Consider the following 41374-nt stretch of genomic DNA (forward strand, 5'->3'; position numbering starts at 1 on the left):
CGGGCCTCCGGAAACGCCACACCGTTCCTGATGGCGACCTCAGCCGCCCCTGCCGGAGCCGACCCCGTGTCGCCTGAACCGAACTCCGACGCGCAGGGCGCGGCCGCCCCGGTCGCCCTGCGCGAACTCCTCGTCGAGATGGGGGACCTGAAGCGCGTGCGCTCGGCGGGCCGCGACGGGTCGATCGCCGAGCGCCTGTTCGCCCGCGGCTGGGCGGCGCTGACGGGCGGCGCCGAGCCGGAGGCGGTGGCCCTCGAGATCACCGCGACGGCGCTGGCGGCGACCCGCCTGTGCGACCTCGACGCCGCGTTCCTGACGGCGGCCGGACTGCCCGTGGCCGAGGTCACCCGCATCTTGGTCGACGGCTTCGATGCCGTCACGGAGGCCCTCGACCCGGCCCTGCGGGACCGCCTGCGCACGCGCCTCCGGGATCCGGAGCCGCTCGCCACTGGCGCGGTCCCGGGCTTCGTCGGCGCCCTGGCCCACCAGCCGCGGGCGGGCGTGACCTGCCCGGGGCGCCCCCGCATCCTGCTGGAGCCGCCGGAGAACCACGCCGAGCACTGCCTCGTGGTCGCGGTCTACGGCGTCTGCCTCAGCCCGTTCTACCGGGCCGATCCCGCCACCGTGTTCCTGGCGGCCATGGCCCACCACTTCCACAACGCGGCGATGCCCGATGCCGGCTTCACCGGCGAGATGCTGCTCGGCGACCAGCTCGGGCCCATCGTGGCGACGACGACGCAGTGGGCCCTCGACGAGCTGGAGCCGTCGCTGCGCGAGCGCGTGGCGCGGGCCCGCGCCGTGCTGCCGGACGATGCCACCGCCGAGGGCCGCGCCTTCCACGCCGCCGACAGCATCGACCGCGTCCTGCAGATCGCCCAGCACCTGCGGGCCGCCTCGCTCACCATGGAGACGGTGCTCGGCGAGATGGAACTGGTCCATGCGGGACCGGTGAAGGGGTTCCAAGACCGCGTGCTCAGGGATATGCGCATCCCGTGATCGCAGTCCGTGATCGCCAGAGCGGCAGGGGCGCATGAGCCCGACATGATCCCCTTCAACCTCGCATCGCCCGAGACCGGCCACGCCCTGAAGGCCGACACCCCGCATTCCCTGAAGGATGCCGAGACCGGCCGCCGCTGGCCGGTGATCGACGGCATCCCCTACCTGCGCACCGGCCGGGACGACCTCTGCGCCCGCACCCTCGCGCTCCTCGACGCCGACGAGCCCGACGCCGCCCTGGCGGGGCTGCTCGCCGACCAGGACGACTGGTGGACCGGCCCGCCGGCCGACCCGGAGGACCTCGCGACCCTCGTGCGCGAGCGCGGGACCGCGACCCTGCGCGACGCGGTGCGCCTCCTCGGCTGGGGCCGCGTCGGCGACTACTTCCTGCACCGCTGGACGGACCCGACCTTCCTGGCCGGCCTCACCCTGCTGGAAGCCCACTGGAACGAGCCGACCTGCGTGTTCGAGTTCGCCTGCGGCATCGGGCAGTACCTGCGCGAGCTGAGCCTGCGCGGCTGCAAGGTCGCGGGGGCGGACGTGGTCTTCGCCAAGCTCTGGGTCGCCCGCCACTGGGTGGTCGGCGCGAAGGCGCAGCTCGTCTGCTTCGATGCGGGCGCGCCGCACTGGCCCGTGAAGGGCGCCCCCGTCGACCTCGTGGTCTGCAACGACGCCTTCTACTTCCTCGACGACAAGGCGGCCCTGCTCGACTGCCTGCGCCAGAACGCGGGCGACGACGGCTGGCTGGCGCTGAGCCACATCCACAACAGCGACCGGCCGGGCTTCTCCGCCGGCCGCGCGGTCTCGGCCACCGAGATCGAGGAGCTGTTCCCGGACGCCCTCGTCTACGACGACGCCGAGCTGACCCAGGCCCTCGTGGAGGCCCGCGCCCCGAGCCCCCGGGCGCCCGCCGACCTCAGGGCCTGCGAGGCGTTCTCGGTGGTGGCCGGCCCCGGCATGCGGCCGGCGCCCCGCCCGGTGGTCGACGGCCTGACCCTGCCCCGCGAGGGCACGCAGCTCACCCTCAACCCGCTCTACGCCGAGGCCGGTCCGGGCGACTACGCGATCCGCTGGCCCTCCGAGCGCTACGAGGCGGAATACGCCCCCCGCGTCACCTACCCGCTGCACTCGCCCGGCCCCGAGATCCTCGACTGGGTCGGCGGCACCGACGTGCCGGAGGCGGTCCGGGTGCGGCGGCGCGAGTTCGTCGACCTTCCGGAGCGCTGGTGATGGCGGGTCCGGTCGCCTGGGGCATCGTCGGCTACGGCTGGGTCGCCCGGGACTACATGGCGCCGGGCATCCGCGCCGCGGGGCACCGCCTCGCCGCCATCTGCGACCCCGGGGCGGGCGCCCGCGCGGCGGCAGAGCGCGAGGGGGCCCGCGCCTACGCGGAGCTTCCCGCCTTCCTGGCCGATCCCGAGGTCGAGGCGGTCTACGTCGCCACCCCGAACCACCTGCACCGCGGCGCCGTCGAGGCGCTGGCCCGGTCCGGCAAGGCCGTGCTCTGCGAGAAGCCGATGGCGGCGAGCCTCGCCGACGCCGAGGCGATCGCCGCCGCGGTGCGGGCGGGCGGCATCTTCTACGGCACCGCCTTCGACCAGCGCCACCACCCCGCCCACCGGGCGATGCGCGAGGCGATCCGGGCCGGGCGGCTCGGCACGGTGACGACGCTGCGCATCGTCTACGCCTGCTGGCTCGACCGGGCCTGGACGAGCGTGGCGGGCGAGGCGAACTGGCGGATCGACCCGGCCCAGGCCGGCGGCGGCGCCCTGATGGACCTCGCGCCCCACGGCCTCGACCTCACGGACTTCCTGCTCGACGAATCGATCGCCGACATCACCGCCCTCACGCAGGCGCGGGCGCAGGATTACGACGCGGTGGACGACGGCGCCCTGCTGATCGGGCGCACCCCCTCCGGGATCCTGGCAAGCCTCCACGTCGCCTACAACTGCCCCGACGCGCTGCCGCGCCGCCGCCTGGAGGTGCTCGGCACTCGGGGCCTGCTCACCGCGACCGACACGATGGGCCAGACGGCCGGCGGCCGCCTGACCTTCACGGACGCGGAAACCGGCGCCGCCGAGCCGATCCCCTTCGACGGCGACGCCTCGCCCTTCCTCGAACAGGTCCGCGCCTTCGGTGCCGCCCTGCGCGACCCGGCCGAGCGCGACGCCTACTCGGCCGAGCGCGACCTCCACACCATGCGGCTGATCGCGCGGGCCTACGAGCAGGCCGCCGCCGGCGGTACCCGAGCCCCTTGAGCATGCGCGCCATTCCCAGCAGCCGCCCGCCCGCCGTGGCGCGACCGGCGCTCCGCTCCCGATCCGGGAGGGGAGACCCGCGCCCGGCAGGGGCCCGGGGCTGAGCCGCGCCGTACCCAGAAAGTCCCCACTGCCATGACCGACGACACCACGCCGATCGACCAGGACGCCCGGGCCCGACATGCCCGGATCAAGGCGCCGCGGCCCTACAGCTACGGCGGCCCCCGCCGGATCGAGGGCCTGCCCGGCAGCCTGCCGGAGCCGGTGCGGGCGTATCTCGACATCCTGCCGCCGGGGCGGATCGTCGGCTTCCCGCTGGCGCCCCTCGACCGCACCGGCGTGCCGGTCTGGTTCGTGTCGCTGTTCCTCGACGACCCGTTCTTCGTGGGCGCCATGCCGAGCGGCATCGGCTACGGCGCCACCGACGACGAGGCGCTGATCGGGGCCGTGGCGGAGATCGCCGAGAACCTGATGCCGTCGCTCGCGGTGATGCCCCGCAAGAAGGAGCGCGGCTCCTACGACGACCTCGTGCGGGTGTTCGGCGCGGGCGCGGTCGCCGACCCGCTGACCCTCTGCCTGCCGGCGGGCTCGCCCGTCGGCCGGGGCACCGTGCTCGAATGGACGCCCGCCCGGCGCCGCCGGACCGGCGAGACCGTGCTGATGCCCCTCGACATCGCCGCGACCGACTACTTCGAGCTCTCGGAGGGCTACACGCCCTTCACGAACCTCATCACCAACGGCCTCGGGGCGGGGCCGGACGTGGACTTCGCCCTCGGCCACGGCGTGCTGGAACTGCTGCAGCGCGACGGCAACGGGCTCCTGTTCCGCGCCCTCGACCAGGGGGTGATGCTCGACCTCTCGGAGGGCCTCGGGCCCGAGACGCGGGGGATGCTCGACCGGCTGGAGGCCCTCGGCATCCGGGCGCTGCCGAAGTTCGCCACCGACCAGTTCGGGCTGACGAACCTCTACGTGGTGGGTTACGACCGGAACCCCGACGACGCCCCGGCGCCGATCGCGCTCTCGGCCTGCGGCGAAGCCTGCGACCCGGACCGGGAGCGGGCGCTGCGCAAGGCGCTGCTGGAGTTCCAGGCGGCCCGCGTCCGCAAGGCGTTCGGCCACGGGCCGCTGCCCTTCGCCGAGCGCGTGACGCCGCCGGGCTACGTCGAGGCCTTCATCCAGAAGGCGCTGCCGAGCCTCGACCTCGAGGAGGGCCGGGCGCTGAAGGCGATGCTCGAATGGATCGTGCTGCCCCCGGCCGAGCTGCGCGACATCCTCAAGGACACGGTCTATTCCGAGCGCTCGACCAAGCCCTTCACGGAGCTGCCCTCGACGCCGGCCCCGGACGGGCACGCGCGGGGCAGGATCGCCTGCGACCGCCTGGAGGAGGCCGGTTTCGACGTCCTCTACGTGGACTGCTCGCCCGACGGCGGCGGCGTCGGTGTCGTCAAGGCGATCGTGCCGGGCCTCGAGGTCGAGACCATGAGCTACTACCGCATCGGCGAGCGCAACGCGCGCAAGCTCCTGGAGCGCGACCATCCGCTGATCCGCTTCGGCCAGGAGAGCGAGACCCTGCGGCCGGTGCGCCTCACGCCCGAGGCGATCGAGCGGTTCGGCGGCCGCCAGCCGCTCTTCGACGTGGCGCTGGCCGAATCCATCGTCGGGAGTCACTATCCCCTGTACCGCGAGCCGGAATCGCACCATGCGCCGTTCCGGTTGCAGGAACGGGGACGTGCCGCATGACGCTCCGCTTCGCCTACAACACCAACGGCGCCGCCAACCACCGCCTGGACGACGCCCTCGATCTCATCGCCGGCGCCGGCTACGACGGCGTTGCGCTCACCCTCGACATCCACCACCTCGACCCGTTCGCGGAGGGCTGGGCGGCCGAGGCCGAGCGGGTGGCGAGCCGGCTGGAGCGCCTCGGCCTCGGGGCGGTGATCGAGACCGGCGCCCGCTTCCTGCTCGACCCGCGCGCCAAGCACGAGCCGACCCTCGTCACCGCGGATGCCGCCGGCCGGGCGCGGCGGGTCGGCTTCCTGAAGCGGGCGGTCGACATCGGCGCGATCCTGAAGGCCGAGGCCGTCTCCTTCTGGGCGGGCGTGCCGAAGCCCGGCGTCGACCCCGCCGAGGCCCGCGCCTGGCTCGCCGAGGGCCTCGCGGAGGTGACCGCCTACGCGGAGCAGAAGGGCGTCGTCCCCTGCCTGGAGCCGGAGCCCGGCATGCTCGTCGAGACGCTCGACGACTACGCCGCCCTCGGCATCGCGGGGCTCAGGCTCGCCCTCGACACCGGCCACTGCCTCGTCACGCAGGAGCGCGAGCCGGCCGCGGCCGTGCGCGAGTTCGCGGACCGGATCGGCACCGTCGCGATCGAGGACATGGCGCGGGGGCGCCACATCCACCTGCCCTTCGGCGAGGGGGACATGGACGTCGCTGGGGTGCTGGACGCCCTCGACGCGATCGGCTTCGACCGGCTCGTCTGCGTGGAGCTGTCCCGCGAGAGCCACCGGGCCGACGTGATGATCCCGCAGGCGCTCGCCTACCTCAAGGAGTGCCGCCGGCCGGGGCCCGGCCTGCCGGACCCCGAGACGCAGACCCAGTGAACCGGCCGCGCACGCGCGGACCCGCTCTCGGGCTGCTCATGAGTAGGCCGATCCCGGGCCGCACCACATCGGATTTCCCATGAGACTCTGCTTCGTCAGCCGGCGCTACTTCCCGGCGATATCCGGCATGAGCGTCTACGCGCAGAACCTCCTGCGCGAGCTGGCGCAGGCCGGCCACGACGTCACGATGATCTCGCAGTACCGCGGCGACGAATTCGGCACCCGCGTCTACGGCGGCGGCCCGCCCCCGGAGGTCCCGGGCGTGCGGGTGATCGGCCTGGAGCAGCGCGGCGAGCAGGAGAGCGGCGATTTCGAGCGCGACATCGCCACCATGGTCGAGACGATCGCGGCCGAGCACGCGCACGCGCCGTTCGAGGTCCTGCACGCGCAGTACGGCTACCCGACCGGCTGGGCGACGCTCATCGCCGGGCGCTGCCTCGGCCTGCCGGTCGTGGTCTCGATCCAGGGCGGCGACGGCCACTGGGTCGGCTCCTGCTGCGAGACGCACCGGGTGGCGATGTGCACGGTGCTGGCCCACGCCAACGCGCTGCTGATCGGGGGCGCCTCCTTCGTCGAGGAGGTGTGCGAGCGCCTCGGCAGCGACCCCGCCCGCTTCACCATCGTGCCGGGCGCCGTGGACACCGCCCGCTTCGCGCGCGGGACGGGCGACGGCCTGCCCGAGCCTCACGCCGATCCGGTGCGCCTGCTCTACCACGGCCGCGTCGATCGCCGGAAAGGCGTCCTCGACTTCATCGACGCCCTCGCGCTCCTGCGCCGCGACGGCGTGCCCTTCGCGGCCGTGATCTCGGGGATCGGCCCGGACGTGGAGCCGGCCCGCGCCCGCGCCGCGGAGCTCGGCTTCCCCGAGGCGGCGATCCGCTTCACGGGCTACGCCGATTACGAGCGCGTGCCGGACCTCTACCGCGCCGCCGACGTGTTCGTGTCGCCGACCTACGCGGAGGGGTTCTCCAACACGATCCTGGAGGCGATGGCGGCGGGCCTCGCCGTGGTCTCGACCCACGCGGTCGGCGTCTCGGACTGCCTGCGCGACGGCGAGAACGGCCTCCTCGTGCAGCCGGGCGACGTGCCGGCGCTGGCGGGCGCGCTGACGCGCATCGTCACTGACGAAGCCCTGCGCACCCGCCTCGCCCGGGACGGCCTCGCGGAGTGCCGCCGGGTCTATTCCTGGACGGCGGTCGGCCGCCAGATCATGGACGTCTACGCAGCCGTCCGCGGCACGGGGGCGCCGACCGCCTTCGCCGAGGCGCTGCCCCACGATCCGGATTGCCGCTTCCGCGCCGAGCCGCACCTCCTCTGAGCCGGACAGACCGCGCGCCGATGCCGACAGCCCTCGCCCTCTCGCCCCACCTCGACGACGCCGCCTTCTCGTGCGGCGGCACCCTGGCGCGCCTCGCGGCCGCCGGCTGGCGGGTGGTGATGGCGACGACGTTCACCGCCTCGGTGCCGGACCCGCAGAGCTTCGCGCTCGCCTGCCAGCTCGACAAGGGCCTCCCGGCGGAGGTCGACTACATGGCGCTGCGCCGGGCGGAGGACGATGCGGCGGCCCGCGCCCTCGGGATCGCGCCCGCCGTGCACCTGCCCTTCCGCGAGGCGCCGCACCGGGGCTACGCCTCGGCGCCCGAGCTCTTCGCGGAGACCCGCGCGGAGGACGCCATCGCGAAAAGCCTCGCGCCGGCCCTCGCGGCGCTGATCGGCGCGGAGGGCCCCGACCTGATCCTCGCGCCCCAGGCGGTCGGCGGCCATGTCGACCACGTGCAGGTGGTGCGGGCGCTCCGCGCGGTCGGGCCGCTGCCGCCGGTACTGTGGTGGCGCGACTTCCCCTACACGGTGCGCAGCGCCGCCCCGAAGGAGCCCCTGCGGGCGGATTATGCGGGCCTGCCCGAGGCGAGCGTCACCCTCGACGCGGCCTCCGAGCGCCGCAAGGCGGCGGCCTGCGCCGCCTATGCGAGCCAGATCGGCTTCCAGTTCGGCGGTATCGAGGGCCTGAACCGACGCCTCGCGGAGGAGGGGGGCCGCGAGCGCTTCCGGCGGGAGGGCGCGCTGCCGCAGGGTTTCCCCGACGATGTCGAGACCGCCTGATCCGACGGCCCCGAAGAGCCTGCGGGACCCCGCCGCGCTCGCCGCCCGGCGGGCGCTCCTCGGGGCGCCCCACCTCGCGCCGCTGCGGGCGCTCGCCCGCGACATCGCCCGCGCGCAGGCCGCGCCGGTGCCCGACGCCGACCCCCTCGACGGCGGGGTCGGGGCCCGGCTGCTCCTGCTCCTCGAGACGCCCGGCCCCGCGATCTTCGAGACCGGCTTCGTCTCCCGCGACAACGCCACCGGCACCGCCGCCAACCTGTTCCGGTTCCTCGCCGAGGCCGGCATCGCGCGCTCCGACACCCTGATCTGGAACGCGATCCCCTGGGTGATCCACCAGGAGGGGGCCCTCAACCGGGCGCCCCGTCGCGGGGAGCTGCGGGCTGCCGCGCCCTGGCTCGCGCCGCTGCTCGACCTGCTGCCGCGGCTGCGGGTGGTGGTGCTCGCCGGCCGCTGCGCCGGCGAGGCCCGCCCGGCGCTCGCGGCCCTGCGCCCGGCGCTGCCGGTCGTCGCGGTGCCCCACCCCAGCCCCACCTACGTCTGCACCGCGCCGCAGGTCGGCGCGCGCATCCGTGCCGGGCTCGGAGAGGCCGCCGCGATCCTGGCCGGGGACGGGGCGGGGGGCGGGGAGGGTTAGGCCCGCGCGGCGGAACTTCTGCGCGCAACCGGCCGCCCTCCCTGGTCTTTGGGCGCCGATGGGCCTAAATGCGGGCCAACGGGCTCCGGTCCGGGTCAATCCGGCATCAGACCTGCCGCCTGTTCTGCGGGCCGAGCGGGACATGCGGCGGAGGCGGACGCCCAACAGGATGAACTTCGCGGGCCAGCACCAGAAATCGCTCGGCTCGGCCGAGGCGATCGAGGCCGATCGCAGCGCCGAGGAGGCGGGCGTGCCCCAGGTCGCGCGCAAGTCCGGCAAGGGCGGCGGCCGCGGGCGCTACGCCTGGATCGGGACCGCGGCGAGCATCATCCTCTTCGCGGTCTCCCTCGGCGTCCTGTGGAAGCTCGTCCAGACCGTCACCTGGGCGGAGCTGCACGCGGCCTTCACGGCGGCGGCGGGCCAGCAGATCGGCCTCGCCTTCCTGTTCGTCGGGATCAGCTACCTCTTCCTCACGGGCTACGACGCGCTGGCGCTGCGCCAGCTCAAGCTCACCGTGCCCTATCGCATCACCGCGCTCGCCTCCTTCACGAGCTACGCGGTGAGCTTCACCCTCGGCTTCCCGCTGCTCACCGCCGGCACGATCCGCTACTGGATCTACAACCGGCAGGGCCTGTCGGCCGCCAAGATCGCGGCCCTCACGGTGATCGCGGGCTTCACCTTCTGGCTCGGCATGGGCGTGGTGCTCGGCCTCAGCCTGATCGCGGAGGCGGGGCAGCTCGCGGGGCTCACCTTCACCTCGATCCGGCTGAACCAGGGCGTCGGCCTAGCCGCGCTGGTCGCCGTGGTGGGCTACCTCGCCTGGGTCTCGTTCAAGCGGCGCAGCGTCAAGGTCCGGCACTGGCGGCTCGAACTGCCCGGCGCCTCGGTCTCCATCGGCCAGATGATCGTCGGCATCGGCGACGTCTGCGCGGCGGCAGCCGTGCTCTACGTGCTGCTGCCGGCCGGGCTGACCTTCGGCTTCACGACCTTCCTGGCGATCTACGTGCTGGCCGCCATGCTCGGCATCGCCTCGAACGCGCCGGGCGGCCTCGGAGTCTTCGAGGCGACCATCCTGCTCGCCCTGTCGAGCCTGCCGCGGGACCAGGTGCTCGGCTCGCTGCTGCTGTTCCGGGTCTGCTACTACCTCGTCCCGTTCGTGACGGCGCTCGCCATGCTGGGCGCCTATGAGATCGTGAAGCGGGCGGGCGGCGCCCGCGACGCACCCCGCCGCTGAGGCGTCGTGAGCGCGGCCCGGCAATCGGCCTGGACCGGAGGCACGATCGCGGCCGGCACGATCCTCGTGGCGCTCGCGGCCGAGGGCCGGCTCGACGGGTTCACGGCCACCGCCTGCCTCGCGGCCGTCTGCCTCGGGGGCCTCTTCGGGACGCGCAGCACCCGCCCGGTCGCCGAGACCGGCGTCGGCACGCTGCCCGAGCGGCACGCCGTCGCCGAGGCGCTCCTCGCCAACATCCCCGACCCGGTCATCCTGATCGACCGGCGCGCGGTGGTGATCGAGGCGAACCCGGCGGCCCGCGCCCTGCTGCCCGCCCTGAAGTTGCGCCACCCGCTCTCCTTCGCGCTGCGCTCGCCCGACGTCCTCGACGGCATCGAGGAGGTGCTGCGCACCGGCACGCCGCTGCGCACCCAGTACGCCACCCGGGTGCCGACCGAGCGCGCCTTCGAGGTGCTGATCGGCGCGCTGCCGATGCCCGCGGAGGCCGCGGGCGGGCAGCCGAACGTGGTGCTGTTCCTGCGCGACCTCACCTCCGCCCGGCGCCTCGAGGCGATGCGCGTCGACTTCGTGGCGAATGCGAGCCACGAGCTGCGCACGCCCCTCGCCTCGCTCCTCGGCTTCATCGAGACCCTGCAGGGGCCCGCCCGCAACGACGCCCCCGCCCGCGAGCGCTTTCTCGCGATCATGCGCACGCAGGCGCAGCGGATGACCCGCCTGATCGACGACCTCCTCTCCCTCTCGCGGATCGAGCTGCGCGAGCACGTGCCGCCGACCGACCGGGTGGATCTCGGCCAGATCGCGCGTCAGATGGTGGACGCTCAGGCGCCGCTCGCGGCCGAGCGGGGCATCGCCGTGACGCTCTCGGCGGAGCCCGGCCCCTACCCGGTCAGCGGCGACCGCGACGAGCTCCTGCGGGTCGTCGAGAACCTCATCGAGAACGCCGTGAAGTACGGCGGCCGCGCCGTCGCCGTGAGCCTCGCGCGCGAGAGCGGGGCCCGGGGGCCCGAGATCGTCCTCACCGTGCGGGACGACGGGCCCGGCATTCCCCCTGAGCACATCCCGCGCCTCACCGAGCGCTTCTACCGGGTCGACACCGCCCACAGCCGCCAGCAGGGCGGCACCGGCCTCGGCCTCGCCATCGTCAAGCACGCGCTCAACCGCCACCGGGGCCGCCTGTCGATCGAGAGCACCCTGGAGGTCGGGACGACGGTGCGGGTGGCGCTGCCGGCCCTGGAGGGGCAGGCCGAGCAGGCGGCCTGAGCGGGCGCGCAGGTCGGGCCCGGAACAGGGGCTGCCACCACCGGTTGGCCGGTCATACCCCTGCGCAACCGGAGCCACCCGATGGACCCCCGATCACCCGAGATGCAGGCCTGCATCGACGCCTGCCTCGGCTGCTACCGCACCTGCCTCGGCGAGGCCTCCGGCCACTGCCTGACGGCGGGCGGCCGGCACACGGAGCCGAAACACCTCCGGCTGATGCTGGCCTGCGCCGAGACCTGCCGCACCTCCGCCCACCTGATGCTACTGGGCACGCCCGAGCACCGGCACACTTGCGCGGCCTGCGTCGCCCTGTGCGAGGCCTGCGCCGCCTCCTGCGAGCGCGTGGGCGACATGGACCAGTGCGTGCGGGTCTGCCGCGACTGCGCGGAGCAGTGCCGGCGGATGGCAGGCTGATCCGACCCGCGGCGCAGCTCAGAGCCTGTTTGAGGCGTTATTCCAACGCGTTACCTCATCCTGAGGTGCCGCGTCAGCGGCCTCGAAGGAGGGCTCCAGGGATCGCGCGGCTTCTGGACGGCTCCTTCGAGGCTGCTTCGCAGCACCTCGGGATGAGGGGGTTGGGCTGGACAACGGCCACCGGTCCGACAGCCCTTTGCTGTCATGAATCACACAGGCTCTTGGACAAACCAAGCCGTCATCAGGCGCAACGCGCGTCCTGAGGCTGGGCTTCGTCGCGCCCCAAGTCCGGAGCCCCGGCCGGGCCCTTGACCTTCCCATGATGGGAAGCCTTATCTCATCGGGCATGGACCATCCCGCGAAAGCCCCCGCCATGCCCGCCGACGCCTCGTCCACCCTGAGCTTCCCCGTCGAGGGCCTGAGTTGCGCGTCCTGCGTCGGCCGGGTCGAGCGCGCGCTCCGGGCCGTGCCGGGCGTCGCCGAGGCGCAGGTGAACCTCGCGAGCGGCCGCGCGCACGTGCGGCATGCCCAGGTCGCGCCCGAGGCCCTGGCGGAGGCCGTCCGGGCGGCGGGCTACGAGGCCGGGCCCGTGGCGGCGGGCACGACGGCGGCCGCAACGAGCCGGCCCGGCACGGAGGCGCGGCAGGAGGCCGAGGCCCGGGGCCTGCGGCGCGACCTGATCGCCGCCGCGCTCCTCGCCCTGCCGATCGTCGTCCTCGACATGGGCGGCCACCTGCTGCCGGGCTTCCACCGCGCGGTGGCGGCGGGGATCGGGGACGGGGGGCCCCTGATCCAGGCGGTGCTGGCGAGCCTCGTGCTGGCGGGGCCCGGGCGGCGGTTCTTCCGGGCCGGCGTGCCGGGGCTGCTGCGCGGGCGGCCCGACATGAACGCCCTCGTGGCCCTCGGCGCCGGCGCCGCCTACCTGTTCTCCCTGGTCTCGACGCTGGCGCCGGGCCTCCTGCCGGCCGGGACGGCCCAGTTCTACTTCGAGGCGAGCGTCCTCATCGTCACCCTGATCCTGCTCGGCCGCTGGCTGGAGGCGCGGGCCCGCGGCCGCACCGGCGCGGCCATCGCCCGCCTCCTCGACCTCTCCCCGCGCACCGCGCGGGTGGTCCGCGCGGGCGGGGAAGCGGACCTGCCCCTGGCCGAGCTGCGGGTCGGCGACGTGGTGCGGGTCCGCCCCGGCGAGCGGATCGCGGCGGACGGCACCGTGGTGGCCGGGTCGAGCTACGTGGACGAGAGCATGGTGACCGGGGAGCCGGCACCCGTCCTCAAGGCCGTCGGCGCCGCCACGGTGGGGGGCACGCTGAACGGCCGGGGCAGCCTCGACCTGCGCGTCGGGGCCACCGGCGCCGACACGGTGCTCGCGCAGATCGTCAGCATGGTCGAGGCGGCGCAGGGCGCGAAGCTGCCCATCCAGGCGCTCGTCGACCGGGTGACGCTCCGCTTCGTGCCCGCCGTGCTGCTGATCGCGGCCGCGACCTTCCTGGGCTGGCTCCTCCTCGGGCCGGCCCCGGCGCTGGGCCAGGCCCTCGTGCACGCCATCGCCGTGCTGATCATCGCCTGCCCCTGCGCGATGGGCCTCGCGACCCCGACCTCGATCATGGTCGGGACCGGCCGGGCGGCGGAGCGGGGCATCCTGTTCCGCAACGGTGGAGCGCTCCAGGCCCTGCGCGGGATCCGGGTCGTCGCGCTCGACAAGACCGGCACCCTCACGGAGGGCCGCCCGCGGCTCACCGACCTCACCACCGCGCCGGACATCTCCCCGGAGACGGTGCTGCGCCTCGCCGCGGCCGTGGAGGCGCGCTCGGAGCACCCGGTGGCGGCCGCGCTCGTCGCCGCCGCCCGGGCTCGGGGCCTGGAGCCCGGTGCGGCGACGGCATTCGAGGCGCTCGCGGGGTTCGGCGTCACCGGCCTCGCCGAGGGCCGGGCCGTGGCGATCGGCGCCGAACGCCTGATGGCGCGCCTCGGCATCGCCACGGGCGCCCTCGCGGAGGCCGCGGCGCGGATCGAGGCGGTGGGCCGCAGCCCCCTCTACGTCGCCCTCGACGGGCGCCTCGCGGCGGTGGCGGCAGTGGCGGACCCGGTCAAGCCCGGCGCGCGGGCGGCGGTGGCGGCGCTGCGGGCGCAGGGGCTCGCCGTCGCCATGGTGACGGGCGACGCGCGGGGCGCGGCCGAGACCGTCGCCCGCGACCTCGGCATCGCATCGGTGGCGGCCGAGGTGCTGCCCGGCGGCAAGGTCGAGGCGGTCCGGGCGCTGCGCGCCGCCCACGGGGCGGTCGCCTTCGTGGGCGACGGCATCAACGACGCTCCGGCGCTCGCCGAGGCGGAGGTCGGCCTGGCGCTCGGCACCGGCACCGACATCGCGGTGGAGAGCGCCGACGTGGTGCTGATGGCGGGCGCGCTCGATGGGGTCCCGGAGGCCGTGGCCCTATCGCGGGCGGTGATGGCCAACATCCACCAGAACCTGTTCTGGGCCTTCGCCTACAACGCGGCGCTGATCCCGGTCGCCGCCGGCCTGCCGGCCCTGTTCGGGGGCCCGGCCCTGTCGCCGGTGCTGGCCGCCGGCGCCATGGCCCTGTCGAGCGTCTTCGTGGTCGGCAACGCCCTGCGGCTCCGGCGGGCCGGGGGCCGCACCGCGCCGACCCGGGAGCCCGGCCTCGCGGAGCAGGCGGCATGAGCGGGCCGGCCGTCACCATCGGCGAGGCCGCGCGGGCGACCGGCGTCTCGGCCAAGATGATCCGCTACTACGAGGAGACCGGCCTGCTGCCGCCCGCCACCCGCACGGCGAGCGGCTACCGCCTCTACGGCGAGGCCGAGCTCCACGCCCTGCGCTTCGTGCGCCGCGCCCGCGACCTCGGCTTCAGCGTGGAGGCGATCGGCGACCTCCTCGCCCTGTGGCGGGACCGCGACCGCTCGAGCGCGCAGGTGAAGGCCATCGCCCTCGACCACGTCGCGGGGCTCGAGGCGCGGATCCGGGCCCTCCAGGGCATGGTGCGCACACTCACGGGCCTCGCCGAGCATTGCAGCGGCGACGCCCGGCCCGACTGCCCGATCCTCGACGACCTCGCGTCCTGAGCGGACGGCGCGCCGGACGAGGGTCGGACGATCGTCGGACAAGCGCGGCCGTTGACCACCCCGCTGGCCTCCTGTTTGCTCCGCGCCGGACGCCCGTCGTCCCGCGCGCCCCACGAAGAGCCCCAGTCCATGCCCGTCATCGACCGCATCGCGGCCCGCGCGGAGGAGATCGCCGCCTGGCGGCACGACCTCCACGCCCACCCGGAGCTGCTCTACGACGTGGAGCGCACCGCCGCCTTCGTGGCCGAGAGGCTGCGGGCGTTCGGCTGCGACGCGGTGGTGACCGGCATCGGCCGCACCGGCGTCGTCGGGGTGATCCGCGGCCAAGGCAGCCGCTCCGCCCGGGCGATCGGCCTGCGCGCCGACATGGACGCCCTGCCGATCGCGGAGCTGCGCGCGCTGCCCTACCGCTCGACGGTGCCGGGGCGGATGCACGCCTGCGGCCACGACGGCCACACCGCGATGCTCCTCGGCGCCGGGCGCTACCTCGCCGAGACCCGGGACTTCGACGGCATGGCCGTCCTGATCTTCCAGCCCGCCGAGGAGGGCGGCGGCGGCGGCGAGGCCATGGTCCAGGACGGGCTGATGGAGCGCTTCGGCATCGAGGCCGTCTACGGCCTGCACAACATCCCGGGGCTGCCCCTCGGCCGCTTCGCGATCCGACCCGGCCCGATCATGGCCTCCACCGACCGCTTCACGGTGACGATCGAGGGCCGCGGCGGCCACGCGGCGCTGCCCCAGAACGCGGTGGACAGCGTGCTCACCGCGAGCCACGTCATCGTCGCCCTGCAATCGGTGGTCGCCCGCTCCGTCGATCCCCTCGACGCGGCGGTGGTCTCGGTCTGCGCCCTCGACGCGGGCGAGGCCTTCAACGTGCTGCCCCAGACCGTGACCATGCGGGGCACCATGCGGGCCCTCTCGCAGGAGGTGCGCGCGGCCATGAAGGCCCGCATCACTGCGATCGTCGGCAACGTGGCCGCGGGGTTCGGGGCGAGCGGCCGGGTCGAGTTCGGCTCGAGCTACCCGGTGACCGAGAACCACCCCGCCGAGGCGAGCTTCATGGCGGACGTCGCGGAGGATCTCGTGGGGGCGGCCTGCGTCGACCGGGCGGTGGCGCCCATGATGGCCGCGGAGGACTTCTCCTACATGCTCGCCCACCGGCCGGGCGCCTACATCTTCATGGGCAACGGCGACAGCGCCCCGCTGCACCACCCCGAATACGACTTCAACGACGCGGCCGCCCCCTACGGCGCCTCGCTCTGGGCCCGCCTCGTGGAGCGGGCGCTGCCGCGCGCGGGCGATCAGGCCCCGTAGCGTCCCTTCAGCAGGGCGTAGACGAGGCGGGCCGTCTGCACCTCGCCGCCCTCCGGCCGGCCGGGCTTCGTCGCCGGGTTCCAGCCGTAGAGGTCGAAATGGGCGTGCGCCTTCGTCCCCGGCGCGAAGCGGCGCAGGAACAGGGCCGCGGTGATCGCCCCCGCGAAGGGGCCGCCGGGGGCGTTGTTGAGGTCGGCGATCTTCGAATCGAGGAGGCTCGCGTAGGGCGCGTGGAGCGGCAGGCGCCAGACCGGATCCTGCACGGCGGCGCCGACCCGGGCGATCTCGGCCGCCAGCGCCTCGTCCTCGGTGAAGAGGGCCGGCAGGTCCGGGCCGAGGGCGATGCGGGCCGCGCCCGTCAGCGTCGCGAAGTCGACGAGGAGGTCCGGCTTGTCCGCGTCTGCGAGCGCCAGCGCGTCGGCCAGGATCAGGCGCCCTTCCGCGTCGGTGTTGCCGATCTCGACGCTGAGGCCCGCCCGGCTGGCGAGCACGTCGCCGGGCCGGAAGGCGTTGCCCGCCACCGCGTTCTCCACGGCCGGGATCAGGACGCGCAGGCGGATCGGCAGGGCGGCCCCCATCGCCATGTCGGCGGCGGCGAGCGCGGCGGCCGCGCCGCCCATGTCCTTCTTCATCAGGAGCATGCCGGCGGGCGGCTTGATGTCGAGGCCGCCCGTGTCGAACGCGACGCCCTTGCCGACCAGGGTGACGCGGGGGGCGTCCGCGCGGCCCCAGCCGAGGTCGACGAGGCGGGGCGCCCGGGTCGAGGCGGCGCCGACCGCGTGGATCAGCGGATAGTCGGCGGCGAGCGCCGCCCCCTCCGTCACGGCGACGGTCGCGCCGTGCCGCTCGGCCAGCGCCCGGGCCGCGGCCTCGATCTCCGCCGGTCCGAGGTCGTTGGCGGGCGTGTTGACGAGGTCGCGGCCCAGCGCCACGGCGCCGGCGATGCGCCCGATCTCGGCGGCGTCGATTCCCTCCGGCGCCACGAGCCGGGGCCGCTCGGCCTCGGCGTCGCGGTAGCGCCCGAAGCGGTAGCTGCCGAGCAGCCAGGCGAGCGCCGCCTCCGCCGCGTCGATGCCCGCCGCCAGCCGATACGTCCCGGCGGGCAGGAGGCCCGGCAGCTTGCCCGGAAGCAGCCGGTCGTAGCCCGGGGCGGAGGGGTCGCCGAGGCCGAACAGCACCCCCGCGAGGCTGCCGTCCGCGGCCGGCAGCAGGCACAAGCGCCCGGCCTTCGGCGCGGAACCCTTGGGCGCGAAGCCCGTGGCCTCCGCGTAGGCGCGCTGGGGCGCCGGCAGGTCCGCGGCGATCCCCGGCCACGCGGCCGCGGCCACGCCGGTGATCGGGATGCCGGCGGAACCGGGCGGCAGCAGGTCGGGCACGGATGCGGTCATGCGGCGTGGACGGGTGGCTGCGGGTCGGACTTAACCCTGGATTAGGGTTAACCGTCTATCACCGGACGGTCGGGAGCGTGAAGGCGCCCCCAGCGAGGTCTGGAGCGTAGCATGACGAGCGCGGGTGAGGGGGAGAGCCGCGGGATCGCCCGGGGTGCCGGGATCCGCATCGCGCGCGGCGCGGCCGTGGCGGCCCTGCTGCTCGCCGCGGCGGGCTGCCAGTCCCGCTCGCCGGAGACCACCGGCTCGATCGGCGGCCCCTCGGGCGCGGGGCTCTCCGGCGCGGGATCGGACGCGCGGGTGATCAGCCGCCGGGAGGTCGAGGCGCTGGGCGCGAAATACGCCGCGGATTCGGGCGATCTCGGCACCGCGATGCGCTACGCGCAGGGCCTGCGGGCCACCGACCAGCGCGCCCAGGCGGTGGCGGTGCTGCAGCAGGCCGCCCTGCGCAACCCCAAGAACCCGGCGGTGACCTCCGCCTACGGCAAGGCCCTCGTCGAGGTCGGCCGCTACCAGGAGGCGGCCGAGGTCCTGCAGAACGCCCACAGCCCGGCCCAGCCCGACTGGCGCGTGCTCTCGGCGCAGGGCGCGGCGGCCGACCAGCTCGGCGACCACGCCCGCGCGCAGGGGTTCTACGAGGCGGCGCTGAAGATCCGCCCCAACGAGCCGGCCGTCCTGTCGAACCTCGGCCTCTCCTACATCCTCGCCCGGCAGCTCGACCGGGCCGAGCAGACCCTCCGGCTCGCCGCGAGCCAGCCCGGCGCCGACGCCCGGGTTCGCCAGAACCTCGCCCTGGCGCTGGGGCTCAAGGGGCGCTTCCCCGAGGCCGAGGAGCAGCTGCGCCGCGACCTCGGGCCGGCCGAGGCGGCCGCGAACCTGACCTCCCTGCGCGGCCTCGTCGCGCAGCAGAACAGCTGGAAGGCGATCCAGGCCGCCGACAAGGCGGCCCGCAAGCCGGCGCCGCCGCGGGGCTGAGCTCCCCCCGGGAGGGGCGGGGCCGGCGCCCCGGCCCCGAAGGCCTCTCAGCGCATCGCCTGGATCGCGGCGGGCGTGAGGATGACGACGAACAGCACCGGCAGGAAGAACAGGATCATCGGCACCGTCAGCTTCGGGGGCAGCGCCGCAGCCTTCTTCTCGGCCTCGTTCATGCGCTGGTCGCGGCTCTCCTGCGAGAGCACCCGGAGGGACTGGCCGAGCGGGGTGCCGTAGCGCTCGGCCTGCAGCATCGCGGTGGTGGCGGACTTGATCGGCTCGATGTCGATGCGCAGCGCGATGTTCTCGTAGGCCATGCGGCGGTCGGGCAGGTAGGACAGCTCCGCCGTCAGCAGGGCCATCTCCTCGGCGAGCACCACCGACTGGCCCGCGATCTCCACGCTCACCTTCCGGAAGGCCTGCTCGATCGACATGCCGGACTCGACGCAGATCAGCGTCAGGTCGAGGGCGTCCGGCCAGGCGCGGCGGACCTCCGACTGGCGCTTCTTGGTCTTGTTCATCAGGAACAGCTCGGGGGCCTTGATGCCGAGGAAGGCCATGACGATGACGATCGCGACCTTCACGAGGCCCGGCTGGTCGAGGACCTCGAGCACGAACAGGTAGAACGCCGCCGCGAGCGCGAGGGCGATGGGCATCACCATCCGGAAGAACAGGAACGCGGTCTCGGCGCTGGGCGCCCGGTAGCCCGCCCGGGTGAGCTGCAGCTTGGCCGTCTCGGTGCCGAGCCAGCGGTTGAGGTCGAACTGCTCGACCACCCGCTTCATGTAGGCCTTCGGCTCGACGCGCAGGCTCGCCCGGCCGTTCAGGCGCTCGCGCTCGCGACGCCGGATGGCCTCGCGCTCGTCGCTGACGAGCTTCATGCGCTTGCCGAGCTCGTCCGGCTCCAGGAACGGCTGCACCACCGCGTAGGCGGTGGCCGCGGCGGCGACCGCCGTCAGCGCGATGCCGATGTTGCGCGGGTCGAGGACCTTCTGGATGAGGATGTCGAGCATGCCGGCGCCTTGTGCGCGCACCCGCGCGGATCAGAACTTGTGCGCGCACCCGCGCGGATCAGAACTTGTGAGCGCACCCGCGCGGATCAGAAGTCGAAGTTGATCATCTTGCGGATGATGACGATGCCGATCGTCATCCAGACGCCGGAGCCGGCGAGCGCCAGCTTGCCGAGGTCCGTGGTCCACAGAAGCGAGATGTAGTCCGGGCTCGTCAGGGCGGTCAGGCCGGCGACCACGAAGGGCAGGGCGGCGATGATCGCGCCCGAAGCCTTGGCCTCCATGCTCATCGCCTGGACCTTGCCGGCCATCTTGCGGCGGTCGCGCAGCACCCGCGAGAGGTTGTTGAGCGCCTCCGAGAGGTTGCCGCCCGACTGCTGCTGCACGTTGATGACGATGGCGAAGAAGTTCACCTCCGGCACCGGCACCCGGTCGTGCAGGCGCGAGGCGCACTCCCCGAGCGACAGCCCGAGGGCCTGGGCCTCCATCACCTGCCGGAACTCGCCGCGCACCGGCTCGGCCGCCTCCCGCGAGACGATGCGGAAGCAGTCGCCGAGGGGGATGCCGGTCTTGATGCCGCGCACGATCACGTCGACGGCGTTCGGGAGCTCGGCCACGAACTTGGAGATGCGGCGCTTGCGCAGGAACTTCAGGATCCAGAGCGGCAGGCCGAAGCCCCCCGCGAAGGCGGCCCCGACGGCCGCGAGGACCTGGCCGGTGACCGAGAGCGCCACGAAGGCGACGACGAGCCCGAGCACCGCGGAGGCGGTGTAGTAGGTGCGCGGCGTCCAGGACAGGCCGGCGCGGGCGAGCTTCAGGTCGAGGCTGACCTTCGCGTTCTTCGACTTCGCCTCGATCTCGTTGAGGGTCTTGGCGACCTGCTCGCGGCGGTTCACGGAGACGCCGCGGGTGGCCGCCGCCGTCACCGAGGCGCTGACGTTGCGCAGGCGCTGGGCGGCCCGCCGCTGGCCGACGATCATCGGCATCGCGAAGACGTAGGCGATCGCGCCGGCGGCGACGACGAGGAGCCCGAGGACGATGGGCGCGTTCTCGCCGTTCACGGGGTCGGCCCGGCCTGCTCGGTGGCGGCATCGAGGGCTGCGGCGAGCTGGCGCTCCAGCCCGTAGTAGCGCGCCCGCTCCCAGAAGCGCGGGCGGCCGATGTTGGTCGAGCGGTGGCGGCCGACCAGCTTGCCGTTCGCGTCCTCGCCGAGGATGTCGTAGAGGAAGATGTCCTGGGTGGTGATGACGTCGCCCTCCATCCCGAGGACCTCGGTGATGTGGGTGATGCGCCGCGAGCCGTCGCGCAGGCGGGTCGCCTGGATCACCACGTCGATCGAGCCGCAGATCATCTCGCGCAGCGTCTTCGAGGGCAGGGTGAAGCCGCCCATCGAGATCATCGACTCGATGCGCGACAGGCACTCGCGGGGCGAGTTCGCGTGGAGCGTGCCCATCGAGCCGTCGTGGCCGGTGTTCATGGCCTGCAGGAGGTCGAACGCCTCGGGTCCGCGCACCTCGCCGACGATGATGCGCTCGGGCCGCATGCGCAGGCAGTTCTTCACGAGGTCGCGCATGGTGACCTGGCCCTGACCCTCCATGTTGGGGGGCCGGGTTTCGAGGCGCACCACGTGGGGCTGCTGCAGCTGCAGCTCGGCCGCGTCCTCGCAGGTGATGACGCGCTCGTCGTGCTCGATGAAGGCGGTGAGGCAGTTCAGGAGCGTCGTCTTGCCCGAGCCCGTGCCCCCGGAGATCACCACGTTGCAGCGGGAGCGCCCGATGATCTTCAGGATCTCGGCGCCTTCCGGCGAGATCGCCCCGAAGCGCACGAGCTGGTCCAGGGTGAGCTTGTCCTTCTTGAACTTGCGGATCGTGAGCGCCGGGCCGTCGATGGCGAGCGGCGGCGCGATCACGTTGACGCGGGAACCGTCGGGCAGGCGCGCGTCGCAGATCGGCGAGGATTCGTCGACGCGCCGGCCCACCTGGCTGACGATGCGCTGGCAGATGTTCATCAGCTGCTGGTTGTCGCGGAAGCGGATGTTCGTCAGCTGGATCTTGCCCGAGACCTCGATGAAGGCCCGGTGGGCGCCGTTGACCATGATGTCGGCGATGTCGTCGCGGGCGAGCAGGGGCTCCAGCGGCCCGTAGCCGAGGACGTCGTTGCAGATGTCGTCGAGGAGCTCCTCCTGCTCGGCGATCGACAGGACGATGTTCTTGAGGCCGATGATCTCCGAGACGATGTCGCGGATCTCCTCGCGGGCCGTCTCGGCGTCGAGGCGGGCGAGCTGGGCGAGGTCGATCGCCTCGATCAGCGCGCCGAAGATCATGCTCTTCGTGCGGAAATAGTCCTCGGAGCGCGCGACCTCGGGGACGATCACGGGCTCGGCGCGGCGGGCGGCCGGCACGTTCTCCTGCACGAGGACCGGCGCGGCCTTGTGCTGCGCGGGCGCAGGGGACGCCGGCGCGGCGGTCGCGGCCGCGCTCTGCCGTCTACCGAACATCGCGGCGCATCCCCGGTGAGGCGTTCGGCGCGGTCATGGTCAGGAGGCCTTCCGGCGCGCGAGCCTGGCGAGGATCGGCTCGAGCAGGTTGGCGCGGCTGCGCCGGGTCTCGGGGCGGCCGAGGAACGTCGCCGCGAGGTCGTTGAACACCTCCGCGGCCTTGGAGCCCGCCTGGACCTCGGCGAGCATCTGCCCGTTGTTGGCCGCGGTGCCGAACAGGCCCGGGTCGAAGGGCAGGCTCGCGCAGAGGGGCGCCTCCAGCGCCTTGGCGAACTCCGCCGCGGCGATCTCGGGGCGCTTGGGCACGCCGACGCCGTTGAGGAGGACCCGGGGACGCTTGTCGTTCGGGCGGCCGGACTGCAGGGCCGCGAGGAGGTTCTTGGCGTTGCGCAGGGAGGCGAGATCGGGCCCGGCGACCACGAGGATCTCGTCGGCGGCCACGAGGACGCGCTTCGTCCAGGCGTTCCACCGGTGGGGCACGTCGAGGACGACGCAGGGGATGGCGGCGCGCAGGTGGTCGATCAGCGCGTCGAAGGCGGGCTCCGACAGGTCGATGGTGCGGTCGAGGCTCGCGGGCGCCGAGAGCAGCGAGAGGTTGTCGCTGCACTTCGAGAGCAGGCGCTCGACCAGCGCGGAATCGAGGCGCTCGGGGGCGAACACCGCCTCGGCGATGCCCTGCGGCGGGTCCTGGTTGAAGTTGAGGCTCGCGGTCCCGAAGGCGATGTCGAGGTCGGCGATGACGGTCTGCGTGCCCTGGCTGCGGGCGATCGACCAGGCGAGGTTGTGGGCGATCGTCGAGGCGCCGATGCCGCCCTTCACGCCGAACACCGCGACGGTGCGGCCGACCGGCTTGACGCCGGGGGCGGTGAACAGGTCCGAGATCGAGGCGATCAGGTCGAGGGGCTCGACGGGCGCCATCAGGTAGTCGCTGACGCCGCGCTGGATGAACTGCCGGTAGAGCGACACGTCGTTGACGTGCCCGATGACGATGACCTTCGTGTCGGGGTCGCAGACCTCGGCCAGCGCGTCGAGGCACTCGAGGGGCTTCGCCTTGGCGCTCTGCGACTCGATGACGATGACGTTCGGCGTGGGCGCCTGCCGATAGGCCTCCACGGCGGCCGCAGCGCCGCCCATCTGGACCTTCACGTGCGCCTTCTGCATCCGCCGATCCTGGCTGGCGGCCTCGATCGCGCCGGCGGTGTCGGCCGTGTCGCAGAAGGCCTGGATCGTGATCCGCGGCACCGGGGCGATCAGGCGCTCTGGCGTCTCGGGCTGGTCCGGCATGACGGGGTTCCGGTTCTCGGGTCGCGAGGGCAGGTCGGCGGAGGCGGGGGGCGGTGCGGAGTTCGGCAGGTGCCGCGGTGCGGCCGACCTGCCGACGCTCACTTGCCGACGTCCTCCTTGACGCCGCCCTTCCCATCCTGACGCCATGTGGTTGACGGATCCTTGCCGTCGCGCAGGTCGTTGATGTTCTTGACGCGCCCGACCGTGTCGATGCGGCCCTCGGGGCGGCCGCGCACGAGGTCGATCGGATCGGCCACCTGGGCGGCGAGCGTCGCCTGCGACGCGCAGCCGAGATTCCACGACGGGTTGTTGCTGAGGTCGAAGGCCGGGTTGCTGGTGCCGAGGTCGTTCGGCCAGAGCCCGCACTGGTCGGCGACCTTGGCCTGCATCCGCTGGAAGCTCAGGCGGATCGGCGCGGCGAGCGAGGGGTTCGCGACGCCGTAGCCGGAGAGCACGATGGCCTGCGCGGGCACGCCGCTCTCGGCGCCGATCCGGCGGATCGCCGCGCCCGTGCGCTCGGCCGCGGCGCCGAGGGCGGGGGCGACGCCCCGGGGCAGGTCGATCACCAGGGTGCCGCGGCCGTAGCGGCGGAACTCCAGCATGAAGGCATCGACGTCGGCGGCCTGGCGCGGGTCGAGGTGGCCGGTCCCGGTCGGGAAGACGTCGAGGCTGCGGCCGGCGTCGGCGAGTACGATCGGGTGCCGGGTCCGGTAGTCGGCCGGGTAGATCGAGCCGGTCGTGGCGGCGCGGTTCGCGTTGCAGGCGCCCAGAAGGCTCGTCAGGACGGCCGCGAGGGCGATGGGCGCGCGGGAGCTTGAGGATCGGGTCATGGTCGCGTCCAGGGCAGCGCCGCGGCCCGTCCGGCCGCGCGGATTCGTTCGGGTGGCGGCTCGCGCCGCCATGGTCGTGGCGCGGCGCGAGCCGCCGCGCCCTCGGTTCAGTCGGTGATGAAGCCGACGCGGCCGCGGTAGCCGGGGCCCAGCGCCGCGGCGCCGGCGGTGCCGTAGATCCGGTTGAGCTGGCCGAGCAGGATCCCCTGCGGATCGGTGGCGTCCGTGAAGCCGTCGTCCGGCCGCTTGACCTCCCGGGCCTCCATCGCCTTGGCGATGAAGGGGGTGACCATGATCATCAGCTCCGTCTCCTGGCGCTGGTAGTCGCGCGACCGGAACAGGGCGCCGAGGATCGGCAGGTTGATGAGGCCGGGCAGCCCGTTGATGGCGGCCTTGGTGCGCTGCTGGATCAGGCCCGCGGTCATCATCGTCGCGCCCGAGGCGAGCTCGACGGTGGTCTCGGACTTGCGCACGGTGAGCGCCGGGATCGAGGCCGCCTGGCGCCCGAAGTCGATGTTGAACGAGTTCTGCTGGTCGAGCTCCGTCACCTCGGTCGCGACGCGGATCGAGATGCGGTTCTCGGCGAGCACCACCGGGGTGAAGCTCAGGTTCACGCCGTAGGGCTTGTACTCGATCGTGGGCACGCAGCTCTGGACGGTGCCGTTGCTGGTGCAGAGGAGGTTCGAGGGCACCGGGATCTGGCCGCCGGCGGTGAACTTCGCGGCCTCGCCGGAGATCGCGGTCAGCGTCGGCTCCGCCAGCACCCGCGAGACGCCGGCCTGCTCGAAGGCCCGGAGCGTCGCCGTGAGGCTCGCCCCGCCGCTGCCGTTGATGGTGCCCGAGATGGCGTTGCCGGCCGGGAACTTGTCGCCGTAGAGCTGGAAGGGCGACAGGTTCGTGAGGTTCAGGCCGGTCCAGCTGCCGCTGAGGTTCACGCCGAACTGCTTGAGCACGTTGCGGGCGACCTCGACCACGGTGACGCGCAGCATCACCTGGTCGCGCCCGCGGATCGTCAGGTTGTTGATCACGCCGCCGCGCGCGCCGCCGCCGGCCGCCGCGGAGCCGCTGAGGCCCACGAAGGCGTTGGCGATGTCGATCGCCTGGGTCGCCTCGGCGGCCGAGCCGACCGAGCCCGACAGCAGCAGCGACTCGCCCGTCGTGCGGATGTCGAACCGGCCGCCCGGGATGCTCTGGAGGAGCGTCTGGCGCAGGGCGTTCAGGTTGAGGTCGCGCACCACGGTGACGTCGAGGGCGGCGATCTGGCGGCCTTCCCCGTCCATGATGAAGATCGAGGTGGCGCCGTTCTCCATGCCGATCACGAAGACCTTGCGGGTCGAGCGGACCACCGCGTTGGCGACCTTCGGGTTCGCGACGAACACCTCCTTGGCGTCCCGCGGCAGGTCGACGATGACCGAGCGGCCCATGGTGAGCTCGACCTTGCGGGTCGCGGCGGCCTCGGCCGCCCCGACGGCGAGGACGGGGGCCGGGCTCAGCGCAGGTTCGGGCCGCGCCTGGGCGCGGGCGTCGGACCAGCCGAGGAAGGCGAGGAGGGCGAGGGCCGCCGCGCCGGTGCGCCGGGTCGGTGTCATGGATCGGTGCCTCTTGCGGGCGGGTGCGGCCGCGCGGTCGGGCCGGGCAGAGAGCCGGGGGAGGGTGGGCGTGCCCATCAGCGCGTCTGCTGGCGGGAGACGCCGAAGCGCACCACGGTGAGGCCGGCATCGCGCGCCGGCGGGTCCGGCTCGGTGGCGCGGCCGGAATCCGCGAGGCTGCGCAGGGCGAGCGACAGGGAGCCGACCTTCTGGGCGAGGGTGACGGTCTCGGCCTGGGCGGGCGTCAGGGCGAGGGTCGCGGTCTCGCCGGTGACGACGTTCGCGCCGTTCTTCTCCTGGATCAGCTGGCCGACCGCGAGGACGCGCACGTCCTGCAGGATGGTCTGGGAGACCTGGACGTCGCTGCCGGAGCTGCGGGAGTTCTCGTCGTCCCGGTAGGTGCGGATCACGTCCACGTGGTCGTTGGGCAGGATGAAGCCGCCCGCCGAGTTGGTGCCGCGGGTGTCGGTGACGATCGCCACCGCCCGCATGCCGGCGGGCAGGATGGCGGCCATGAAGCCGCTCTCGGGCCGGGCGAGCTTCTGGGGGCGGATCGGCTCGCCGGCCAGGAACCCGGCGCGCAGCACCGAGCCGGCCGTCTCCTCCAGCGCCTTCGGGGCGGCGGCCCGGGTCAGGTATCCCGACAGCACGGCGTCGTCCGGCCACTTCTGCCAGCGCAGGTCGGCGACCTGCAGCGTCTGGCCCATCGGCAGCTCGGCGGCCGCGACCAGCACCTCGGTGGTCGGCTTCGGCGGCGGCGCCGGATCGACGTGCGCCACGGGGGCCGGCGGCGGATCACCGCCGCTCATCATGAACGCCGCGCCGGCGCCCGCGACGAGGGCGACGGCCAGGACGGCGAGACGGGCAGGTTTCATCGTCGGGCCGGGACAGGGCGGCGGCGGAATGCCGTGCCTGACCGGGACCCTGCCGGGGATTCGTCAAATTATGGTTAAGGGATCGTCACCGGCCCGCGCCTCAGGTGCCGAAGGCCCGTGACCACAGAAGCGTCTCGGGCAGCACGGCGAGGGCCGCGGCGGCGAGCGCGATGCCGTAGGGCACGCCCGTCTCGCGGTCGTGCAGGTGCAGCGCGAAGGGGAGGCGGGCGAGCCGCATCGGGAGCGGCCAGGCCCGCGCGGCGAGGAGCCCGAGGGTGAGGGCGCCGCCGGCGACCGAGGCGACGAGGAGGTAGTCGAGGAGGGGGTCGAAGCCGAGCCAGAGGGCGGTGGCGGCCGCGAGCTTGGCGTCGCCGCCGCCGATGATGCCGGCCGCAAACAGCGCGAAGGTCGCGCAGAGGACGAGGCCGCCCGCGCCGAGATGCGCGGCGGCCTCCAGGGGACTCAGCGTGCCCGTCGCGGCCACCACGACGAACGCGGCGATCAGCGCCAGCGAGATCCGGTTCGGGATCAGCATGGTCAGGAGGTCGCTCGCGGCGGCGTAGGCCATCAGGAAGGGCACGACGACGAGCAGGGCGAAGGGTGCCATGGTCACGAGGCTCCGCGGGCGCTGTGGAAACGCCGAAAAGGCGCCCGGCCGGACCGGCCGGGACGCATCTTGCCGGATAGGAACTGGCCCGGATCGGACCCTGGCTTGCGGGAGGCGGCGGGCCTTCGGCGCCGACCGGCGGATCCCTGCGCGCTCCCGCGCTGCCCGACGACTACGGAACCGCGCTGGTCGAGCCGATCGTGGTCGAGATGGCGGTGAACTTGGCGTTCAGGCTGGTGCCGAGCTGCCGGGCGCCGGCAATGATGGCGACGGCGATCAGGGCGGCGATCAGACCGTACTCGATCGCGGTGGCGCCCGACTCGTCCGAAGCAAAGCGCTTGAACATCGTCTTCATGATACTTGATCCTTGATCTAACGACTTGTTGGGACCGTCGAAGATCTTTCTTCTATCGATCGGCGACAGGACCCAAGGTGCCCGATGCGCGTTGCGATTGCGTTAAATCCGCTCAAGAAAGGAGCGCCTCCGGGCGAGACCGCGGGCATGGTGAAGGAAGTGTAATCGGCGGGGTTTAGGGCTTCGAGCTTGCGGAACGCAGTACAGGCGCAAGATGAGCGGAGGCCAACCGCTCCCATCCCCGTCATCCCGGGGCGCCGGAGGCGAGCCCGGGATCCGGCACCGCCGAGGCGGCGGGTCGAGAGGGCGTCGGCGTTTCAGGATTCCGGGCGTCCGCTGCGCGGACCCGGAATGACGGTGGTGGAGCGAAAGGGGCCCGGCGTACCCAGAGGTCGCGGTTCCGGGGGGTTAGGGCTTCATTCACCAATCCGGTGTCTGCTGCGAGGGCGGGGCGACGCGCCGTCGTCCGGATGCGCCGCGGGACATCCGCCCCCGGATCGCGTCTTCCGCGGCCCACGTCACGAGCAAGTCACGAGCCCGATGCGCAGCCTGCACCCGATCCTGCCAGCACCGGGCGCCCTCCTGGCCCGCCTCGCCGTCGCCCTCTGCGTCGCGGTCCTCCCCTGCGCGCTGCGCGCCGAGGTCCGCGAGGCGCCGAGAGAGACCCCACGCGAGGCCACGGTGGTGACCGTGATGGTCGACAACGCCAAGGTGATCCGGCTGCCCGAGAAATCCGCCACGGTGATCGTCGGCAACCCGCTCATCGCGGACGTGACGCTCCAGAAGAACGGCGTCCTGGTGCTCACCGGCAAGAGCTTCGGGACCACGAACCTCATCGCCCTCGATGCCGCCGGCACCATGCTGGCCGAGTCGATGATCCGGGTGGAGGCTCCGCAGGCGGCGGTCATCACCGTGCAGCGCGGGCTGGAGCGGGAATCCTATTCCTGCACGCCGAACTGCCAGCCCTCGATGCAGCTCGGCGACGCCCGGACCTACTTCGACGCGGTGAGCAGCCAGGCCGACCAGCGCCGGAAGCTCGCCACCAGCGGCACCGGCGCCGAGCGCTGAGCACTGGGCGCTGAGCACTGGGCGCTGAGCCGGGCTCCCGCGCCCTCAACGATTCGGCAAGCTGCGCCGGCCTAGGCTGCGGGCGGGGGACCACCGGTCCCGTCCGAGCCCGACCGATCCGAGATGCAACGCAGCGTCCCTGCCATGCCCCGCCCGCGCATGCCCCGCCCGCGCACACCCCGCCCGCGCCGGCCGAGGATTCCGCTCCGCTTCCTGCGGGGTCGCGAGGGCACGGCCGCCGTCGAGTTCGGCCTCATCGCGTTCCCGCTCCTCGCCGTCCTCGTCGCGATCTTCGAGATCGGGCTCACCTTCCTGGCCGGGCAGAACCTCGAGACCGCGCTGGGCGACGCGAGCCGGCAGATCTACACCGGCGCGTTCCAGACCGCGCCGGCCAACAAGGGCGTGAGCGACCCCAAGGTGATGCTCGCGCGCCTCGGCAGCCTGCTGTGCCAGCACAACGGCGGCCCCCGGGCGACGGTGTTCGACTGCGCCAGGGTCCGGCTCAACGTGATCCAGCCCACGAGCTTCGCCGCCCGCGGGGCGAGCGCCACCATCACCGACGCGGCGAGCGGGCGACAGGCCTGGAACGCCGATTTCGGCTCGCAATACGCCTGCGGGCGGGCGAACGAGATCGTGGTGATCCAGGCCGCCGTGGAGTTCCCGGTGCTGCTCTCCCAGCTCTACGCCGCCTCGAGCCTCCTCGCCAACGGCCGCCGAGTGCTGCAGGCGGCGGTGGCGTTCCGGGTCGAGCCGTTCCCCGACGGGGCCTGCACATGACCCCCGGGAATACCCTGCGCCGCCTCGCCCGCGCGGCCGCGCGCCTCCCCCGGGCCCGCGGCGGCATCGCGGCGGTGGAGTTCGCCCTGCTGCTGCCGCTCCTCCTCGCCCTCTACGTGGGCCTCGCGGAGCTCGCCCGCGGCATCCAGAGCAAGCGCAGCCTCGGCCAGTTCGCCCGCACCATCGCGGACATGACCGGGCGCGTCGCGCCCGCCGAGATGGGGCCGATCTTCGATGCCGCGAACTTCGTGGCGCGCCCGATCGACCCGTCCGGCATCGAAGCGCGCCTCAGCGCCGTCGGCGTCTACCAGGTGGGCGGCGCCCTGCGCGCCTACGTCTGCTCCTCGGCGGGCAACCGCGGCAGCAACGCCCGGGCGGTGATGGAGGCGATCGTGCCGAGCAGCCGGGACGGCAGCAACTTCCCGGTCAACTTCCAGGTGGGCGGGGCGCGCTACATCCTCGCCGAGGTGAACGCGCCCTTCACCCTGATGCTCGGCAACGCGCTCCTGAAGCTCACCGGGGTGCGCACCGTCGCGACCCTGTCGGACGTGATCGCCTGGCCCGAGCGCGGCGACACCGAGATCGTCCTGCCCGGCGGGCGGCCCTGCCCGGACAAGGCGCCGGGCTGAGCCGCGCAGCCCTCACAAGGTCTGGTTGTAGGCGCCGACCTCCGGGCTCTCGCGCAGGACCGCGTCCACGGCGGCGAACATGTCGCGCAGCCGCGCCTCCGAGACGGGGCTCTCGACCACCACGACGAGCTCCGGCTTGTTGGAGGAGGCGCGCACGAGCCCCCAGGTTCCGTCCTCCACCGTGATGCGCACGCCGTTGACGGTCACGAGGTCGACGATCCGCTGCCCGGCGACGGGCTCGCCCGAGGCCTGCATGGCGCGGAAGCGGTCGGTGACGCGCTCGACCACGCCGTACTTCGCCTCGTCGGCGCAATGGGGCGACATGGTGGGCGAGCCCCAGGTGCGGGGAAGCGCCCGGTAGAGGTCGCCCATCGAGCGCCCCGGGTTGCGGTCGAGCATCTCCAGCACGGCGATCGCCGTCAGGAGGCCGTCGTCGTAGCCGCGGCCGATCGGGGTGTTGAAGAAGAAGTGCCCCGACTTCTCGAAGCCCGCGAGCGCCCCGAGCTCGTTGACCCGGCGCTTGATGTAGGAGTGGCCGGTCTTCCAGTAATCGGTCGTGACGCCCCGCGCCTGCAGCTCGGGGTCGGTGGCGTAGAGCCCCGTGGACTTCACGTCGACCACGAAGGTCGCGCCCGGGTGCAGGCCGCCGAGGTCGCGCGCCAGCATCACGCCGATCTTGTCGGCGAAGATCTCCTCGCCCGCCTCATCCACCACCCCGCAGCGGTCCCCGTCGCCGTCGAAGCCGAGGCCCACATCGGCGCCGACCTCCCGGACCCGGGCGGCGATGGCGTGCAGCATCGCCATGTCCTCGGGGTTCGGGTTGTAGCGCGGGAAGGTGTAGTCGGCCTCGGCGTCGAGGGGCACCACCGTGACGCCGAGGGATTCCAGGAGGCGCGGCGCGAAGGCCCCCGCGGTGCCGTTGCCGCAGGCCGCCACCACCTTGAGCGGGCGGGCGAGCGGGCGGGCGCGCTCCTTGAGGTCGGCGAGGTAGCGATCCGCGAATCCCTCCACGAAGGCGTAGGAGCCGCCCTCCCGATACCGGAAGGCGCCGGACAGCACGATCTCCCGCAGGCGTCCCATCTCCTCCGGGCCGAAGGTCATCGGCCGGTTGGCGCCCATCTTCACGCCGGTCCAGCCGTTGTCGTTGTGCGAGGCGGTGACCATCGCCACGCAGGGACAGTCGAGGGCGAACTGGCCGAAATAGGCCATGGGCGAGAGGGCGAGGCCGATGTCCCGCACGCGCAGGCCCCCGGCCATCATCCCGGCGATCAGGGCGAGCTTGATCGAGGCCGAGTAGCTGCGGAAGTCGTGGCCGGTCACGATGTCCGGCCGCACGCCCATCTCGTGGACGAGCGTCGCGAGGCCGAGGCCGAGGGCCTGGGCGCCCATCAGGTTGATCTCGCCCGGGAACAGCCAGCGCGCGTCGTACTCGCGAAAGCCCGTCGGCTTCACGAGGGGAAGCTGCTCGAAGGCGAAGGTGTTCGGGGTCAGCGCAGGCAGCGGCGTGGGAAACATCGAGGGCCCTCGGCAGCGGAAGCGTGGCTCGGCATAGCCGAGGCCGCGGCCAAGCAATAGTCGCACCCGCGCAAGAGGTACGCCGCCGCCGGCTGCAACCGGCGGCGTGCGTGATCGGGCAGCGAGCCCGTCAGGCGGCGCGGATCGCGGCCAGGAAGTGGTCGACCTGGTCCTTCACGGAGAGCGACTGCGCGGAGAGGTCCTGCGCGGATTGCAGGACCTGGGCGGCGGCGCTGCCGGTCTCGCTCGCCGAGGCGGAGACCTGGGCGATGTTCTGGGACACGTCCACGGTGCCGCGCGCCGCCTCGGCCACGCTGCGGGCGATCTCGCCGGTGGTGGCCGTCTGCTCGACGACGGTGTCGGCGATCACCCCCGAGATCTCGTTGACGGAGGCGATGGTGCGGCCGATCTGCCGGATGGCGGCGTTGGCGCTGCCCGAGGCCGACTGGATCGCCGCGATCTGCCCGGCGATCTCGTCGGTGGCGCGGGTCGTCTGGGCGGCGAGCTCCTTGACCTCGGCGGCGACCACCGCGAAGCCGCGCCCCGCCTCGCCGGCCCGGGCCGCCTCGATGGTGGCGTTCAGCGCCAGCAGGTTCGTCTGGCTCGCGATCGCCGAGATCATGGTCACGGCGGTGCCGATCTGCTCGGCCGCGCGGGACAGGGCCTCCATCGAGTTGCCGGTGGCCTCGGCCTCGTTCACGGCCGCGGCGGCCACGGCGCTGGAGCGCGAGACGTGCCGCTCGATCTCGTTGAGCGAGGCGACCATCTCCTCGGTCGCCGCCGCGACGGTCTGGACGTTCGTGGAGGTCTGCTCGGCCGCCGCGCTGGTGGCCAGCGCCCGCTGGTTGGTGTCCTGCGCCACGCCCGTCATGGCGTGGGCGGTGGCGTCGAGCTCGGCCGCCGCGGAGGTGACCACCTGCAGCGAGCCCGTGATGCCGCCCTCGAACTCGCGGATCAGCGTGTCGACGGCGGCGACCCGGCGCTCCCGGGCCGACTGATCGTCGGCCGCCCGGGCCTCCATCTCGGCGCGGGCGAGCGCGTTCTCGCGGAACACCTCGACGGCCTTGGCCATCGCGCCCATCTCGTCCACCGCGTCCCGCGAGGGCACGACCACCTGCAGGTTGCCGGCCGCGAGGCTGCTCATGGCCGCCGTCATGCCGCGCACCGGCCGGATGATGCTGCGCCCGATGAGGGCGGCCATGAGCACGCCGAGGCCGATCGCGAGGCTCACCAGGGCGAGCAGGGTCAGGCGGGAGGCGGCCACGGTCTCGCGGGTCTCGGCCTCGATCTCGGCGACCGACTGCTCGATCGAGACCTGGGCGTCGTCGCCGGACTTCGTGATCACCTGGAGCTTCGGCCCGAAGCCCTCCTGGAACAGCCTGATGCTCTCGGTCATCGCCGCGGAAGTGATCTGGAAGTTCTCCTTGTAGGCCGCGAGCGCGCCGCTCGTGGCGGCGATGGCCCGGGCGTGGCGTCCGCGCAGGTCGAGCTCGGAGAGCCGCATCAGCGCGGCCTCGGCCTTGGCCGCGTTCGTCGCGAAGGTCCCCGGGCCCTTCGGGTCGAGGGTCGCCAGGAAGCGCCAGTTCGCCACCCGCACGAGGAGGACCGCCCCCTCGGCGGTCAGGGCCGCCATGCTCTGGTTGTCGTCCGCGTCGGCCCGCACCTCGGCCAGGAGGGCGTTCGTGGCCTTGGTGAGGGCGTCGCCGCCGCTGAAGAGCTTGGCGCGGCTGTCCCGGATGGTGTCGCCGAGGGCGGCGAGTTGGGCGATGTCCGCCTTGATGGCCGAGGAGGTCGACACGATCGTCTTGTAGAGGCCGCGCCGCAGGTCGGACTTGGTGACGCCGGCGAGGCGGCCCGCGATCGCCGCCATCTGGTCGGCGCTCTCGTTCATGGCCGCGATGTCCTCGCCGGCCTGGCTCGCGCGGAAATGCTCGGCCTTGCCGGCCACGCGCTCGCCGAAGCGGTTGATCGTCGCGATGTCGCGGGTGTTCGACTCGATCCGCACGAGCTCCCGGTACTGCGTCACGAGGCCGTCGGACTGCACGTAGCTCACCGCGCCGAGGGCGGCGGAGAGCGCGACGAGGGCCGCGAAGCCGCCGAAGAGGCGTGTCCTGATACCAGTCTTCATGACGTGCCTTCCTGGCCGGACCCCGCCGGCATCAATCGCGTGCGAAATTAAGTCTGCCCTGACACCTTCATAAGGAGGCACGATTGACGGTGGTCTAAGAAAAGCTTGAGTTCAGGGGCGCGCCCTGAGCGATAACTGTTCAGCCCGCCCGGAACGCCGTGCCGGGGGGCGCCGATCGGCGATTGCGCGACGCGGCCCGAGCCGTTATGGAGACCCGCGCCCGCCGACACCCTTGGAGGCACGGGCGCGTGGGAACCGGTTTCGCGAGGCCGTCCGTCCGGGCGGCCTTTGTCCGTTTTCCGCTCCAGCATCGAGAATGAGGATCACGCCATGAGCGCTGTTAAGTCGCTTGAGGCCGTGGCACGCGACCGGGTCGGCAAGGGGGCCGCCCGGGCCGTTCGTCGCCAGGGCCAGATTCCCGCCGTCATCTACGGCGGCGGCCAGCCCCCGCAGGCCATCGCCATCGAGCTCATCCGCACCCGGACCCTGATCTACGCCGGCGGCTTCAAGACCACCGTGTTCGAGATCAGCGCCGGCGGCCGCAAGACGCGGGTCATCCCGCGCGACTTCCAGCTCGATCCGGTGACGGGCGTGCCGGTGCACGTCGACTTCCTGCGCGTCGTCTCGGGCCAGACCGTCACGGTCGAGGTGCCGGTGCACTTCCTGAACGACGAGGAGGCCCCCGGCATCAAGCAGCGGGGCGGCACCCTCAACATCGTCAAGCACACGCTCGCCCTCGACGTGGCGCCCGACGATATCCCCGAGGCCATCGAGGTCGACCTGACCGGCCGCGACATCGGCGACGTGATCCACGTCTCCGACATCCGCATCCCGGCGGGCACCTACACGGGCGAGGCGACCGATCCGGTGGCCAACATCGTGCCGCCGACCGTGCTCGGCGCCGAGGTGGAGGCCGAGGAGGCCGCCCTCGCCGAGGCGCAGTCCGCGGACGCCGCCGAGGAGAAGGCCGAGGCCGAGGCGGAGACCGCCGCCGAGGAGCGCGAGAAGCGCACCGAGGACGAGGCGTAATCCGCTGCGGGCGCCCCGGCGCCCGGAGAGACTGCCGATGCCCCGGCCGGCGGCCGGGGCATTTTTTGTTCACGCGCAGTGCGAGGACTGAGCGCCATGCGGCTCATCGTGGGCCTGGGCAACCCGGGCCAGCGCTACGCGCGCAACCGGCACAACATCGGCTTCCTGGCCGTGGACGAGATCGCCCGCGTGCACCGGGCGGCCCCGTTCCGGCGCCGCTTCCAGGGCGAGGCCGCCGAGGCGGTGCTCGGCACGGAGCGGGCGATCCTGCTCAAGCCCCAGACCTTCATGAACGAATCGGGCCGCGCGGTCGCCGAGGCGCAGCGCTTCTACAAGATCCCCCTCGACGACGTGATCGTCCTGCACGACGAGCTCGACCTCGCCCCCGCCAAGCTCCGGGTGAAGCGGGGCGGCGGCAATGCCGGCCACAACGGCCTGCGCTCGATCACCGCGCAATGCGGCAACGACTACCGCCGCGTCCGCCTCGGCATCGGGCACCCGGGCGACAAGGCGCTGGTGCACGCCTACGTGCTCAACGACTTCGGCAAGGCCGAGGAGCCCTGGGTGGAGGACCTCTGCCGGGCGGTGGCGGACCACGTCCCCGTGCTGGCGGCGGGGGAGAACGAGAGCTTCCAGAACAAGGTCCACCTCGCCATGGTCGACCGCGGCCACGCCGACGTGAAGACGCTCGGCGGCCGGAATTGACACGGAAACACGGGGACACGATACCGAACGCGGAGGCGACCGATGCGGAACGTGACCGTCACGATCGAGGAGGACCTGTTCGCCTGGGCCCGCGTCGAGGCGGCCAAGCGCGGGCAGAGCCTGTCGCGCTTCGTCGCCCAGACGCTTGCCGAGCGGCGGACGCCCGACGTCGCCGAGCGGCTCGCCGCGCTCGACGGCTTCCTCGACGGACCCGGCTGGCCGGGCGTCGCCGAACTCCTGGCACGGCGCGACGATCTCCATGACAGGCCTGCTCTTCTTCGACACGAACCTGATCGTCTACGCGATGGATCCGAACGATCCGGTGCGGCGGGAGCGGAGCGCGGCGCTGATCCGGCAGGCGTTCGCGCACCGCCGGCTCGTCGTAAGCCCGCAGATCCTCAATGAGTGCTATCGTGTGCTCGCCCACAAGCGCCGGATCGCACCGGCGGGCGAGGTCGTGCGCTACCTGTCCGTCTTCCACGGCGCCTGCACGGCCCCGCTCGACCTGCAGACGCACCGGGCGGCGATCGCGATCGAGACGCGCCATCGCCTCGCCTGGTGGGACTGCGTGGCCGTCGCCTCGGCCCTGCAGGCCGGCTGCGGCCACTTCGTCTCGGAGGATCTGACCGACCGGCAGGTCATCGAGACGCTGACCGTCGTCGACCCCTTCACGCCCCACGCCCGCGCCCTCCTGGCGCTCACCTGACGGACCCGACCCCATGGGCTTCAAATGCGGCATCGTCGGCCTGCCGAACGTCGGCAAGTCGACCCTCTTCAACGCGCTGACGCAGACCGCGGCGGCCCAGGCGGCGAACTACCCGTTCTGCACCATCGAGCCGAACGTCGGCGAGGTGGGCGTGCCGGATTCCCGCCTCGACGCCCTGGCGGCCATCGCCGCCTCGAAGGAGATCATCCCGACGCGGCTGACCTTCGTGGACATCGCCGGCCTCGTGCGCGGCGCCTCGAAGGGGGAGGGACTCGGCAACCAGTTCCTGGCCAACATCCGCGAGGTCGACGCCATCGCGCACGTGGTGCGCTGCTTCACGGACGGGGACGTCACCCACGTCGAGGGCAAGGTGGACCCCGCCGCCGACATCGAGACCATCGAGACCGAGCTGATGCTCGCCGACCTCGACAGCCTGGAGAAGCGCCTCGTCGCCCTGGAGAAGCGCGCCAAGGGCGCGGACAAGGAGGCCAAAGAGTTCCTGGACCTCGTCAACCGCGCCCTGCCGTTCCTGCGGGAGGGCCGGCCCGCCCGCCTCGTGGAGCGCAAGCCCGAGGAGGAGCGCCTCTTCCAGCAGCTCGGCCTGATGACGGCCAAGCCCGTCCTCTACGTCTGCAACGTCGACGAGGGCGACGCCGACAAGGGCAACGCGCACTCTGACGCGGTGCTGGCCCGGGCGAAGGCCGAGGGCGCCAAGGCGGTGGTGGTCTCGGCCAAGATCGAGAGCGAGATCGCCGTGATGCCGGCGGCCGACCAGGCCGAGTTCCTCGAGGCGGTCGGCCTCGCCGAGCCGGGGCTGAACCGGGTGATCCGCGCCGGCTACGAGCTCCTCGGGCTGATCACCTACTTCACGGTGGGCCCGAAGGAGGCCCGCGCCTGGACCATCACGAAGGGCACCCGCGCCCCCGCGGCGGCCGGCGTCATCCACACCGACTTCGAGAAGGGCTTCATCCGGGCCGAGACCATCGCCTACGCGGACTACACGACGCTGAAGGGGGAGGCGGGTGCCCGCGACGCCGGCAAGCTGCGGCTCGAGGGCAAGGACTACCTCGTGCAGGACGGCGACGTCCTCCACTTCCGCTTCGCCAACTGAGGCCCCCATGCAGGGCCCCTGCTTCGAGGACTTCGCGACCGGAGATGTCGTCACCAGCGAGCCCGTGCGGGTGAGCGAGGCGGAGATCGTCGCCTTCGCGGCGGCCTACGATGCGCAGCCCTTCCACCTCGACCCGGAGGCCGCCAAGGCGACCTTCGTGGGCCGCCTCATCGCCTCGGGCTGGCACACGGCGGCGCTCGGCATGCGCCTCCTGCAGGCGAGCGCCTTCCGGGGCGGCTCCTCGATGGGCGCGCCCGGCATCGACGAGCTGCGCTGGCTCAAGCCCGTGCTGCCGGACACGGAGTTGCGCGCCGTCGTCACGATCGGGGAGACGCGCACCTCCGATTCGAAGCCCGACCGCGGCTTCGTGCGCATGGGCCTGCGGGTCGAGGACGGCGCCGGGGATGCGGTGATGACGCAGGGCTTCACGGTGATCCTGCCCCGCCGCGGCGCCGAGCCGCTGCCGCCTCGCACCGTCGCGGCCGTCGAGCCCGGACCGGTCGCCGAATCCGACGATGCCGTGCTGATGCCCTTCCTGGGCGAGGCCGAGATCGGCATCGCCCGCGACCTCGGCGCCTACGCCTTCACGGCCGAGGACATCGTCGCCTTCGCCCGTGCCTACGACCCGCAGGTGTTCCACCTCGACCCCGAGGCGGCGCGGCGCACGCATTTCGGAGGCCTCTGCGCCTCGGGCTGGCACACGGCGGCGATCTACATGAAGCGGCTGCTGATCACCCGCGCGCGGGACATCGCCCACACGACGGCGGCCACCGGGCGCGCGCCGATGCTCGGGCCCTCGCCGGGCTTCCGGGCCATGCGCTGGCTGGCCCCGGTCTACGCGGGCGACACGCTCCGCTACGAGACCCGCCTCGTGGAGAAGCGCGCCTCGATCTCGCGCCCGGGCTGGGGGCTCGCGTTCGCTCAGAACAGCGCCCGCAACCAGCACGGCGCGGAGGTCTTCTCCTTCCGCAGCGCGGTGTTCTGGCAGTGGGGACCGTCGTAGGGGCGGGCACCCCGCTCCCAGCGCGTCCGGCTGACCCGCGCCGTCATCCCGGGGCGCTCGAAGAGCGAGCCCGGAATGACGGGAGGGACGGAGTTCTCCTCCATTGCGGTGTTCCGGCAGGGGGCGGGCAAAGGGGGCGGGCACCCGCAAGGCTGTCGAATGGCTCACGACAGGCGTCCGCAAGCGGGGTAGAGTGCGGGCCTTCCTGGGAGCGGATCGATGGATGCCCCGACGGGTGGCGAGGCGCGGCAGGCGGACGGCGACCGACCGGATCTCCGGGCGCTCGGCCTGCGCCCGTTGACGATCTGGGTGCCGGATACCGGGGCCGCCGGGTTCGCCGCGGAGGCGAGGGCCCAGTCGCTGGCCGTCGCCCGGAGCGCATCGGCGGCCGACGATCAGGGCTTCATCGACGCTGTGTCGGATTTCTCCGGAGAATGAACCGCGGAGAGGTCTGGACGGTCGCGGCCGCCGGGACCTACGCGGGCAAGCCGGGACCGGCCGTCATCCAGCCCAATCAACGGAACGGATTGCGGACGGTCTGCCGGCTGATGGCCGACAAGGTCACCACCGTGCCGCGCACGAAGCTCGGCACGCGTCTCGGCCGGCTGGATGAGGCCGACATGGTTCGCCTGAATGGTGCCATGTCGGTGTTTCTCGGACTGGCGCCACCGGTCGAGCCGCCGGTGTGAACCCCAGGCCGCCCTGCCGCCCGGCGACGCTCCGGGTTAGGGCGTCAGACGGTCCTCCGGTCTCGCCTTCGCGCGGAACAATGCTCGCTACCCGCACGGGACGGAGGTCTTCTCCTTCCACGGCGCAGTGTTCCGGCAGGGGGACCCTCGTAGGGGCGGGCATCCAGCTCCGAGCGCGTCCGGCTAACCCGCGCCGTCATCCCGGGGCGCTCGAAGAGCGAGCCCGGGATCCAGAGCCGCCGCCGGCGCCAAGACTTGCCGCCTCGGCGGCTCTGGATTTCGGGCTCCGCTGCGCGGCCCCGGAATGACGGCGAGGTGGATCGGTGCGCCGAGGTGACGCCGCCCGAGCCCGTGATCCGCCGGCCGCTCACGCCGCCCGGCGGCGCTCCGGGTAGAGCGTCAGCAGGCCCTCGGGCGTCGCCGCCGCCACGCCGCGCTCGGTGATGATGCCGGTGACGAGGCGCGCGGGCGTCACGTCGAAGGCCGGGTTCGCCACCGGGCTGCCGGGGGAGACCACCTCGACCGTGGCGAAGCCCCCGTCCGCCAGGCGCCCGGTGAGGTGCGTGACCTCGCGCCCGTCGCGCTCCTCGATCGGGATCTCGGCGACGCCGTCCGCGAGCGTCCAGTCGATCGTGGAGAAGGGCAGGGCCGCGTAGAAGGGCACGCCGTTGTCGTGGGCGGCCAGCGCCTTCAGGTAGGTGCCGATCTTGTTGCAGACGTCGCCGCTCGCCGTCGTGCGGTCGGAGCCGACGACGCAGACGTCGATGCCGCCGTGCTGCATCAGGTGGCCGCCCGCGTTGTCGGCGATCACCGTGTGGGGCACGCCGTGGCCGTTCAGCTCGAAGGCCGTGAGCGCCGCGCCCTGATTGCGGGGCCGCGTCTCGTCGACGTAGACGTGCAGGTCGATGCCGGCCTCGTGGGCCACGTAGATCGGGGCGAGCGCCGTGCCCCAGTCGACGGTGGCGAGCCAGCCCGCGTTGCAGTGGGTCAGGACGTTGAGGCGCCGGCCCTTGCGGCGGGCGAGGTCGGCGAGGACGGCCCCGCCGTGGCGGCCGATGGCGTGGCAGCTCTCCACGTCCTCCTCGGCGATGCGGCCGGCCTCGGCGAAGGCGCGGGCGAACCGCTCCCGCTCCGGCACCGCCCGCAGGGTCGCGGCCACCCGGTCGAGGGCCCAGCGCAGGTTGATCGCGGTGGGCCGCGTCGCCGCGAGCGTCGCCGCCGCGCGGTCGAGCCCCGCATCCGAGGCGTCCGCCCGCAGGGCGAGGGCGAGGCCGTAGGCGGCGGTGACGCCGATCAGGGGCGCGCCCCGCACCACCATGCTGCGGATGGCGTCGGCGGCCTCCGCGAGGGTGGCGAGGCGGCGCAGCTCGAAGGCGAAGGGCAGCCGGGTCTGGTCGATGACCTGGATGCTGACGCCGTCGGGATCGGGCAGGATGGTGCGGTAGGCGCGGCCGTCGATCTTCATGGCCGCGGGTTTGCCACATCGCGGGGGCGCGGGCCACCCCGAGGCGCCCCCTGCGCCCCCCGGGCGGTCACCCATTCTCAACCTTAAATGGCCGTTAACGGAATGGCCGTAGCCTCCCCGGACCGTCCCGTTCCGCGTCCGGACCCGCAATGCGCTCGCTTCGCCGTTCCGCATCGCCCTACGACACCTTCGTCGACACGCTGCGCCCGTTCCTGGCGCGGCGGATGACGGAGCTCGGGGGCCTCGTGCTGTTCACCGGCGCCGTCGCCCTGACGGTGGCGCTGGCCACATGGTCGATCGACGATCCGAGCCTCAACCACGCCACCGACCACGCGGCCCACAACGTGCTCGGCGCGCCCGGCGCGGTGGTGTCGGACCTCGCCATGCAGCTCCTCGGCCTCGGCGCGCTCGCCTTCGCGCTGCCGCCGGCGCTCTGGGGCGTGCGCCTGATGCGCGAGCGCGACCTGCCGCGGGGCGGCCTGCGGCTGGCGCTCTGGATCATCGGCTTCTGCGCCGCGAGCGCGGTGGCGAGCGCCCTGCCGCCGACCGCCCGCTGGCCGCTGCCGACCGGCCTCGGCGGCGTCACGGGCGACGCGCTGATGTCGGCCGCCCGCACCATCGTGGGCGCGATCTCGGGGCCGGCGGCGGCCCTCGTCGGCTTCGTCTACGCCGGCATCGCCATCCTGAGCCTCACCGGCGCCTGCCGGACGGGCCCGGAGCACGACGAGGCGGAGGAGGCCGACGAGGCGCCCTACCGGGGCCGGCCGGCCGCCCGCTACGACGGCCGCGAGGACGCGGACGAGCCGAGCCTCGGCATCGTCTCCCTCGGCGCGCTGGCGCAGCTCGCCCTGCGCGGCCGCGCCGCCCTCGACCGGCGGCTCGCGGGCTGGCGCGCGGCGGATCGCGGCCTCGGCGAGGGCCTCGCCTACGCGGGCGCGAGCCCCGCCCAGAACCCCGCCCTCGCGGCGCGGCGCGCCTTCGCGGAGGGCGAGGACGCGCCCTGGGCCGGCCATGCGCCGCCCGACCACGACCGCCGCCGGGAGCCGGTCTTCGACGGGCCGCCCGCCCGCCGCCCCGCGGACGGCCCGCCCGAGGGCCGTGCCGCGGCCCGCAAGGCCCCCCCGGTCCTGCACGACGACGAGACCGACGACGCGGCGGACGACGCCCGCGACGCAGGCCCGGGTGCCGCCCCCGCCGAGGCGCCGGCCCGCTCCCGGGTCGCGCCGCCGGCGGGCGCCCCCGGGCCCGGAGTCG

General features: G+C 73.5%; 39 protein-coding genes. 26 read left to right on the top strand and 13 right to left on the bottom strand.

The window, feature by feature from the left end; all coding sequences use genetic code 11:
- Positions 1-138 precede the first annotated feature (138 nt).
- The 14 genes from ACLBXP_RS20285 to ACLBXP_RS20350 all read left to right on the top strand — a co-directional run bounded on the left by ACLBXP_RS20285 (position 139) and on the right by ACLBXP_RS20350 (position 15888).
- A complete protein-coding gene (locus ACLBXP_RS20285) occupies positions 139-996 on the top strand; it encodes a hypothetical protein (RefSeq protein WP_447669644.1) in 858 nt (285 codons plus the stop codon).
- Between the two features lie 45 nt (positions 997-1041).
- Positions 1042-2226 (top strand): class I SAM-dependent methyltransferase, encoded by a 1185-nt coding sequence (locus tag ACLBXP_RS20290; protein ID WP_447669599.1) that lies wholly within the window; start codon positions 1042-1044, stop codon positions 2224-2226.
- Positions 2226-3254: a Gfo/Idh/MocA family protein gene (locus ACLBXP_RS20295; RefSeq protein WP_447669600.1), complete on the top strand. Its 1029-nt coding sequence runs from the start codon at positions 2226-2228 to the stop codon at positions 3252-3254. Before ACLBXP_RS20290 ends, ACLBXP_RS20295 begins: the two co-directional genes overlap by 1 nt.
- A gap of 135 nt (positions 3255-3389) precedes the next feature.
- On the top strand, positions 3390-4994 hold the full coding sequence (locus ACLBXP_RS20300) for a YcaO-like family protein (RefSeq protein WP_447669601.1): 1605 nt from the start codon (positions 3390-3392) through the stop codon (positions 4992-4994).
- A complete protein-coding gene (locus ACLBXP_RS20305; RefSeq protein ID WP_447669602.1) occupies positions 4991-5854 on the top strand; it encodes a sugar phosphate isomerase/epimerase family protein in 864 nt (287 codons plus the stop codon). Before ACLBXP_RS20300 ends, ACLBXP_RS20305 begins: the two co-directional genes overlap by 4 nt.
- A gap of 79 nt (positions 5855-5933) precedes the next feature.
- Entirely contained in the window at positions 5934-7172 is a 1239-nt protein-coding gene (locus ACLBXP_RS20310; RefSeq protein ID WP_447669603.1) for a glycosyltransferase family 4 protein, read from the top strand.
- A 20-nt stretch (positions 7173-7192) separates the two neighbouring features.
- Positions 7193-7954: a PIG-L deacetylase family protein gene (locus tag ACLBXP_RS20315; RefSeq protein WP_447669604.1), complete on the top strand. Its 762-nt coding sequence runs from the start codon at positions 7193-7195 to the stop codon at positions 7952-7954.
- The gene (locus ACLBXP_RS20320) at positions 7938-8588 is read left to right on the top strand and encodes a uracil-DNA glycosylase (RefSeq protein ID WP_447669605.1); all 651 of its coding nucleotides are present in this window, start codon (positions 7938-7940) and stop codon (positions 8586-8588) included. Before ACLBXP_RS20315 ends, ACLBXP_RS20320 begins: the two co-directional genes overlap by 17 nt.
- A gap of 169 nt (positions 8589-8757) precedes the next feature.
- A complete protein-coding gene (locus ACLBXP_RS20325; RefSeq protein ID WP_447669606.1) occupies positions 8758-9822 on the top strand; it encodes a lysylphosphatidylglycerol synthase domain-containing protein in 1065 nt (354 codons plus the stop codon).
- A 6-nt stretch (positions 9823-9828) separates the two neighbouring features.
- On the top strand, positions 9829-11082 hold the full coding sequence (locus tag ACLBXP_RS20330) for an ATP-binding protein (protein ID WP_447669607.1): 1254 nt from the start codon (positions 9829-9831) through the stop codon (positions 11080-11082).
- An 81-nt stretch (positions 11083-11163) separates the two neighbouring features.
- Positions 11164-11496: a four-helix bundle copper-binding protein gene (locus ACLBXP_RS20335; protein WP_447669608.1), complete on the top strand. Its 333-nt coding sequence runs from the start codon at positions 11164-11166 to the stop codon at positions 11494-11496.
- A 373-nt stretch (positions 11497-11869) separates the two neighbouring features.
- On the top strand, positions 11870-14176 hold the full coding sequence (locus tag ACLBXP_RS20340) for a heavy metal translocating P-type ATPase (RefSeq protein ID WP_447669610.1): 2307 nt from the start codon (positions 11870-11872) through the stop codon (positions 14174-14176).
- The gene (gene cueR / locus ACLBXP_RS20345) at positions 14173-14574 is read left to right on the top strand and encodes a Cu(I)-responsive transcriptional regulator (protein WP_447669611.1); all 402 of its coding nucleotides are present in this window, start codon (positions 14173-14175) and stop codon (positions 14572-14574) included. Before ACLBXP_RS20340 ends, cueR begins: the two co-directional genes overlap by 4 nt.
- Positions 14575-14703: 129 nt before the next feature.
- Positions 14704-15888 (top strand): M20 aminoacylase family protein, encoded by a 1185-nt coding sequence (locus ACLBXP_RS20350; protein ID WP_447669612.1) that lies wholly within the window; start codon positions 14704-14706, stop codon positions 15886-15888.
- Here the strand turns inward: ACLBXP_RS20350 and ACLBXP_RS20355 are convergent.
- Entirely contained in the window at positions 15876-17276 is a 1401-nt protein-coding gene (locus ACLBXP_RS20355; protein ID WP_447669613.1) for a leucyl aminopeptidase family protein, read from the bottom strand. The two genes, ACLBXP_RS20350 and ACLBXP_RS20355, sit on opposite strands and share 13 nt — an antisense overlap.
- Positions 17277-17387: 111 nt before the next feature.
- Here ACLBXP_RS20355 and ACLBXP_RS20360 point away from each other — a divergent pair, with 111 nt between their 5' ends.
- Positions 17388-18251 carry a tetratricopeptide repeat protein gene (locus ACLBXP_RS20360; protein WP_447669614.1) on the top strand — a complete coding sequence of 288 codons (864 nt, stop codon included), beginning with the start codon at positions 17388-17390 and terminating at the stop codon, positions 18249-18251.
- A gap of 47 nt (positions 18252-18298) precedes the next feature.
- Here the strand turns inward: ACLBXP_RS20360 and ACLBXP_RS20365 are convergent, their stop codons facing one another.
- The 9 genes from ACLBXP_RS20365 to ACLBXP_RS20405 form a co-directional block, all read right to left on the bottom strand.
- The gene (locus tag ACLBXP_RS20365; protein ID WP_447669615.1) at positions 18299-19261 is read right to left on the bottom strand and encodes a type II secretion system F family protein; all 963 of its coding nucleotides are present in this window, start codon (positions 19259-19261) and stop codon (positions 18299-18301) included.
- An 86-nt stretch (positions 19262-19347) separates the two neighbouring features.
- The gene (locus ACLBXP_RS20370) at positions 19348-20319 is read right to left on the bottom strand and encodes a type II secretion system F family protein (RefSeq protein ID WP_447669617.1); all 972 of its coding nucleotides are present in this window, start codon (positions 20317-20319) and stop codon (positions 19348-19350) included.
- Positions 20316-21755 (bottom strand): CpaF family protein, encoded by a 1440-nt coding sequence (locus ACLBXP_RS20375; RefSeq protein ID WP_447669618.1) that lies wholly within the window; start codon positions 21753-21755, stop codon positions 20316-20318. The genes ACLBXP_RS20370 and ACLBXP_RS20375 overlap by 4 nt, the downstream gene beginning before the upstream one ends.
- Before the next feature lie 39 nt (positions 21756-21794).
- Positions 21795-23039, bottom strand: coding sequence for an AAA family ATPase (locus tag ACLBXP_RS20380; protein WP_447669645.1), 1245 nt, complete (start codon positions 23037-23039; stop codon positions 21795-21797).
- A 98-nt stretch (positions 23040-23137) separates the two neighbouring features.
- Positions 23138-23869: a CpaD family pilus assembly protein gene (locus ACLBXP_RS20385; protein WP_447669619.1), complete on the bottom strand. Its 732-nt coding sequence runs from the start codon at positions 23867-23869 to the stop codon at positions 23138-23140.
- Positions 23870-23976: 107 nt separating this feature from the next.
- Positions 23977-25458: a type II and III secretion system protein family protein gene (locus ACLBXP_RS20390; protein ID WP_447669620.1), complete on the bottom strand. Its 1482-nt coding sequence runs from the start codon at positions 25456-25458 to the stop codon at positions 23977-23979.
- Between the two features lie 77 nt (positions 25459-25535).
- Positions 25536-26333 carry a Flp pilus assembly protein CpaB gene (gene cpaB, locus ACLBXP_RS20395; protein WP_447669621.1) on the bottom strand — a complete coding sequence of 266 codons (798 nt, stop codon included), beginning with the start codon at positions 26331-26333 and terminating at the stop codon, positions 25536-25538.
- 100 nt (positions 26334-26433) lie between these two features.
- Complete coding sequence (locus ACLBXP_RS20400; RefSeq protein WP_447669622.1) at positions 26434-26940, bottom strand: A24 family peptidase; 507 nt, start codon at positions 26938-26940, stop codon at positions 26434-26436.
- 172 nt (positions 26941-27112) lie between these two features.
- Positions 27113-27295, bottom strand: a complete 183-nt coding sequence (locus ACLBXP_RS20405) for a Flp family type IVb pilin (RefSeq protein ID WP_447669623.1) — start codon at positions 27293-27295, stop codon at positions 27113-27115.
- A 540-nt stretch (positions 27296-27835) separates the two neighbouring features.
- Here ACLBXP_RS20405 and ACLBXP_RS20410 point away from each other — a divergent pair.
- The 3 genes from ACLBXP_RS20410 (at position 27836) to ACLBXP_RS20420 (ending at position 29769) form a co-directional block, all read left to right on the top strand.
- The gene (locus ACLBXP_RS20410) at positions 27836-28363 is read left to right on the top strand and encodes a pilus assembly protein N-terminal domain-containing protein (protein WP_447669624.1); all 528 of its coding nucleotides are present in this window, start codon (positions 27836-27838) and stop codon (positions 28361-28363) included.
- Between the two features lie 144 nt (positions 28364-28507).
- Positions 28508-29140 (top strand): TadE/TadG family type IV pilus assembly protein, encoded by a 633-nt coding sequence (locus tag ACLBXP_RS20415; RefSeq protein WP_447669625.1) that lies wholly within the window; start codon positions 28508-28510, stop codon positions 29138-29140.
- Positions 29137-29769 (top strand): TadE/TadG family type IV pilus assembly protein, encoded by a 633-nt coding sequence (locus ACLBXP_RS20420; RefSeq protein ID WP_447669627.1) that lies wholly within the window; start codon positions 29137-29139, stop codon positions 29767-29769. Before ACLBXP_RS20415 ends, ACLBXP_RS20420 begins: the two co-directional genes overlap by 4 nt.
- A gap of 12 nt (positions 29770-29781) precedes the next feature.
- Here ACLBXP_RS20420 and ACLBXP_RS20425 read toward each other — a convergent pair whose 3' ends face one another.
- Positions 29782-31284, bottom strand: a complete 1503-nt coding sequence (locus ACLBXP_RS20425; RefSeq protein ID WP_447669628.1) for a phosphomannomutase/phosphoglucomutase — start codon at positions 31282-31284, stop codon at positions 29782-29784.
- 130 nt (positions 31285-31414) lie between these two features.
- Positions 31415-33412 (bottom strand): methyl-accepting chemotaxis protein, encoded by a 1998-nt coding sequence (locus ACLBXP_RS20430; RefSeq protein WP_447669630.1) that lies wholly within the window; start codon positions 33410-33412, stop codon positions 31415-31417.
- A gap of 330 nt (positions 33413-33742) precedes the next feature.
- On the opposite strand from ACLBXP_RS20430, the gene ACLBXP_RS20435 reads away from it, so the two are divergent.
- From ACLBXP_RS20435 to ACLBXP_RS20465, 7 genes are all read left to right on the top strand, one after another.
- Complete coding sequence (locus tag ACLBXP_RS20435) at positions 33743-34441, top strand: 50S ribosomal protein L25/general stress protein Ctc (protein WP_447669631.1); 699 nt, start codon at positions 33743-33745, stop codon at positions 34439-34441.
- A 96-nt stretch (positions 34442-34537) separates the two neighbouring features.
- The gene (gene pth, locus ACLBXP_RS20440; RefSeq protein ID WP_447669633.1) at positions 34538-35146 is read left to right on the top strand and encodes an aminoacyl-tRNA hydrolase; all 609 of its coding nucleotides are present in this window, start codon (positions 34538-34540) and stop codon (positions 35144-35146) included.
- Between the two features lie 259 nt (positions 35147-35405).
- Positions 35406-35852 carry a PIN domain-containing protein gene (locus ACLBXP_RS20445; RefSeq protein WP_447669634.1) on the top strand — a complete coding sequence of 149 codons (447 nt, stop codon included), beginning with the start codon at positions 35406-35408 and terminating at the stop codon, positions 35850-35852.
- 13 nt (positions 35853-35865) lie between these two features.
- Positions 35866-36963: a redox-regulated ATPase YchF gene (gene ychF / locus ACLBXP_RS20450; protein WP_447669635.1), complete on the top strand. Its 1098-nt coding sequence runs from the start codon at positions 35866-35868 to the stop codon at positions 36961-36963.
- 7 nt (positions 36964-36970) lie between these two features.
- A complete protein-coding gene (locus tag ACLBXP_RS20455; protein WP_447669636.1) occupies positions 36971-37966 on the top strand; it encodes a MaoC family dehydratase in 996 nt (331 codons plus the stop codon).
- A gap of 219 nt (positions 37967-38185) precedes the next feature.
- Positions 38186-38404 carry an antitoxin MazE-like protein gene (locus tag ACLBXP_RS20460; RefSeq protein WP_447669637.1) on the top strand — a complete coding sequence of 73 codons (219 nt, stop codon included), beginning with the start codon at positions 38186-38188 and terminating at the stop codon, positions 38402-38404.
- Entirely contained in the window at positions 38401-38655 is a 255-nt protein-coding gene (locus ACLBXP_RS20465) for a type II toxin-antitoxin system PemK/MazF family toxin (protein WP_447669638.1), read from the top strand. Before ACLBXP_RS20460 ends, ACLBXP_RS20465 begins: the two co-directional genes overlap by 4 nt.
- Before the next feature lie 367 nt (positions 38656-39022).
- Here ACLBXP_RS20465 and mtnA read toward each other — a convergent pair whose 3' ends face one another.
- A complete protein-coding gene (mtnA, locus tag ACLBXP_RS20470) occupies positions 39023-40120 on the bottom strand; it encodes an S-methyl-5-thioribose-1-phosphate isomerase (protein ID WP_447669639.1) in 1098 nt (365 codons plus the stop codon).
- 149 nt (positions 40121-40269) lie between these two features.
- Between mtnA and ACLBXP_RS20475 the strand changes: the two genes are divergently transcribed.
- Positions 40270-41374 (top strand): DNA translocase FtsK 4TM domain-containing protein (locus tag ACLBXP_RS20475; RefSeq protein WP_447669640.1); only part of this gene is annotated, 1105 nt, incomplete at its 3' end.

It is taken from the genome of Methylobacterium sp. A54F (assembly GCF_053346035.1).

What these genes read in the sequence shown, in the direction of transcription:
- ACLBXP_RS20285 (WP_447669644.1), top strand. Translation starts at nt 139, where the DNA reads ATGGGGGACCTGAAGCGCGTGCGCTCGGCGGGCCGCGACGGGTCGATC.
- ACLBXP_RS20290 (WP_447669599.1), top strand. Translation starts at nt 1,042, where the DNA reads ATGATCCCCTTCAACCTCGCATCGCCCGAGACCGGCCACGCCCTGAAG.
- ACLBXP_RS20295 (WP_447669600.1), top strand. Translation starts at nt 2,226, where the DNA reads ATGGCGGGTCCGGTCGCCTGGGGCATCGTCGGCTACGGCTGGGTCGCC.
- ACLBXP_RS20300 (WP_447669601.1), top strand. Translation starts at nt 3,390, where the DNA reads ATGACCGACGACACCACGCCGATCGACCAGGACGCCCGGGCCCGACAT.
- ACLBXP_RS20305 (WP_447669602.1), top strand. Translation starts at nt 4,991, where the DNA reads ATGACGCTCCGCTTCGCCTACAACACCAACGGCGCCGCCAACCACCGC.
- ACLBXP_RS20310 (WP_447669603.1), top strand. Translation starts at nt 5,934, where the DNA reads ATGAGACTCTGCTTCGTCAGCCGGCGCTACTTCCCGGCGATATCCGGC.
- ACLBXP_RS20315 (WP_447669604.1), top strand. Translation starts at nt 7,193, where the DNA reads ATGCCGACAGCCCTCGCCCTCTCGCCCCACCTCGACGACGCCGCCTTC.
- ACLBXP_RS20320 (WP_447669605.1), top strand. Translation starts at nt 7,938, where the DNA reads ATGTCGAGACCGCCTGATCCGACGGCCCCGAAGAGCCTGCGGGACCCC.
- ACLBXP_RS20325 (WP_447669606.1), top strand. Translation starts at nt 8,758, where the DNA reads ATGAACTTCGCGGGCCAGCACCAGAAATCGCTCGGCTCGGCCGAGGCG.
- ACLBXP_RS20335 (WP_447669608.1), top strand. Translation starts at nt 11,164, where the DNA reads ATGGACCCCCGATCACCCGAGATGCAGGCCTGCATCGACGCCTGCCTC.
- ACLBXP_RS20340 (WP_447669610.1), top strand. Translation starts at nt 11,870, where the DNA reads ATGCCCGCCGACGCCTCGTCCACCCTGAGCTTCCCCGTCGAGGGCCTG.
- cueR (WP_447669611.1), top strand. Translation starts at nt 14,173, where the DNA reads ATGAGCGGGCCGGCCGTCACCATCGGCGAGGCCGCGCGGGCGACCGGC.
- ACLBXP_RS20350 (WP_447669612.1), top strand. Translation starts at nt 14,704, where the DNA reads ATGCCCGTCATCGACCGCATCGCGGCCCGCGCGGAGGAGATCGCCGCC.
- ACLBXP_RS20355 (WP_447669613.1), bottom strand. Translation starts at nt 17,276, where the DNA reads ATGACCGCATCCGTGCCCGACCTGCTGCCGCCCGGTTCCGCCGGCATC.
- ACLBXP_RS20360 (WP_447669614.1), top strand. Translation starts at nt 17,388, where the DNA reads ATGACGAGCGCGGGTGAGGGGGAGAGCCGCGGGATCGCCCGGGGTGCC.
- ACLBXP_RS20365 (WP_447669615.1), bottom strand. Translation starts at nt 19,261, where the DNA reads ATGCTCGACATCCTCATCCAGAAGGTCCTCGACCCGCGCAACATCGGC.
- ACLBXP_RS20375 (WP_447669618.1), bottom strand. Translation starts at nt 21,755, where the DNA reads ATGTTCGGTAGACGGCAGAGCGCGGCCGCGACCGCCGCGCCGGCGTCC.
- ACLBXP_RS20380 (WP_447669645.1), bottom strand. Translation starts at nt 23,039, where the DNA reads ATGCCGGACCAGCCCGAGACGCCAGAGCGCCTGATCGCCCCGGTGCCG.
- ACLBXP_RS20385 (WP_447669619.1), bottom strand. Translation starts at nt 23,869, where the DNA reads ATGACCCGATCCTCAAGCTCCCGCGCGCCCATCGCCCTCGCGGCCGTC.
- ACLBXP_RS20390 (WP_447669620.1), bottom strand. Translation starts at nt 25,458, where the DNA reads ATGACACCGACCCGGCGCACCGGCGCGGCGGCCCTCGCCCTCCTCGCC.
- cpaB (WP_447669621.1), bottom strand. Translation starts at nt 26,333, where the DNA reads ATGAAACCTGCCCGTCTCGCCGTCCTGGCCGTCGCCCTCGTCGCGGGC.
- ACLBXP_RS20400 (WP_447669622.1), bottom strand. Translation starts at nt 26,940, where the DNA reads ATGGCACCCTTCGCCCTGCTCGTCGTCGTGCCCTTCCTGATGGCCTAC.
- ACLBXP_RS20405 (WP_447669623.1), bottom strand. Translation starts at nt 27,295, where the DNA reads ATGAAGACGATGTTCAAGCGCTTTGCTTCGGACGAGTCGGGCGCCACC.
- ACLBXP_RS20410 (WP_447669624.1), top strand. Translation starts at nt 27,836, where the DNA reads ATGCGCAGCCTGCACCCGATCCTGCCAGCACCGGGCGCCCTCCTGGCC.
- ACLBXP_RS20415 (WP_447669625.1), top strand. Translation starts at nt 28,508, where the DNA reads ATGCCCCGCCCGCGCATGCCCCGCCCGCGCACACCCCGCCCGCGCCGG.
- ACLBXP_RS20420 (WP_447669627.1), top strand. Translation starts at nt 29,137, where the DNA reads ATGACCCCCGGGAATACCCTGCGCCGCCTCGCCCGCGCGGCCGCGCGC.
- ACLBXP_RS20425 (WP_447669628.1), bottom strand. Translation starts at nt 31,284, where the DNA reads ATGTTTCCCACGCCGCTGCCTGCGCTGACCCCGAACACCTTCGCCTTC.
- ACLBXP_RS20430 (WP_447669630.1), bottom strand. Translation starts at nt 33,412, where the DNA reads ATGAAGACTGGTATCAGGACACGCCTCTTCGGCGGCTTCGCGGCCCTC.
- ACLBXP_RS20435 (WP_447669631.1), top strand. Translation starts at nt 33,743, where the DNA reads ATGAGCGCTGTTAAGTCGCTTGAGGCCGTGGCACGCGACCGGGTCGGC.
- pth (WP_447669633.1), top strand. Translation starts at nt 34,538, where the DNA reads ATGCGGCTCATCGTGGGCCTGGGCAACCCGGGCCAGCGCTACGCGCGC.
- ACLBXP_RS20445 (WP_447669634.1), top strand. Translation starts at nt 35,406, where the DNA reads ATGACAGGCCTGCTCTTCTTCGACACGAACCTGATCGTCTACGCGATG.
- ychF (WP_447669635.1), top strand. Translation starts at nt 35,866, where the DNA reads ATGGGCTTCAAATGCGGCATCGTCGGCCTGCCGAACGTCGGCAAGTCG.
- ACLBXP_RS20455 (WP_447669636.1), top strand. Translation starts at nt 36,971, where the DNA reads ATGCAGGGCCCCTGCTTCGAGGACTTCGCGACCGGAGATGTCGTCACC.
- ACLBXP_RS20460 (WP_447669637.1), top strand. Translation starts at nt 38,186, where the DNA reads ATGGATGCCCCGACGGGTGGCGAGGCGCGGCAGGCGGACGGCGACCGA.
- ACLBXP_RS20465 (WP_447669638.1), top strand. Translation starts at nt 38,401, where the DNA reads ATGAACCGCGGAGAGGTCTGGACGGTCGCGGCCGCCGGGACCTACGCG.
- mtnA (WP_447669639.1), bottom strand. Translation starts at nt 40,120, where the DNA reads ATGAAGATCGACGGCCGCGCCTACCGCACCATCCTGCCCGATCCCGAC.